The organism is Arthrobacter rhizosphaerae, from assembly GCF_023062595.1.
GTDB lineage: Bacteria > Actinomycetota > Actinomycetes > Actinomycetales > Micrococcaceae > Arthrobacter > Arthrobacter rhizosphaerae.
On the sequence record NZ_JALLAN010000004.1, the window covers coordinates 286857 to 341647 of the forward strand.

53 protein-coding genes and 1 pseudogene (1 of these 54 only partly in view) are annotated in these 54791 nt (G+C 62.2%); 15 read left to right on the forward strand and 39 right to left on the reverse strand.

All coding sequences use genetic code 11. The annotated features are described in order from the left end of the window. The 5 genes from MU551_RS07915 to MU551_RS07935 all read right to left on the reverse strand — a co-directional run. On the reverse strand, nucleotides 1-452 hold the 5' portion of the coding sequence (locus tag MU551_RS07915) for a 3-hydroxyacyl-CoA dehydrogenase family protein (RefSeq protein ID WP_247042263.1). 433 nt of this gene lie to the left of the window's left edge; only the first 452 of its 885 coding nucleotides appear in the window; the start codon lies at nucleotides 450-452; its stop codon lies beyond the left edge, outside the window. Continuing rightward, nucleotides 449-1240, reverse strand: coding sequence for an enoyl-CoA hydratase/isomerase family protein (locus MU551_RS07920; RefSeq protein ID WP_247042265.1), 792 nt, complete (start codon nucleotides 1238-1240; stop codon nucleotides 449-451). The genes MU551_RS07915 and MU551_RS07920 overlap by 4 nt, the downstream gene beginning before the upstream one ends. Continuing rightward, nucleotides 1240-2469 (reverse strand): thiolase family protein, encoded by a 1230-nt coding sequence (locus MU551_RS07925; RefSeq protein WP_247042267.1) that lies wholly within the window; start codon nucleotides 2467-2469, stop codon nucleotides 1240-1242. The genes MU551_RS07920 and MU551_RS07925 overlap by 1 nt, the downstream gene beginning before the upstream one ends. 153 nt (nucleotides 2470-2622) lie before the next feature. Then, the gene (locus tag MU551_RS07930; RefSeq protein ID WP_247042391.1) at nucleotides 2623-3279 is read right to left on the reverse strand and encodes a pentapeptide repeat-containing protein; all 657 of its coding nucleotides are present in this window, start codon (nucleotides 3277-3279) and stop codon (nucleotides 2623-2625) included. Between the two features lie 17 nt (nucleotides 3280-3296). Beyond that, the gene (locus MU551_RS07935) at nucleotides 3297-3755 is read right to left on the reverse strand and encodes an SRPBCC family protein (RefSeq protein ID WP_247042269.1); all 459 of its coding nucleotides are present in this window, start codon (nucleotides 3753-3755) and stop codon (nucleotides 3297-3299) included. Nucleotides 3756-3892: 137 nt separating this feature from the next. Between MU551_RS07935 and MU551_RS07940 the strand changes: the two genes are divergently transcribed. Next, the gene (locus MU551_RS07940) at nucleotides 3893-4069 is read left to right on the forward strand and encodes a CsbD family protein (RefSeq protein WP_247042271.1); all 177 of its coding nucleotides are present in this window, start codon (nucleotides 3893-3895) and stop codon (nucleotides 4067-4069) included. A 133-nt stretch (nucleotides 4070-4202) separates the two neighbouring features. On the opposite strand, the gene MU551_RS07945 is transcribed toward MU551_RS07940, so the two are convergent. The 5 genes from MU551_RS07945 to MU551_RS07965 all read right to left on the reverse strand — a co-directional run bounded on the left by MU551_RS07945 (nucleotide 4203) and on the right by MU551_RS07965 (nucleotide 10367). After that, a complete protein-coding gene (locus MU551_RS07945) occupies nucleotides 4203-5663 on the reverse strand; it encodes an amino acid permease (protein ID WP_247042273.1) in 1461 nt (486 codons plus the stop codon). Between the two features lie 139 nt (nucleotides 5664-5802). Next, on the reverse strand, nucleotides 5803-7494 hold the full coding sequence (locus tag MU551_RS07950; protein WP_247042275.1) for an ABC-F family ATP-binding cassette domain-containing protein: 1692 nt from the start codon (nucleotides 7492-7494) through the stop codon (nucleotides 5803-5805). A gap of 292 nt (nucleotides 7495-7786) precedes the next feature. Beyond that, nucleotides 7787-8662 (reverse strand): metal ABC transporter permease, encoded by an 876-nt coding sequence (locus MU551_RS07955; protein ID WP_247042277.1) that lies wholly within the window; start codon nucleotides 8660-8662, stop codon nucleotides 7787-7789. Nucleotides 8663-8664: 2 nt separating this feature from the next. Beyond that, a complete protein-coding gene (locus MU551_RS07960) occupies nucleotides 8665-9417 on the reverse strand; it encodes a metal ABC transporter ATP-binding protein (protein WP_247042279.1) in 753 nt (250 codons plus the stop codon). Continuing rightward, nucleotides 9414-10367: a metal ABC transporter substrate-binding protein gene (locus MU551_RS07965; protein WP_247042281.1), complete on the reverse strand. Its 954-nt coding sequence runs from the start codon at nucleotides 10365-10367 to the stop codon at nucleotides 9414-9416. Before MU551_RS07965 ends, MU551_RS07960 begins: the two co-directional genes overlap by 4 nt. Nucleotides 10368-10419: 52 nt before the next feature. Between MU551_RS07965 and MU551_RS07970 the strand changes: the two genes are divergently transcribed. Then, entirely contained in the window at nucleotides 10420-11169 is a 750-nt protein-coding gene (locus MU551_RS07970) for a CPBP family intramembrane glutamic endopeptidase (RefSeq protein WP_247042283.1), read from the forward strand. On the opposite strand, the gene MU551_RS07975 is transcribed toward MU551_RS07970, so the two are convergent. From MU551_RS07975 to MU551_RS07990, 4 genes are all read right to left on the reverse strand, one after another. Beyond that, nucleotides 11138-12970 (reverse strand): hypothetical protein, encoded by a 1833-nt coding sequence (locus tag MU551_RS07975; protein WP_247042284.1) that lies wholly within the window; start codon nucleotides 12968-12970, stop codon nucleotides 11138-11140. The two genes, MU551_RS07970 and MU551_RS07975, sit on opposite strands and share 32 nt — an antisense overlap. Nucleotides 12971-13033: 63 nt before the next feature. Further along, on the reverse strand, nucleotides 13034-13951 hold the full coding sequence (locus MU551_RS07980; protein WP_247042285.1) for a carbohydrate ABC transporter permease: 918 nt from the start codon (nucleotides 13949-13951) through the stop codon (nucleotides 13034-13036). A gap of 3 nt (nucleotides 13952-13954) precedes the next feature. After that, nucleotides 13955-14899, reverse strand: coding sequence for a carbohydrate ABC transporter permease (locus MU551_RS07985; RefSeq protein ID WP_247042287.1), 945 nt, complete (start codon nucleotides 14897-14899; stop codon nucleotides 13955-13957). Between the two features lie 3 nt (nucleotides 14900-14902). Further along, a complete protein-coding gene (locus MU551_RS07990; protein ID WP_247042289.1) occupies nucleotides 14903-16177 on the reverse strand; it encodes an ABC transporter substrate-binding protein in 1275 nt (424 codons plus the stop codon). Between the two features lie 266 nt (nucleotides 16178-16443). Here MU551_RS07990 and MU551_RS07995 point away from each other — a divergent pair, with 266 nt between their 5' ends. The 4 genes from MU551_RS07995 (at nucleotide 16444) to MU551_RS08010 (ending at nucleotide 20023) form a co-directional block, all read left to right on the forward strand. Then, on the forward strand, nucleotides 16444-16884 hold the full coding sequence (locus MU551_RS07995; RefSeq protein ID WP_247042290.1) for a VOC family protein: 441 nt from the start codon (nucleotides 16444-16446) through the stop codon (nucleotides 16882-16884). A gap of 21 nt (nucleotides 16885-16905) precedes the next feature. Beyond that, entirely contained in the window at nucleotides 16906-17880 is a 975-nt protein-coding gene (locus tag MU551_RS08000; protein ID WP_247042291.1) for a 1,4-dihydroxy-2-naphthoyl-CoA synthase, read from the forward strand. Between the two features lie 68 nt (nucleotides 17881-17948). Next, the gene (locus MU551_RS08005) at nucleotides 17949-19082 is read left to right on the forward strand and encodes an AMP-binding protein (protein WP_247042292.1); all 1134 of its coding nucleotides are present in this window, start codon (nucleotides 17949-17951) and stop codon (nucleotides 19080-19082) included. A gap of 59 nt (nucleotides 19083-19141) precedes the next feature. Further along, nucleotides 19142-20023, forward strand: coding sequence for a 1,4-dihydroxy-2-naphthoate polyprenyltransferase (locus MU551_RS08010; protein ID WP_247042293.1), 882 nt, complete (start codon nucleotides 19142-19144; stop codon nucleotides 20021-20023). Between the two features lie 24 nt (nucleotides 20024-20047). On the opposite strand, the gene MU551_RS08015 is transcribed toward MU551_RS08010, so the two are convergent. Continuing rightward, nucleotides 20048-20356, reverse strand: a complete 309-nt coding sequence (locus MU551_RS08015) for a DUF4229 domain-containing protein (RefSeq protein ID WP_247042294.1) — start codon at nucleotides 20354-20356, stop codon at nucleotides 20048-20050. A 107-nt stretch (nucleotides 20357-20463) separates the two neighbouring features. Between MU551_RS08015 and MU551_RS08020 the strand changes: the two genes are divergently transcribed. Then, nucleotides 20464-20853 carry a PLD nuclease N-terminal domain-containing protein gene (locus MU551_RS08020; protein ID WP_247042295.1) on the forward strand — a complete coding sequence of 130 codons (390 nt, stop codon included), beginning with the start codon at nucleotides 20464-20466 and terminating at the stop codon, nucleotides 20851-20853. A gap of 285 nt (nucleotides 20854-21138) precedes the next feature. On the opposite strand, the gene ccsB is transcribed toward MU551_RS08020, so the two are convergent. Genes ccsB through MU551_RS08045 form a run of 5 tightly spaced genes read right to left on the reverse strand, consistent with a single transcriptional unit; the run spans nucleotide 21139 to nucleotide 26179 of the window. After that, nucleotides 21139-22260 (reverse strand): c-type cytochrome biogenesis protein CcsB, encoded by a 1122-nt coding sequence (gene ccsB / locus MU551_RS08025; protein WP_247042301.1) that lies wholly within the window; start codon nucleotides 22258-22260, stop codon nucleotides 21139-21141. After that, nucleotides 22260-24122 carry a cytochrome c biogenesis protein ResB gene (resB, locus tag MU551_RS08030; RefSeq protein ID WP_247042303.1) on the reverse strand — a complete coding sequence of 621 codons (1863 nt, stop codon included), beginning with the start codon at nucleotides 24120-24122 and terminating at the stop codon, nucleotides 22260-22262. Before resB ends, ccsB begins: the two co-directional genes overlap by 1 nt. Beyond that, entirely contained in the window at nucleotides 24122-24877 is a 756-nt protein-coding gene (locus tag MU551_RS08035; protein WP_247042306.1) for a cytochrome c biogenesis CcdA family protein, read from the reverse strand. Before MU551_RS08035 ends, resB begins: the two co-directional genes overlap by 1 nt. Before the next feature lie 13 nt (nucleotides 24878-24890). After that, nucleotides 24891-25511, reverse strand: coding sequence for a TlpA family protein disulfide reductase (locus MU551_RS08040; RefSeq protein WP_247042308.1), 621 nt, complete (start codon nucleotides 25509-25511; stop codon nucleotides 24891-24893). Nucleotides 25512-25513: 2 nt separating this feature from the next. Then, entirely contained in the window at nucleotides 25514-26179 is a 666-nt protein-coding gene (locus MU551_RS08045) for a histidine phosphatase family protein (RefSeq protein WP_247042309.1), read from the reverse strand. A gap of 214 nt (nucleotides 26180-26393) precedes the next feature. On the opposite strand from MU551_RS08045, the gene MU551_RS08050 reads away from it, so the two are divergent. From MU551_RS08050 to MU551_RS08060, 3 genes are all read left to right on the forward strand, one after another. Continuing rightward, nucleotides 26394-26942, forward strand: coding sequence for a YceI family protein (locus MU551_RS08050; protein WP_247042311.1), 549 nt, complete (start codon nucleotides 26394-26396; stop codon nucleotides 26940-26942). 291 nt (nucleotides 26943-27233) lie between these two features. After that, nucleotides 27234-27887: a hypothetical protein gene (locus tag MU551_RS08055; protein ID WP_247042313.1), complete on the forward strand. Its 654-nt coding sequence runs from the start codon at nucleotides 27234-27236 to the stop codon at nucleotides 27885-27887. A gap of 229 nt (nucleotides 27888-28116) precedes the next feature. Continuing rightward, nucleotides 28117-28965: a hypothetical protein gene (locus MU551_RS08060; protein ID WP_247042315.1), complete on the forward strand. Its 849-nt coding sequence runs from the start codon at nucleotides 28117-28119 to the stop codon at nucleotides 28963-28965. Nucleotides 28966-29022: 57 nt separating this feature from the next. On the opposite strand, the gene MU551_RS08065 is transcribed toward MU551_RS08060, so the two are convergent. Further along, nucleotides 29023-29718: a redox-sensing transcriptional repressor Rex gene (locus tag MU551_RS08065; protein WP_247042317.1), complete on the reverse strand. Its 696-nt coding sequence runs from the start codon at nucleotides 29716-29718 to the stop codon at nucleotides 29023-29025. A gap of 96 nt (nucleotides 29719-29814) precedes the next feature. Then, nucleotides 29815-30069 carry a glutaredoxin family protein gene (locus tag MU551_RS08070; protein ID WP_247042318.1) on the reverse strand — a complete coding sequence of 85 codons (255 nt, stop codon included), beginning with the start codon at nucleotides 30067-30069 and terminating at the stop codon, nucleotides 29815-29817. Between the two features lie 131 nt (nucleotides 30070-30200). Between MU551_RS08070 and MU551_RS08075 the strand changes: the two genes are divergently transcribed. Continuing rightward, a complete protein-coding gene (locus MU551_RS08075; RefSeq protein ID WP_247042321.1) occupies nucleotides 30201-31019 on the forward strand; it encodes an HAD family hydrolase in 819 nt (272 codons plus the stop codon). Between the two features lie 59 nt (nucleotides 31020-31078). On the opposite strand, the gene MU551_RS08080 is transcribed toward MU551_RS08075, so the two are convergent. The 8 genes from MU551_RS08080 to MU551_RS08115 form a co-directional block, all read right to left on the reverse strand. Next, nucleotides 31079-31177: a 30S ribosomal protein bS22 gene (locus MU551_RS08080; RefSeq protein ID WP_003792170.1), complete on the reverse strand. Its 99-nt coding sequence runs from the start codon at nucleotides 31175-31177 to the stop codon at nucleotides 31079-31081. Between the two features lie 151 nt (nucleotides 31178-31328). Beyond that, nucleotides 31329-31541 carry a helix-turn-helix domain-containing protein gene (locus MU551_RS08085; RefSeq protein WP_247042322.1) on the reverse strand — a complete coding sequence of 71 codons (213 nt, stop codon included), beginning with the start codon at nucleotides 31539-31541 and terminating at the stop codon, nucleotides 31329-31331. Between the two features lie 164 nt (nucleotides 31542-31705). Next, nucleotides 31706-32824 carry a 3-deoxy-7-phosphoheptulonate synthase gene (locus MU551_RS08090; protein WP_247042323.1) on the reverse strand — a complete coding sequence of 373 codons (1119 nt, stop codon included), beginning with the start codon at nucleotides 32822-32824 and terminating at the stop codon, nucleotides 31706-31708. Between the two features lie 273 nt (nucleotides 32825-33097). Next, complete coding sequence (locus MU551_RS08095) at nucleotides 33098-35665, reverse strand: glycoside hydrolase family 95 protein (protein WP_247042324.1); 2568 nt, start codon at nucleotides 35663-35665, stop codon at nucleotides 33098-33100. A 103-nt stretch (nucleotides 35666-35768) separates the two neighbouring features. Further along, nucleotides 35769-37283 (reverse strand): rhamnulokinase, encoded by a 1515-nt coding sequence (locus tag MU551_RS08100; protein ID WP_247042325.1) that lies wholly within the window; start codon nucleotides 37281-37283, stop codon nucleotides 35769-35771. Continuing rightward, nucleotides 37280-39337, reverse strand: a complete 2058-nt coding sequence (locus MU551_RS08105; RefSeq protein WP_247042393.1) for a bifunctional aldolase/short-chain dehydrogenase — start codon at nucleotides 39335-39337, stop codon at nucleotides 37280-37282. The genes MU551_RS08100 and MU551_RS08105 overlap by 4 nt, the downstream gene beginning before the upstream one ends. An 8-nt stretch (nucleotides 39338-39345) precedes the next feature. Continuing rightward, a complete protein-coding gene (gene rhaI, locus MU551_RS08110) occupies nucleotides 39346-40512 on the reverse strand; it encodes an L-rhamnose isomerase (protein WP_247042326.1) in 1167 nt (388 codons plus the stop codon). Between the two features lie 28 nt (nucleotides 40513-40540). Further along, complete coding sequence (locus MU551_RS08115; protein WP_247042395.1) at nucleotides 40541-40882, reverse strand: L-rhamnose mutarotase; 342 nt, start codon at nucleotides 40880-40882, stop codon at nucleotides 40541-40543. A gap of 180 nt (nucleotides 40883-41062) precedes the next feature. Between MU551_RS08115 and MU551_RS08120 the strand changes: the two genes are divergently transcribed. Further along, a complete protein-coding gene (locus MU551_RS08120) occupies nucleotides 41063-42100 on the forward strand; it encodes a LacI family DNA-binding transcriptional regulator (RefSeq protein ID WP_247042327.1) in 1038 nt (345 codons plus the stop codon). On the opposite strand, the gene MU551_RS08125 is transcribed toward MU551_RS08120, so the two are convergent. The 3 genes from MU551_RS08125 to MU551_RS08135 all read right to left on the reverse strand — a co-directional run bounded on the left by MU551_RS08125 (nucleotide 42095) and on the right by MU551_RS08135 (nucleotide 43868). Continuing rightward, nucleotides 42095-42982: a glycosyltransferase family 2 protein gene (locus MU551_RS08125; RefSeq protein WP_247042328.1), complete on the reverse strand. Its 888-nt coding sequence runs from the start codon at nucleotides 42980-42982 to the stop codon at nucleotides 42095-42097. The genes MU551_RS08120 and MU551_RS08125 overlap by 6 nt on opposite strands. Nucleotides 42983-43167: 185 nt before the next feature. Next, the gene (locus tag MU551_RS08130) at nucleotides 43168-43419 is read right to left on the reverse strand and encodes an SGNH/GDSL hydrolase family protein (protein WP_247042329.1); all 252 of its coding nucleotides are present in this window, start codon (nucleotides 43417-43419) and stop codon (nucleotides 43168-43170) included. Continuing rightward, nucleotides 43416-43868: a GDSL-type esterase/lipase family protein gene (locus tag MU551_RS08135; protein ID WP_247042330.1), complete on the reverse strand. Its 453-nt coding sequence runs from the start codon at nucleotides 43866-43868 to the stop codon at nucleotides 43416-43418. The genes MU551_RS08130 and MU551_RS08135 overlap by 4 nt, the downstream gene beginning before the upstream one ends. Nucleotides 43869-44249: 381 nt before the next feature. Here MU551_RS08135 and MU551_RS08140 point away from each other — a divergent pair, with 381 nt between their 5' ends. Continuing rightward, complete coding sequence (locus MU551_RS08140; protein WP_247042331.1) at nucleotides 44250-46325, forward strand: DUF6807 family protein; 2076 nt, start codon at nucleotides 44250-44252, stop codon at nucleotides 46323-46325. On the opposite strand, the gene MU551_RS08145 is transcribed toward MU551_RS08140, so the two are convergent. The 5 genes from MU551_RS08145 to MU551_RS08165 all read right to left on the reverse strand — a co-directional run bounded on the left by MU551_RS08145 (nucleotide 46316) and on the right by MU551_RS08165 (nucleotide 51500). Continuing rightward, nucleotides 46316-47584: an MFS transporter gene (locus MU551_RS08145; protein ID WP_247042332.1), complete on the reverse strand. Its 1269-nt coding sequence runs from the start codon at nucleotides 47582-47584 to the stop codon at nucleotides 46316-46318. The two genes, MU551_RS08140 and MU551_RS08145, sit on opposite strands and share 10 nt — an antisense overlap. Before the next feature lie 71 nt (nucleotides 47585-47655). Continuing rightward, complete coding sequence (locus MU551_RS08150) at nucleotides 47656-48273, reverse strand: Poxvirus protein I5 (protein WP_247042333.1); 618 nt, start codon at nucleotides 48271-48273, stop codon at nucleotides 47656-47658. Between the two features lie 27 nt (nucleotides 48274-48300). Next, on the reverse strand, nucleotides 48301-49218 hold the full coding sequence (locus MU551_RS08155; RefSeq protein WP_247042334.1) for a carbohydrate ABC transporter permease: 918 nt from the start codon (nucleotides 49216-49218) through the stop codon (nucleotides 48301-48303). After that, on the reverse strand, nucleotides 49215-50168 hold the full coding sequence (locus MU551_RS08160) for a carbohydrate ABC transporter permease (RefSeq protein ID WP_247042336.1): 954 nt from the start codon (nucleotides 50166-50168) through the stop codon (nucleotides 49215-49217). Before MU551_RS08160 ends, MU551_RS08155 begins: the two co-directional genes overlap by 4 nt. 48 nt (nucleotides 50169-50216) lie before the next feature. Next, a complete protein-coding gene (locus MU551_RS08165; RefSeq protein ID WP_247042338.1) occupies nucleotides 50217-51500 on the reverse strand; it encodes an ABC transporter substrate-binding protein in 1284 nt (427 codons plus the stop codon). Between the two features lie 181 nt (nucleotides 51501-51681). On the opposite strand from MU551_RS08165, the gene MU551_RS08170 reads away from it, so the two are divergent. Continuing rightward, entirely contained in the window at nucleotides 51682-53787 is a 2106-nt protein-coding gene (locus tag MU551_RS08170; RefSeq protein WP_247042341.1) for a beta-galactosidase, read from the forward strand. Between the two features lie 293 nt (nucleotides 53788-54080). On the opposite strand, the gene MU551_RS08175 is transcribed toward MU551_RS08170, so the two are convergent. Beyond that, entirely contained in the window at nucleotides 54081-54299 is a 219-nt protein-coding gene (locus MU551_RS08175; protein ID WP_247042343.1) for a hypothetical protein, read from the reverse strand. Nucleotides 54300-54535: 236 nt separating this feature from the next. Between MU551_RS08175 and MU551_RS08180 the strand changes: the two are divergent. Beyond that, nucleotides 54536-54791 (forward strand): annotated as a pseudogene (locus MU551_RS08180) (hypothetical protein); the annotation flags it as partial.

The window sequence follows — 54791 nt, forward strand, 5'->3', positions numbered from 1 at the left end:
TGCAGTCCCACAAAGTCCGCGGGGCGCTGCAGCTGCGCGGCGAGCTCCGAAACTGAAAGCGACGACGTGTTGGACGCCAGATACGCACCCTTGGGCAACTGCTGCTCAACGCGTTTCAGGGCACCGGCCTTCAGCTCGAAGTCCTCAGGCACAGCCTCCACCACCAGGTTGCAGTCCGCGAAATCGGCATAATCCACCGAAACGGCCAGGCGTGATGCCATTTCGTCCAGATTGCCATCAATGGAGCCCCGCTCAAGAGATTTCGCCGCTGCGGATTCAACCCGTTCACGGGCGGCCATGGCCGACGGTTCATCACGCTCGACGACGGTGACCTGGGCGCCGTTGATCAGGAAGGCGTGGGCAATTCCGGCGCCCATGCGGCCGCCACCAAGTACGCCCACTTTTCGTGGTAGCGTCTGCCGCTGGCCAGTGGGAAGGGAGGAATCGCTCATGCCTTTTTCTTCTTCCGATTGGCGGATTTGTTGTCCAGGAAGGCCTGCATCCGGTCGAACTTGGCCTCTGACTCGAACAGAACCGCTTGCGCCAGCTGGTCGATGATGGGGTGGGCGTCAGGCGGCGCGTGGAAAACCGATTTGGTGATGCGGACCGCCAGGGGGTCCTGCTGCCCAATCCTGTCAGCGAGATTGTGTGCCGCCGCCATCAGCTCGGGGGCGTCGTGGATTTCGGTAATGAGATTCGCAGCCAGCGCCTCCTCGGCCCGAAACACCAGCCCGGCGAGCAGGATCTGCTTCGCCAGCGGTTCACCCACCAACTCCTTCAGCCGCCAGCTGGCACCTGCGGCAGCAAGAATCCCCAATCCGGTTTCCGGGTTGCCGATCCGGACGCTGGGCGTGCCGATCCGGAAGTCTGCTGCGTAGGCCAGCTCCGCCCCTCCCCCGAGGCAATAACCATCCAATGCGGCAATAACCGGCATGGGCAGCTTGGCGATCCGGACAAATATCGTGGAGTTGATCCCCAGCAGCGCATCGTCCCTTCTGCGCTCCCGGAGTTCCGAAATGTCCGCTCCGGAGGCGAACACCCCTTCTACGCCGGCGATAATGAGGATCTTGGGCCGCCGCTCCAGCGCGGCGCAAACCACATGGAGCTCGTCCACCATCTGCTGGTCAATGGCGTTGCGGACCTCGGGACGGTTGAGCAGCACCACCACCCTGTCATCCCGTTCCTCGACAAGAAGGGTCCCGAAAGCCTCGGAACTGAGCAGGTTCGGATCCCGCCCCATTACACTCGCTCCAGCAGCATGGCGGCTCCCTGGCCAACGCCGACGCACATGGTTGCCAGTCCCATCCGGGCATCTTCGCGTTCCATCCGGCCCAGCAAAGTAATCGTGATGCGGGATCCGCTGGATCCGAGCGGATGTCCCAAAGCGATCGCGCCACCGTCGTTATTGACGATATCCGGGTCAAGCCCCAGACGCCGGATACAGGCCAGCGATTGGGTTGCGAACGCTTCGTTAAGCTCGACGGCGCCAAGGTCACCGATGCTGTAGCCGCTCCGGTCCAGCACCTTCTGTGTGGCCGGAACAGGGCCGATACCCATAATCTCAGGGTCGCAGCCCGCGGAGCCGCCGTCGACGATCCGGGCACGGGGAGTCAGGCCCAGCCGCTCTATCGCTGCCTCCGACGCCACGATGATGGCCGATGCTCCGTCGTTCAGGGAGGACGAATTGCCAGCCGTGACAATCGATCCCCCGGTGGTAACGGGCCGGAGCCCGGCAAGGACCTCCAGGGTGGTGTCCGCCCGGGGACCCTCGTCGGTGTCAACCACCGTTTCCCCCTTCCGGCCCTTTACGGTGACGGGAACGATTTCGTCCTTGAACCTGCCGGCGGCGATGGCCGCGATGGATCTCTCATGGGAGCGAACGGCAAAGGAGTCGGCATCTTCCCGGGAAATTCCGTCCAGCCGGCCGACTTCCTCGGCTGTCTCCGGCATGGAGAACGTCATCTTTCCGTCCCGGGAGAACTCCCCTTTGGTGAAGTTCGGGTTGGCGAAGCGCCAGCCGATGGAGGTGTCGAAGATGGCTCCGGGCTTCGCGAACGCGGCCTGCGGCTTTTCCTGCACCCACGGAGCGCGGGTCATTGACTCCACCCCGCCAGCAACCACGACGTCGGCCGCCCCTGCCTTGATCATGTGGCTTGCCATCAGGATTGCACTCAAGCCCGAGGCGCACAGCCGGTTCACCGTAATGCCAGGGATGTGCACCGGAAGTCCGGCCAAGAGAGTGGCCATGCGCGCCACGTTGCGGTTTTCCTCGCCTGCACCGTTCGCGTTTCCGAGGATCACTTCCTCGATGGAATCCGGGTCCAGCCCCGAACGCGATACTGCCTCCCGGACCACCAGTGCGGCCAGATCGTCAGGGCGGACAGCAGCCAAGGCGCCGCCGTAACGCCCGACCGGGGTTCGGACACCGCCCACCAGAAATGCCTGGGGTCCTGCTCCTGCTTGGGCCATGGGTCCATCCTTCACACGATTAACAGCACTGTCATCAGAACGGCAAACAGCTCCACGGGCAACGCGCAGGCCCGGCGACCAGCAATATTTACCGACCGTTCGTTCTATAAAGATTACACGGCGGAATCAAGGGGTCAACCAACAGGGCCTCAGTTACAGGACGCGAACCCCCAGATGGGCAGCCAGCAACGGGGCGAGGAGGCTGAGCTGGTAATCATCAATGACTACGCCCGCCAGGCTTTCGAGTCCATTGATGGTGCGAAAGTCCGTGGTGCGCAGGTCAAAGTCCTTCAGCTTGGCGCCGCTGAAGTCCAGGGTGCCGATGGTGCAGTTCCTCAGAGCCACGCGGTTGGCTGTCACAGAGCCAAGATCCAGCTCATTGATGATGCAGTCGCTGATCTGGACATCGTTGAGTTTGGAACCGCGCAGGTTCAGGTAGTCGAGTTTGCCGCCGTCGATCCTCACCGACTGCCAGCCACTCTCGTAAACCTCGGCGGACCCCCATCGCGGGCTGGAGATCTCGACGTCGCGCCACGTGGTCCGCGCCGCGGCAAACACCGGCGCATAGACCTCGCTTAGAACGCAGTCCTTGAAGGAAGCGCCCCGCAACTGGGCCTCATTGAAGGAGACACCGGCGAACTCGCACTCGGCAAAATCAGTTCCGTTGAGTTCGAGGCCGTCGGCTGCCGCGCGGCTGTACCGGGCGCCGTCGTACCTCTCACCCCGACGGAAGTCTGGAGCAGGATCCTCCCGAAGTTCCGTCAGGCGAACGGGAGACAGCCTGGGACTGGCAACTTTGGCCGGCTTCACAGCGGAACCGGCAGCCACTAGAGCGACTCTGCTTTTGCAGCGATTTCAGCGAGGTCCTTCGCCAGCGCCCTGCGCGTGAAGCTCATTCCGATCTTTCCAAAGAGGGCCATCATGACCTTGCTGAATCCACTCGGCTGGAGCATCTCGGCGCCGAACGTGAGCGTCAGGTCCGTCCCGCCGTCGCGCTCTGCAAGCGTAAAACGCGAGGTGTAGTCAGCTCCGCCCTGCAGGGCTTTGACGGTAGTGCTGCGGGGAGGGTCGGCCTGCGCCACCCACATTTCCACCGTTTCGGAGCGGCCCATCATGGTGCGCGTCTCCTTCCACCGGGTTCCCTGGCCGTACGGTCCATCCGTGAGGAGCTGGACGGAGTCGACACCCGAAAGGGTGGCCGCAGAGCCCGGAATGTCAGAAATGACCGACCAGACCTTATCCGGGCTGGCATTGATGTGCTTGGTGATGGTGGTGGTGTGCTCCATACTCCGAGCCTAGCCGGGGGCTGCGACAAACAGGAGGCCGGCCAACTACCCAAATCCCTACTTGAAATAGTAAGTATGCTTTGTGTTACGGTAATTGTGCTTAGTTTTTCAACCGGCAACGAAAGGTGGCTAACACCATGGGTATCGGCGACAAGATTCAGAACGAAGCGGAAAACCTCGGCGGCAAGGCCAAGGAAGCAGCCGGCAACGCCACGGGTAATGACCGCCTTCGTGCAGAAGGCCAGAAGGACCAGGTTGTTGCTGATGCCAAGAAGGTTGGCGAAAACGTGAAGGACGAGTTCAAGAGGGACTAAGAAAAGAACAGCAGCCAGGGCCATTAAGCCCCAGCTGCTGAACTGGTTTTGAGACGCCGGCGGCGGACCCTTTCCATTGGGGGAGGTCCGCCGCCGGTTTTCTTCTGCCCTGGATATCTGCCCTGAATACGGGCTAACTGAACAGTGCGTTCTTGGGCTCGTTGTTCTTGACCTTCTGCCAGCCAAGCCATAGCAGCAGCGCGAAGAACGGGATGGTGGCCAGCGTCCACAGGCCAAGGTGGAACACTTCACCGGTCTTGCTGGTCATGGTGTCGAAGCCGATGAGCACGGTGATCGCCAGCAGCGAAATCAGTCCGGCCCAGCTGCTCCACGGCGAACCCGGCATTGGCAGGCTGGAAACCTTGCCTTTCTTCGTCCGCAAGGCGATCTGGCTGGCAAAGATGGCTCCCCAGGTGAAGATCACGCCGATGGACGCGGAGTTCAGGGCAAGGTCAAAGGCGTGCGAGCCGCCCAGCCAGATGTTCAGCAGGATGCCGACGAGGTAAACGGCACCGATGGCCAGGATGGCGGCGTACGGTACGTGGCTCTTGGACATCCGCGTCAGCCACTTCGGAGCATGGCCGTTGTTCGCCATGGTGCGGAAGATACGGCCGATCGAGTACAGGCCCGAGTTGCAGGAAGACAACGCGGCGGTGATGACGATCATGTTCATGACATCGCCCATCCAGCCCAGGCCCATCTGGCCGAACACGGTGACGAACGGCGATGTGCCGGCAACGTACTGATCCGAGGGCAGCAGCATGGCCAAAAGGGTCACGGAACCGACGTAGAACACCACGATCCGGAAGACGACGGCGCGGATCGCCTTTGGTACTTCCTTGGCCGGGTCCTGCATTTCACCGGCGGTGATGCCCACGAGCTCAATGCCGTTGTAGGCGAAGATCACTGCGTTCAGGACCAGGATCATGACGAGGGCACCCTTGGGGAACATTCCGCCCTCGGCTGCGAAGAGGTTGCTGACCGAGGCGTTGCCGTCACCCACCTCGGCGTTGGTGACCACCATGAACGTGCCCACAGCCAGGAAGATGACGATGGCGCCCACCTTGAGGCAGGAGGCCCAGAATTCGAATTCGCCGAACGCCTTGACGCTCAGGAGGTTGACACCTACGAGCAGCAGCAGGGCTGCAATCGCCGAAAGTTCCACGGGTACGTTGGGGAAGAAGAACTGGAAGTACAGTCCGATCGCAATGAGTTCGGCGATGCCGGTCATGGCCCAGTTGATGAAGTACATCCATCCGGACAGGTATGCGCCCTTCTTGCCGAACATTTCGCCGGCATAGCTGACGAAGGAACCCGATGTTTGGCGGTACATGACCAGTTCGCCCAGGGCGCGCATCAGCAGGTAGGCGATGACGCCGGCAATGGCGTACGAGAAAATCAGGGCGGGGCCCGTGGAGGCAAGGCGCCCGCCGGCACCCATGAAGAGGCCGACGCCGATGGCGCCGCCCATCGCGATCATGGTGACCTGACGGCCGCTCAGGGACTTCTTGTAGCCCTCGGCGCTGAGAGTGGAGTCGACGACGGCGGGTTGCGTCGTCGCGCTCTGAAGTTCTGTGGGGGTGGTTTGTGGCACAGCTGATCCTTGTGGGTAGGGGTTTGGCTGCGCGCCTCAGCCCCAGTTTCAGCACAGAATATTCGGACTTTACCTCTTTTGAAGGCAGTATCTGTGCATGAACTCACACGGGGCCGAATGGTGGCACGGCTCGTCCATCCTACAAGACTCCCCGCTGGAGCCGTGACCCGGGCAACAGTGAGCCGTTCTCCATCGAGTATTTGACCCAGCGTCCGGCGTCGTCCGTCCTTGCCTTATCACTCTTCCGTGCACAACTGGCGAACCACTCCCGCAGTGCGCGATCATGGCTCACCATTACCAGCGTTCCGGCAAAACCGGCAAGAGCCTCCTCGAGTTGCTCCACCAGCACCGGGGCCAGGTGGTTGGTGGGCTCGTCAACGATCAGTGTGCCGTAGCCGCCCAGCAGCAGCCTGGCCAGGGCAAGCCGGCGCTGCTGCCCGGCGGACAGGCCACCCACCGGAACGTGGAACTCGCTGGTGCGGAACAGTCCCAGCCGGAGCAGTGCCTCGGCGTGCTCATCGATGTTTCCACCCAGCCCGGCGGCGAACGCGGGAAGGAGACGGAGACCGGGCCGCCTGGGGAGCTCGAGTTCCTGCTGCAGGTAGCCGATCCGCGCTGGCCGGGTCACGGTCCCTTCAGCGGGTTCCAACGTGCCTGCCAGGACTGAAAGAAGCGTCGATTTACCCGCGCCGTTGGGCCCGGTGATGAGGATTTTCTCCCCGGCCTCGGCATGGAAGTCCGTGGGATCGAGGCGGCCGGGAATGGCCACGCCCCGGGCATCCAGAACCTTCACCGAGGCATCCGGGCCAGCCGGTTCCACGCCGAGCTCTGCGGCCAGCCGCAAAGGCACGGGAGGCCTGTCAACGGGGCTGTCCTCCAGCCGGCGCAGCCGTTCCTGGGCGTTGCGGACCTTGCTGCTGGCCGCCTTCTGCCAGGTCCCGGCCTTGAAATCGAAACCCATCTTGTCGCCGTCGCGCTGGCGGGCGTAGCCCATCTTGCCGGCGACGGTGGCGGCCTGGCGCTGTTCGGCCTCCATGGCATCGAGCCAGGCCTGGTACTGCTGGACCCAGCGCTGGCGTTCCGCTGCCTTCTCCCGAAGGTAGCCCTCGTAGCCGTTGCCGTAGCGGGTTACGGAGCGCCGCTCGGCATCGACCTCGATCACGGTGGTGGCCACTTTCCTCAGCAGCACACGGTCGTGGGAGACCACCACCACGCTGCCCCGGTGGGCGGCGAGCCTGTCTTCCAGCCAGGCGGTTCCCCGGGCATCCAGGTGGTTGGTGGGCTCGTCCAGGAGCAGGATGTCCGCGGGATCGGCCAGGACACAGGCCAGGGCCACACGCTCCTGTTCGCCGCCGGAGAGCGAGCCGAGCATCCTGTTCCGGTCCAGGCCGCCCAGGCCCAGCCGGTCCAGCGCCGCCTCCACCCTCGATTCCGCGGCGTAGCCCTCGCGCAGCTGGTACTCGGTCTGTAGCCTTCCGTAGGCCTCCAGTTCTTCGGCTTCGGCGTCTGCCAGGCCCGCTTCCAACCTGTCCAGCTCTGCTTCGATAGCGCGCAAGGATGCCAGGGAGGCGTCAATGGCGGCTCCCACGGTGAACGACTCCGGCAGGCCGTGTGTCTGGGCAAGGTAGCCCACCCTGCCGTGGCTCACCGCTGTTCCTTCATTCGGCGTCTCGAGGCCGGCCATAATCCGGAGGAGGGTTGATTTGCCCGCCCCGTTTTCGCCGACGACGGCCACGTGCTCGCCCGCAGTAATGACCAGGCTGACGGCGTCCAGAAGTTGGCGATCGCCATAGCCATGGGAAACGCCGGAAAGAGAGAGATGTTCGGTCATGGGAAGTCCTTGCACGTCAGGAGGGTGGCCCCGGAGCACGGCGGATTCCTGGAAATCTGACAATCCCGGAAAGCGTGACGGAGGCCTTGGCAAACGGAGTGAGGCGCGGCCGGGGCGGCACCTTCAACTAGGACTTCATCGGTCCAGACTGCCAAGTGCCAGCCACAACGTCAAGGCGGGTGGCGCCGTCGTCGTCGTCCGCCGTTTCGACGGTTCCCAGCCGGTTCGACGTCGGCGAACGTCTAGTGCGCAGGGAACCGTCGAAATGGCGGCCAAGGCCTGCTAGCGCCTGCTAGACGGAAAGGGCCGCCACTTTCTTCCGGCGGGCCTTGGCCAGGCGGGTCCCGATCAGCCCCTGCCGCGGGCTGAAGAGATAGACGACGGCGAACACGGCACCCTGTGTGAGCACCACCATGCCGCCGGAGGCAGTATCCAGGTAGTAGCTGAGGTAGATGCCGGCGATGGAGCAGGCAGCCGAGACCACCGGGGCGATCAGCAGCATCCGCGAGAACCTGTCCGTCAGCAGGTAGGCCGTGGCCCCGGGGATGATCAGCATGGCCACCACCAGCACCACGCCGACGGTTTGCAGCGCCACCACGGACGTCAAAGCCAGCAGGCCCAGAAGCAGTGCACCCAGCCGCCGCGGCGAAAGCCCGATGGCATGGGCGTGAACCGGATCGAAGGCGTACAGGGTGAGGTCCCGCCTTTTCAGGATGAGGATGGCGAACGCCACCACCCCCAGCACCAGAACCTGGATCAGGTCCGGGACGCTGACGCCCAGGAGGTTTCCGAAAATGATGTGGTTCAGGTCTGTCTGGCTGGGGGTGACGGAGATGAGCACGAGGCCCAGCGCGAACAGCGACGTGAACACAATCCCGATCGCGGCGTCCTCCTTTACCCGGCTGGTGTTACGGACCACCCCGATCAGGGTCACGGCAATGAGCGCGAACACCAGGGCGCCGAGGGCGAAGGGGGCACCCACCATATAGGCGAGGACCACTCCCGGCAGGACGGCATGGGAAACCGCGTCACCCATGAGGGACCAGCCGATCAGCACCAGCCAGCAGCTGAGGACGGCACAAACCACAGCAGCGAGCGCGGTGGTGAGGATAGCGCGGACCATGAAGTCGTAGCTGAGGGGCTCCAGCAGGAAGTCGAGGAAGTCCATGCTCAGCCCCTTCCACGGTTGAGGACATCCAGGCCGAAGGCCATGGCCAGGTTTTCCGGCTGCAGCACCACGTCCGGCGGACCGTGCATCAGGACCTTGCGCATGAGCAGCACCGCCTCATCACACAGCTGTGGGAGGGCGTGGAGGTCATGGGTGGAGATCAGGATGGTGCAGCCGTCCGAGGCCAACTCCCGCAACAGGCGGGTGATGGTGGCCTCGGAACGCTTGTCCACCCCGGCAAAGGGTTCGTCCAGGAGCATCATGGTGGCACCCTGCGCTATGCCGCGTGCCACGAAGGCCCGCTTTTTCTGGCCCCCGGAGAGCTGCCCGATCTGGCGGTCGGCGAACTCTGTCAGCTCCACGCGGTCCAGGGCATGCTCGACGGCGGCACGGTCCGCTTTGCTGGCACGGCGGGTGAACCCCTGGTGTCCGTAGCGGCCCATCATGACGACGTCGCGGACCGATAACGGGAACTGCCAGTCCACGTCCTCACTTTGCGGCACATAGCCGATGCCGCCTTGCCTGCGCGCCTTGGAAGGCGACTCGCCCTGGATAAGGACCTTTCCGGCGTCGGGCTTGATCATCCCCATGATCACTTTGAAGAGGGTGGATTTTCCCGAACCGTTCATCCCTACCAGTCCGCAGATGCGCGCCGGGTCCAGGGTGAGGGACGCGGCATCGAGTGCCAGGACCTCACCGTAGTGCACCGTTACTCTGTCCACGGAGATTGCAGGGGTGCCGGTCCGCTGGTTCATGACGGAGAGCCTGTCAGTGCTTCCGTAATGGTCTTGGCGTCGTGCCGGATCAGGTCAAGGTAGGTGGGCACAGGGCCATCCGCTTCAGATAGGGAGTCAACGTAGAGAACTCCGCCGAACTTAGCATCAGTTGCACTGACAACCTGCTGCATGGGAGCGTCCGAAACTGTTGATTCGCAAAATACTGCCGGTACCTTGTTGGCTTTGACGTACTCAATGGCCCGTGCGATTTGCTGCGGCGTGGCCTGTTGCTCGGCGTTGACGGCCCAGATGTAGACCTCGCGGAGCCCTGCGTCGCGGGCCAGGTAGGAGAAGGCGCCTTCACAGGTCACCAGGGCCCGCTGCTTTTCCGGGACAGCTGCCAGCTTCTGGACCATCTGGTCCTGCACGGACTGGAGCTCGGCCTTGTACGCCTTGCCGTTCGCTTCAAAGACGGCGGCGTTGTCCGGGTCGAGCTTAGCGAAAGCCTTCACCATGTTGTCGACATAGATCTGCACATTCACGGGGGACATCCAGGCGTGAGGGTTCGGCTTTCCTTCGTAGGCGTCTTCTCCGATGGGCATCGCTTTCACCCCGTCACTGACGACGGCGTGGGGAACGTCCAGTCCCTCCACGAACTGGGCGAACCACACTTCGAGGTTCAGTCCGTTGTCGAGGATGAGATCTGCCTGGGCGGCTTTGCGGATGTCTCCCGGGGTTGGTTCGTAGCCGTGAATTTCGGCGCCTGCCTTCGTAATGGACTCGACGCGGAGTTTGTCCCCGGCGACGTTGCGTGCGATGTCGGCAAGAACCGTGAAGGTGGTGAGCACTACGGGACGGTTGTCATCTCCTCCGCTCGCGCCGGGAGAGGCTCCGCCACAGGCGGCAAGGGAAAGGGTGAGTGCCGCTACAACAACGGCAACGGAGGTTCGGCGGACTACTTTGGCGCACCGAAACAAAAAGTTAGGCATACCGAATATTGTAGGAGACGGCTGAGGATGCCCGCAACGCTAGGCTTAACACATGGGTACAATCCAGCGGATTTCACCAGCACCACCCGAACTTCAGCGCGTCTCACCCCTGGACCTCACGGCGCTGGGCCTTTACATAGCGGCGTTCGCCCTCGCCGGCGAACTTCTGTTGCCGTTGCTTGAGCAAGTCTCTCCCAGCCCGGCCGTGGCCACCTACTTTGTAAACCTGATCTCCAGTGTCTGCGTAGGAACTGTGGCTTTTCTCGCTGCACGGCGGATAGTGGCGCGGGACCTCAGGATCCTGGGTACCCGCCCGTGGTTCACCCTGCTCATGGTGCCCGTCTGCATGCTCGGCATGGTGATCGTAACGACTATCCTCGTGACGCTGGCAGGAACTGTTGAGCCCTCCGCCAATCAGGCATCGGTCCAGGAATTTATCCGACAGGTGCCAGCCTGGCTCGTCGTGCCCCTGCTGGTGGTGGTGGCGCCATTTGTAGAGGAGTACTTTTTCCGGCACCTCCTGATCGGCAAGCTCAGCCGACGGATCAACATCTGGGTGTGCTGCGGGCTCTCCGTGGTTCTTTTCGCGACGCTCCACGTGCTGGGCAAGCAGGACCTCACCCTGGCGGTGCTGTTGCCATACATTGCCATGGGAGCCTCACTGGTCTTTGTGTACGTATGGACCGGCAAGAACCTGATGTTTTCCTACTTGGTGCATGCGGCGAAGAACCTGTTGGCGGTGGTGTTCCTTTACGCCATACCGCCGGAGCTCATGGAGCAGTTGCAGCAGCTCCAGCCGTAGCGTCTGTCCCCCGGAGCGTCAGGCGTCTGGTCCCCCGGGTCCGGCCGGTGATGTAGACCTTTATGCCCTCCGTGGCATTGGTTCCGCGGAGGTAGGTGTAGTTCTCGCCAGGGTTGTAGACGGGAGGAGTATCCGGATCCGCCGCCGAGCCCGGGCCGAATTCGATGGTGTCCGAACCCACGGAGTAGCGGCCCATTGAACCGACCAGCTGGTACACACCTTCCGAAACTTCTTCCACGCCCTTGAGCACCCCTCCGGGCCTGAAAGTCAGCTCCAGGGCGAACGAAGTGTCCGCGCCGTCGAAGGTGATGTCGACGTCGGCCTGATGGCCCTTGGCTGCAACGGTCACCTCGGTGCCGAGCCGGTGCTGGACGGTTGGCCTGCCCGCAAAGTCCATGGCCGCACTGAAGCGCCCCTCATGCGATTGTTCATAGATTCCGTCAGCCCGGCGCCGTTCAGCGGGCAGCGGCAGGTAAAAGGAGGCTTCCACCAGCTCGCGAAGCCGGATGTGCTCGCCCTCGGCCAGTGTTTCCATGCTGCGGAAGGGTCCGAGGCTGAAGAAGTTGCGCGCGAGGCGCACATCGCTCAGGACACTGTTTCCGTGCCTGTACCGTAGGAAGGTGGGGTTATTCGACAACCCTGAGGCAACGCCCGACGGCGAGTGGTCGCCGCCGCCGAAGACCGTCACGGCTGTTTCCCCTTGACGGAAGCGGTATGTTCGGCAGCTCTCGAGCGTTGCCCGTTCCGGCCGCAGCTCAGCCGGCATCCGCAGTTGCTGCTGCTCCTCCTGCTGCACTTCTTCCTGTCCGTGCGGAAGTACTCCGGCGAGTCCCGGCAGGATCCTGGTCTGGGCCAGTAATTTTGCCGGTTCAAGCAGAGGGAAACCGCCCAACCAGGAGGCCGCGGCCGCGAAGTCGCTGCGCCCGTCCTGGAGGGCCATTCGCCGGTACGGCAGCAGGAACCCGGCCCCGCCGAAGTCCAGCCACTGATCCTGCCGGCGCGAAAAAACCGATTCCACCGTTCCATCCGGGTTGAACCAGGGCAGGAACGCCTCGAGGTTTTTTCGCAGGTGGTCCAGCAGTTCGGGGCGGCCAGATGCGTCGGCAATGATCAGCAGGGAAGGATTCGTAACGGCTGAGGCATACAGGGGGCTTCGCTCTGAATACATGCCGTCAGGCAACTGGTCGATGCCTTCAGCCAGCCACTCGTCGATGCGCAGGTCAATTTCAGGTCGGGGGTCCAGCCGGTGGATCTGGGCGAGTGCTGCGCATAATTCCCACCGGTGGTTTGGTGTGTGGACACCACCTTCGACAAGGGCCGGAGTGATTTTGGCGATGATTCTCCACAGCCGCGCTTCGATCTCCTGCAGCACCGCCGCGGAGCCTCCGCCCGGGACGGGGCCCGGGAGCCGGCCCTGGGCCTGGCCATGGACCTGGAGCAGCTGCACTGCCAGGCAGGCGTCGTTGATGGTGAAGGCCGAGTCCGGAGGTGAACTCAGGTTGTCTCCGCCGAACAACCCGTCGGGGCCTTGCAGCTGCTCGAGCCTTTCGAGGCAGCCAATCATGGGATCGGCCAGCTCGGGGCTGCCATGAAACCCCGATTCCGGGGAGGTGAAAACAGTTACCAGCCCGAGCAGATGGCCCATTGCTGACCTGTGCGGCATTGCGGCCCTGGCCGCCGTCCCCTCCCGGGACGCAAGCATCGGCAGAATGGCCGCTATCTCGCGGTCGGCGTCGGCCGTTATCTTTGCCAGGAATGCCTGATCAGTCTGGGTGGTCTGTAGGATCTGTGCGCTCCGCACTGCTGCCTTTCGTGCTCCTCCTCAGTGCTGCAGGGAGGTATCTAGCTGGTTTCTACAGGGTGGTCAGTCCTTCAGGCCGGCGCTGACGTCGGCATTGAGGACGTATTTCTGGAAGACGAAGAACACGAGCACCAGGGGCAGGATGGAGATCACCGAGGCGCCCAGGAGAACAGGCCAGTCGATATTCTCCGCGCCCACGATGCTCCGCAGCGCCACTTGGAGGGTGTACCACTTGGGGTCGTTCAACACGATCAACGGCCAGATGTAGTCATTCCAGCGCCATTGGAAGGAGAAGATGGCCAACGTGAACAGGATGGGCCGGGACAGCGGGAGCATGATCCTGAAGAAGATGGTCAGCTCGCTGGCGCCGTCGATCCGGGCTGAATGCAGCAGGTCGTCCGGGACCGTCAGGAAGAACTGGCGGAACATGAACACACCTGTAGCGGTCAGCACAGACGGCACAATGATGCCGGACAAGGAGTTGTACAGCCCCAGATCCCGGATCACTGTGAACGTCGGGTTCAGGATCACCTCGGTGGGCAACATGGTGGTGGCGAGGATACAGACGAAGAAGAGGCGCGTACCCGCATTGTTGTACTTGGCGAGCGCGTAGCCTGTGCAAGCACTGAAGAAGACCGTCAGCACCGTGGTCACCAGCGCCACCGTTGCAGTGTTCAGGAAGTATTGAGCAAAGTCCACGCGCTCCCACGCGTCGATGAACCCCTGGAACGTCCATTCCCTGGGGATCATGGACAGCGGATACGTGAACAGTTCGCTTCCCGGCTTGAACGAACTCAGGATGAACCACAGCAGCGGCAGGGCGTAGATGGCCACGATCAGCCACATAAGGCCGGTCAGCGGCGCGGACAGCTTGGGCCGGCCATGCCGCATGTTCTGCTTGTCCGCATTGCGGGCTGCTTCCTCGGCCCCGATGACGACGACCTCGTCCGAGACTGGAGGCAGGTTGGCAGCTGTTGTCATGGTTCAGCCCTTCTTCCGGTTGAAGCGAAGCTGGATGAGCGCGATGGCCAGCAGGACCACCATCAACACCATGGAAGCGGCACTTGCGTAGCCCACCTTGGACTGCTCAAAACCGGTCTTATAGATGTACTGGACGATCAGGACGTTCTCAGTTCCCGGACCGCCGTTGGTCAGCGCCTGGATCATGGCGAATTCCTTCATCGCATGGATGGTGGAGAGAAGGATGACCATGAACGACGTCGGCGCGATGCCAGGCAGCGTCACGTGCCGGAACCGTTGCCAGGCATTGGCCCCGTCCAGTTCCGCAGCCTCGAGCAGGGCCTCGGGAATGTTCTTCAGCGCAGCTATGAACAGAAGCATATTGAAAGCCGTGCCGCCCCAGGCCGCCGCAAAAATCACCACGGTAAGAGCCAGATTGCCGTTGCTGGACCACGGCAACGGGTTTCCACCAAGCGTGGAGATGACGAAGTTGACGAAGCCGAAGTCCTGGCCGAACATCCACTTCCAGATGACACCCACCACGATGGGCGAGATCAGCCACGGAAGAAAGATGATGATCTTGGCCGCCGTCCGACCCCTGACCGCCCTGCTGACAAGGAGGGCGGCAACGCCGAGGGACGAGACGTAGACCAGGGGCACCGACAGCACGGTGTAAAGGAACGTACGGCTCAGTGCTGCATAGAAGGTGCTGTCAGCAAAGAGCGTCTCGAAATTTCTCAAGCCGATAAAGTTCAGCCTGCCGATGCCCCGGTAATCCGTGAATGAGTAGATGAGCCCGAGCGCCCCGGGCCAGACGAAGAACACGAGGAAGAGCACCACATTGACGCCGATGAGGATCAGCGGGGCAATGACGTAACGGTTGTGGCGCTTTTGCTGGGACTTGCTCCGCACGGCCGGCGTGCGGAGCGTCTCAGACGTTACGGTGGAGCCCGTGGTTGGGGTAGCCACGGCTTAGCCGCCGTTGTAAAGCTTCACGATGTTATCCACCGTGGTTTTTGCGTCCTGGCTGCCGCCGAGCATCTTGACAGTTTCTTCGCGCAGCGGGTCCCCGGAGAATGGTGTCGTTGCGAAGGCTTCGGAAACCACACGCTTGATGGGGTTCTCGCCCTTGCCCTCATTCTCTGCGATCTGCTGCTGGTACAGCTCAAAGGCAGCCTGCTGGAACGGGTACTCCACCTTCAGGTCCTTGGGCGGCAGATAGCCGCCCTGCTTGGCAAACTCGGTGTAGTTGGCGTCGTCGTAGAACCAGTCAATGAACTTCTTGGCTTCCTCGTCCTGCCCGGTGTCCTTGAACGCGACCATAAAGCCGCCGCCCAGGTTTGTGGCGTTCAGCGGCTGCTTGGGCAGCGGCACGGACATCCACTCAAAGTCCTTGATGTTCTTGTTGAAGTCCGCCACCTGCCAGCTGCCCGAGTAATACGCCGCCACCTGGCCGCTCTTGAACATCGCGTTTCCGTCCTCGCCGCTGAGCCAGACGGACTTCGGCATGGTCTTGTCGTCGTTGATCTTCTGGAAGTATTCGAGCGTCTCAACGGCTTTATCATCCGACGTGTACTTGTCGCCTTCCTTGGGGAATGCCGTGCTGCCGAACTGGTACATCATGGCGCGCAGGCGGTGGCCGGAGCGGTCCATGACCACACCGTACTTCGCGCCGGCTTTCTCGCGGACCTCGGTGACCGCTGCAACAAATTCATCCCAGGTCCAGGAGTTCGCAATCTCTGTGGGGAATGTGACGCCGGCCTTGTCGAAGAGGCTCTTGTTGACGAACAGGCCCACGGCGGTGAGGTCGGACGGGATGGCCGGGATGGTTCCGTCCGGTGCTTCCTGCAGGAAGTTCTCATCGATCTTCCGGTTCTTGGCAATGTCCGTCAGGTCCTGCAGCTGGGGGGCCCACAGCGGATCCAGGCCGGTAACGCGGGCCAGGGCAGGAAGGTCGTTGGCGGTGGCCGCATTCTTCAGCTTGGTGGTGATGTCAGCCGTGGGAACGTCCACTACCTCGATGGTGATGCCGGTGGCTTCCTTATACTTCTTGGCTGCTGCGGCGAAGGCACCACCTTGGTTGGTGTCGCCCGAAAGGACCAATTGAAGCGGCTTCGACGGGTCGGCCGTACCTCCGCCGCCACCGCCTCCGCAGGCGCTGAGAGCCAAGGTGGCGGCCGACAAGCCAAAGACCGCCTTTCCAAGCTGGCGACGGCTGAGCTGGGTAAAGATTGTCTTCTCTGACACTGGACTTTCCTGTCTGTTCCGTGGTTGGTACCGCAGATCCGGGACCAAGCTGGGGCGGCTAAGAACAAGTGGGTGCATCCCCAAAGTTCCTCGTTGGAAAAGCCTTTCCCACGCCTCCACTGTGACCCATGTCATGACAATCTGTCAAGCTTTTGATTTGACGTGATTTGCGCTCCCTCAACAGCCTGAACAAGCTCTCGGGGATCAGGTCCCAAGCTGTCCGCAAGGACCTTCCGACGCCGGCCCGATTGCCGTATTTTCGTTCCATGGCACTGAACATCCAGATAGCAGTCGACTGCAAAAATCCCCATGAGCTCGCCGACTGGTGGGCCGAAACCCTCGACTGGGCGGTGGAACCGCAGGACGAATCCTTCATCCGCTCCATGATCGAGCAGGGATTCGCGACAGAGGCCGAGACGCGCATTCACCAGGGAAGGCTTGTCTGGCGCGAGGGCGCCGCCATCCGGCCACCGGAAGAGATCGATGCCAAGCAGCCAACACGCCGCATCCTGTTCCAGTCTGTTCCGGACGAGAAAACCGTGAAAAACCGGATTCATTGGGATGTCAGGATTGAAAGCGCAGACAAGGACGAGGTGCGGAAAGCACTGGAAGCCCGGGGCGCAACGTTCCTCTGGTCAGCCAGCCAAGGGCCGCATTCCTGGCACACCATGGCCGATCCCGAGGGCAACGAGTTCTGCATCAGCTAGCACGATTACTAGACTCGGTGTGTGAGCACCCAACTACCTGCCAAGGTTTCCGACGTCTTTGACCCTTCCCATTGGCGCACCGTGTCCGGCTTCGATGACTTCCAGGACCTGACGTACCACCGGCAGGTAGAGCGTTCCGGCGACGGTACCGTGGTGCGGGACTTACCCACCGTCCGCATTGCCTTCGACCGTCCCGAAGTCCGCAACGCCTTCCGCCCCGCAACAGTGGATGAGCTCTACCGGGCTATGGACCACGCGCGAATGACACCGGATGTGGCCACCGTCCTGCTCACCGGCAACGGGCCCTCCTCAAAGGACGGCGGGCACTCGTTCTGCTCCGGCGGCGATCAGCGGATCCGCGGCCGCGATGGTTACCGCTACGCGTTGAATGGCGCCTCAGGAGCAGCCGGGGAGTCCGCCGAACTCATCGACCCCGCCCGGGCGGGCCGCCTCCACATTTTGGAGGTGCAGCGCCTCATGCGCACCATGCCCAAGGTGGTAATCGCCGTCGTGAACGGCTGGGCTGCCGGTGGCGGCCACTCACTGCACGTGGTCTCAGACCTCACCATCGCTTCCCGCCAGCACGGCAAGTTCAAACAGACTGATGCCACGGTGGGAAGTTTCGATGCAGGCTACGGCTCCGCTCTGCTGGCCCGGCAAATCGGACAGAAGGCCGCCCGTGAAATCTTCTTCCTGGCCCGCGAGTACTCCGCGGACGACATGGTCCGCATGGGCGCCGTGAATGAAGCCGTGGACCACGAGCGGCTCGAGGACGTTGCCCTCGAGTACGCCGCCGACATCGCCCGGCAGTCCCCCCAAGCCATCCGCATGCTTAAGTTTGCCTTCAACCTGGCGGACGACGGACTTGCCGGCCAGCAGGTGTTTGCGGGCGAAGCCACCCGGCTGGCCTACATGACGGACGAAGCCGTGGAGGGCAAGGAGGCCTTCCTGGAGAAGCGCGAACCGGACTGGTCACGGTTCCCGTATTACTTCTGACGCGCTTCTGATGCCCACGCATCCGCTTCCAGCCCGCACGCTCCAGCCACAGTCGAAGGCAGACACCTGTGAACATTGAACCCGCGCTCAAGGCACTTGCAGCCGCCCTCCATGGCGAGGGCCCCGCCGTCGAACTTTCCACGGCCCCGGACGGGAGCTTCCTTGTCTCTCCCGTCCAGACCCCGGGGTTCGATGACGCCGTGGTGGTGGTGCGGACCTCCGGTTCCACCGGGACGCCCAAGGCCGCAGTGCTGACGGTGGAGGCACTCGCAGCGTCTTCGATGGCAACGGCGCTGGCACTCAAGGGCGAAGGCCAGTGGTTGCTCGCACTGCCCGTCCAGTACGTGGCCGGGCTTCAGGTGCTGGTTCGTTCCCTGTTCGCAGGAACGCGCCCCTGGGCCATGGATCTCTCCGCCGGCTTCAATCCGGAGGCTTTCACTGCAGCCGCGCTGGAACTCACCGACAGGATCCGTTTCACCTCCCTGGTTCCCACGCAGCTGCAGCGGCTGCTGGACTCCCCTGCGCCCGAAACCCTTGCCGTTCTCCGCCGTTTCAACAGCATCCTCCTGGGCGGTGCTCCGGCGTCCGCAGAATTGCTGCACACAGCTCGGGACGCCGGGCTCCGGGTGGTGACTACCTACGGCTCCGCTGAGACCTGCGGCGGATGCGTGTACGACGGCGTTCCGATCGAAGGCGTGGAAGTGAAGGTTTCCGAGACCGGACGGATCCTCCTTGGCGGCGACATCGTTGCCGCCGGTTATCTCGATGATCCCGACCTCACCGCAGATGCGTTCATCGAGGAGGACGGCCTCCGCTGGTTCCGCACGAACGATCTGGGGTCCATCGATGCCGAAGGCATCCTGACCGTGCTGGGCAGGGCGGACGACGTCGTCATCACCGGAGGCGTCAAAGTCTCCGCCGCCCATGTGCAGTCAGAACTTGAAAAGCTCGACGGCGTCACGGCAGCTTTTGTGACCGGCGTCCCGTCCGCGGAGTGGGGGCAGGCTGTGGCTGCCTACGTTGCTGTTGCTGACAGCACACCCGCGGGGATCAGCGGCTTCACTGCCAGGCGCCAAGACCTCCTGGGACCCCTGGCGCCCAAGACGGTGCTGGCGGCGCCGGAACTGATCCTGTTGCCTAACGGAAAACCTGACCGCCTGGCTATGACGGAGTTGCTCAACCAGCTCCATCAGGGAAAGTAAAGTAGACCTGCAACCCGCTGCACGTCCGCAGCATCCTGAACCAACAAGAGGTACTCACTGTGGCAACAGCTGCCCAATGGATCCAAGGCGCCCGTCCGCGCACGCTGCCGGCGGCGATCGCTCCGGTACTGATCGGCACGGCTGCCGCTTTCGAGATGGGTGCCTTCCGGCCGGTAAACGCCGTTCTTGCCGGCGTGGTGGCACTGCTGCTGCAGATCGGCGTCAACTACGCGAACGACTACTCAGACGGCATTCGCGGCACCGATGAGGACCGTGTGGGGCCGCTGCGCCTTGTGGGGTCCGGGGCTGCCCACCCCGATCAGGTCAAGCACGCGGCGTTTGCAGCCTTTGCGCTGGCCATGCTGTGCGGACTGGCCCTGGTGATCATCACACAGGCCTGGTGGCTCATCCTGGTGGGCCTGGGCTGCGTGCTGGCCGCCTGGGGCTACACGGGCGGGAAAAACCCGTATGGCTATCTGGGCCTGGGAGATGTCTTCGTGTTCGTCTTCTTCGGGCTTGTGGCCACTCTCGGCACAACATACACACAGGCTGGCCATGTGAACCTGGCTGCCATCATCGGCGCCATCGGCACCGGACTTATCGCTTGCGCCCTGCTGATGGCTAACAACGTCAGGGACATTCCCACAGACACCAAGGCCGGCAAGAAGACGCTGGCAGTTCGTCTCGGCGACAAGCACGCGCGCGAGAGCTACGTCCTGATGCTGGCCGTGGCCATCCTGCTGGTGGTGGTTCTCGCGCCCGGGCGTCCGTGGATGCTTCTTGTGCTTCTGCTCATCCCCGCCAGCCTCATGCCGTCCTGGCTCATGATCAACGGACGGAAACGCAAGAGCCTCATCCCCGTTCTCAAACAGACGGGCCTGATCAACCTGGGATACAGCGTGCTGTTCTCCGCGGGCCTGGTACTCTCGCGGGGTGTCTAACGCCCGTTAAGTGCGTGAAACACCTCAGGCGTCCTTGGGGCGCTTGTCCATTTTCACAGTGACATCAGGATGGGCATCCACCAGGCTGTCCTCAGCGTTCGCGTCGTCCACTTCACCCGCAGTCCGGATCGGTTTGGCCCGGCCGGAGAGTCGCTCATGAACGGCTCCGACGGCGGCGTCCCGCTGCCTCTGGAAAAACAGGTAGCTGATGGCAAACGCGATGAGTCCCGCGCAGATCACGGACAGAATGGCGCCCAGCTCCAGCAGCTGGAAAAGCACGAACAATGGCACAAACAGTGCCAGACGGATCAGGGAGTATTTCAGGAAAGCCACTCTTCAAGTTTAGCGGCCCCGGAAGGCGCCTTTTATCGGCGGGACCGGCCCCTCCCTGTGATGCAACCGTAGCCATGTGAAGGGCCCCCGGAGGCTAGACTGAATGTATGCCCCGCGTTCTGCTCGCCGTCGCCGTACTAACCATCGTTGTCTATGGTCTGGTTGACGTGATCCGGACCGATCGGCGGCTCACGCGTGGAATTTCCAAGCCTGCCTGGATCGTGGTGATGGTGGTCCTGCCGGTAATCGGCGCGGCGCTCTGGTTCATTTTTGGCCGCCCCCGTGGCAACCGTCCAGCGCAGCGGACCCTCCGGCACCCCACGGCACCCGATGACGATCCCGAGTTCCTCCGTGCCCTGGAGCTCCGGCGCCGTAACCAGGCCGAGGCTGACCGGCTCAAGAAGCTCAAGGACCAGCTCGATGCACGGGAACAGAAGCGCGGCGACGGATCCGGCGACAGTCACGACGACGCCCAGGGCAACGACGAAGTTAAGTGACCACACCAGCCCGGACTTAATGCTGGTCCGTATTTCGCGTCATAAAAAGCCAGTCGTCCCCGTGTAGCAGGCAGGGGGAAACTTCACCCTCGTCTAGCGAATCAGTGGATCCGGGGGCACTCATGGAATCAGCGGTTGATCTGGGGAATCGGTATGCGCACTACCGGCGGGCAATGTCCGGAACCCTTGACGCCGATATAGCACTGGCACTGACGTGGGACGTCCTGGACGCAGCCGGCCAAGCCTTGGAGTCAAGACGGCAAAGACTCTCCAGATGCCGGGATGCTAAAGCCCTGAGTACGAGTGAAGGCCGTTGAAGAACTGGTTCACGATGGTGAAGTTGAAGACCACGCACAGGTAGCCGACGATCGACAGCCATGCAGCCCGCGTTCCGGTCCAGCCCCTCGTGGCCCGGGCGTGCAGGTATCCCGCGTAGACAACCCAGATCACAAACGTCCAGACTTCCTTGGTGTCCCAACCCCAGAAACGGCCCCACGCCTTTTCGGCCCAGATAGCGCCAAACATCAACGTGAAGGTCCAGCCCACAAACGCAATCGCATTGATCCGGTAGGAAAGGTTTTCGAGGCTCAGCGCCGACGGCACCAGGCGCATAAAGCCAAGTTTGTCCGCTCCCCCGGAAGCAATGGTTTTTTGCCGATGGGCCTGCACCAGTTGCAGTGCGGACATGGCGAAGGTCAACGTGAAAAGCGCGGAGGACAGTACGGCGATGGAGACGTGGATGATCAGCCAGTAGCTTTGGAGGGCTGGGACGAGGTGGCCCACGGGGGTCATGTAGGCAGTGCCGGCGGCAACCAGCATGATGATCACAAGTCCGACCACAAACGTGCCCAGGAACCGCAGGTCGCGGCGGATCAGCACCACCAGGAAGACCGCTATGGCCACAAAAGCGCCGGTGGTGAGGAACTCGTACATGTTTCCCCAAGGAACCCGCCCGGCCCCGAAGCCGCGGGTGAGCACTCCGACAGCATGGATCGAAGCTCCGAGGACCGTCAGCGCCACCGCCACACGGGCAGGAACCCGGCGCTCGGCCCCATAGTGCATTCCGGCGTCAGCGGTCTGTCCAAGCCCTGATCCCGCACCTGCCGCGGAAACTGCTGACGACGGCCGCTCGGCCCGCCCAACAGGCCCGCTGACATCGGAGTCGGTACGGTCGGTACTTGCCTCCCGCACAGAGCCCGCTGTTACAGGAATTTTCGCTGCGGCAGGGGATGAAGCAGCCTCCAGGGCTTCGGCTGCTGCCGCTGCCTTGAGGTCCACCGCGCGGAGGGCCTTGCTGCTCTTCGCCAGATCCCAGGCGAAGGCTATGAAGGCAACCGTGTAAGTGCAGCCTGCCAGGAGCATAAAGAGCTCGCTGTAGAAGCCCATGGTTTCGTTGATGGGAAGCATTACTGGTCCTTCTTATGCTCTGTCGAGCCTGCTGTTGACTGATTGACGTCTGCTGCGGGGGCTTTTGTGGCTGCGGTGGCTTCTGCTGCTTCGGTGGCCTCTGCACCGTCGGCACGTTTGGCCCCACCATTGTCCGCCTGCCCGCTGGGAACACTCTGGGAATCCTGGGAGGCCTTGGCGTCCTGGGATTCCAGGCCCCACTCCTCCACCAGCAACTGACGGATGGCCTGGGCTTCGCCGGCCAGCCGGTGGTCCTCACCTCGAGCCAGGAGTCCGTACTCCACCATGGTGCGGCCATCCTCGTGGGTGCCGGTACGGACCCAGACCCTCCGCCGGTTCACGTAGAGGGAAGTGACCAGCCCTGCCACGGCCAGCAGCGCAAAGATCAGAGCGTAGAGCTGCCCCGGATTGTGATGGATGTCGACGCCGATGTAGCGCTTCACACCGTCGAAAGTAATGGATCCCTTGCCGTCCGGCAACGTTTGGCTGGTTCCGGGCTTGAGGGTGATGCCGCCGGCGTCAAGGTTCCGGGCGTTGAGCGGCTTCAATTCCTTGACGTCGAGTTCGAAGACGTTCTGTGGATCTCCGTTGTCCAATCCAAGGTCACCGAAAAAGGAGCTTAGTGTCAGCGTTGGATTGAGGAGGTCGGGATACTCACTGAAGGAAATGCCGTCCTGCGTGACGGCCTCAGTGGGAAGGAAGAACCCGACGAAGCCCAACTGGTCAGGTTTGGCGTCGGGGACCTTGATTACCACTGAGGAGTAGTAATTATCTCCCTGCAACCGTCCCACCACCGGACCCTGGAACGCCACGTTTCCCTGCCCGTCGCGGATGGTGACCAAAGGCGCGTAGCCGTTACCGGTGAGATAGACACTGGTGCCGCCCAGGCTTACAGGATCGTTAACCTTGAGAACTTCCTGCTGTTCCGGGGCGTCCGGTGATTCCTTGGTGGTGACGTCGGCCTTGAAGTCGATTGGCTGGCCGATCTTGCCTTGCGATTCCAAGTCGAAGGTGGCCCGGAACTTGTCCAGCCGCATGGAGTAGGGCTGGAGCTGGCTGCTCTGGAAGTTGGTGCCCGGCGTGAACTGGTCGTATCCCACGAGGGTGTTGACGAAGGTATCGCCTTCCACCAAGATGCGCTGCCCGCTGTAACCGAACAGTCCGCCGGCTGCCACGGAGACGAGCACTCCGATCAGGGACGTATGGAAAACGAGGTTTCCGACTTCCTTCAGGAAGCCGCGCTCGGCCCCCAAAGACGGCTGCGCGCCGTCGTCGTCCCTCACCTCAACACGGTAGCCGCGTTTCTTCAGCAGGCCGGCGGCGTCGTCAACAGCGCGCGACGCCGGGATCCCGGCGTCCGCCGGAATCACCAGGGTGCCGTATTCGGGCAGGCGGGAAAGACGTTTCGGTGTCCGCGGAGGCTGGGAACGCATGGCCTTGTAGTGCGCTATTGCACGTGGCACTACGCAGCCGATCAGCGAGATGAACAGCAGGATGTAAATGGCGGAGAACCATGCGGAGGAGTACACATCGAAGAGCTGGAGGGCGTCCAGTACCTTGCCCAAATCCCCGTCGTTCTTGATGCGCTGGGTAACGATTGAAGGGTTGGCCGGCCGTTGCGGGAACAGGGAACCGGGCACGGCAGCCACCGCCAGGAGGAGGAGCAGGAACAGGGCCGTGCGCATGCTGGTGAGCTGCGTCCATGCCCAGCGAAGCGTACCTTTGACGCCAAGAGCAGGGAGGGCAGCTTCAGCTTTGGCCGCGGCAACAGGATTGGCCGCGGGTTCGGCGGTGTCCTTGGGTGCCTTTTGGCTGGCCGCCGTCTCCGGAGAGTTCTTCTGTTCTTTCACACGCTCGCTCATCAGATTGGCAACTTCACATCGGTTTGGAACCAGTACTGCAACCCGGTGACCCAGGCCCCCCACAGGCCGGTGGCCATCAGCAGGCCGAGCACGATCAGAATTCCTCCGCCGATCCGCTGGATGGCGAGACGGTGTGTACGGAAGAAGGACATCACACCGATTCCCCTGCGGACCGCCAATGCAATCAGAAGGAACGGAATGCCCAGGCCGAGGCTGTACACAAAAGCCAGGAAGGCCCCCTTCGCGGCAGAGGAACCGCCGGAAAGGCTAAGGAGCTGCACGGCCGAGTACGTGGGGCCGATGCACGGAGCCCAGCCCAGCCCGAACGTAATTCCCAGTAAGGGCGCACCCCACAGCCCTGCCGGCGGCTTGGCATGAATCTTGGCATCCCGCTGGAGCCAGCCGAACCCACCCATGAACACCACACCCATCACGATGACCAGGAGGCCAAGAATCTGGGTGATCCAGGCGTTTTCCGGACCAGTGATCAGGGTTCCGAGTTGGCCGAAGGCGCCGCCCAAGAGGACAAAGATGGCAGAGAAACCCAGCACGAACAAGCCGATGCCCGCCAGCATCCGGCCGCGCTTCTGCTTCTGCAGGTCCACGCCGGTAAGCCCTGTGACGTAGCCCAGATAGCCCGGGACCAGCGGCAGCACGCACGGCGAGAGAAAAGAGACCAGTCCTGCCAGCAGCGCCACAGGGATGGCAAGCAGGAGCGATCCATTCAGGATGGCTTCGGCAAAAGGACTGTTCACTGGGAAACCGCCGCTACTCAGCCGCGGCCGCGGCGATGAGGGCCTTCAAAGTGCCTTTTTCGATTTCCCCGAGGACGCGGGAAGCCACCCTGCCACCCTTGTCCAGGACGAGCGTGGTGGGAACAGCCCCAGGCGGAACCAGGCCTGAAACGGCCAGGAGGACTCCCCCATCCTTATCGTTGAAGCTGGGGTAGGTCAGGCCGAACGTCTTATCGAACGCCTCTGCCGTCGCTTTTTCGTCCCTCAGGTTGACGCCGAAGAACTGCACACCCTGATCTTTGAACTCCTGGTGCAGTTCTTCCAACAGGGGCGCTTCCACACGGCATGGCGCGCAGGCTGCGAACCAGAAGTTGAGCACAGTGACCTTGCCCAAGAGGTCCGCGGGTTCAACGGTGGAGCCATCGAACAAGGCCCCCTTGATAACCACGGCTGCCTTGCGGTCCTCGGCTGCGAACTCTGTAACGGAGCCATCCCCCGCAACATAGTTCTTGTTGTCCCCTGCCCTGGCCTGCTTGGCCAAAGCGTCTTCCTGCGCACAAGCAGACAGGCCAAGGGTGAGAGCGGCCAAGGCCGCACCACCGGCTGCCAGGACGCTGCGGCGTGAGGTGTTGGGGTTGGAGTTTGGGCCTTGCATGCTCAGGCTCCAGGGGTGTTGGAGGCACCCGGAAGGAGTGCTGCGGCGGGCTCGGTGTAATCGACGCGCACCAGTGCACCCTCGTGGTCAAAAACAAGGGACGTGAGGGAGGTCAGGGTGCACTCACGCTTTCGTGGATCGTGCCAGAGCGGCTTGCCTTCTGCGCTGAGCCTGGTGGCCCAGATGGGGAGCTGGTGTGCCACGAGAATCGCCTCTGCACCGTCTCCGCCCAGTTCCAGTGCCTTGAGCCTGGCATCCTGGACTGCAGCCATCACGCGGTGGGCCTGCTCTTTGTACGGCTCACCCCAGGAAGGGCGGAAAGGATTGACAAGGCGCGGCCAGTGCTTTGGCCTGCGGAGCTCTGCCTTAGTGACCTTCATGCCTTCAAAGTAGTTTTCGGCTTCGATGATGCGATCTTCGACGGCGATGTCCAGCCTGAGCGCCTCGGAAATCGGGAGCGCCGTTTCCTGGGCCCGGGTCAGCGGTGACGCGGCAAGGTAGACGATGTTGGCCCCATGCGAAGCCCGCTCACTGAAGTGCTCCGCCAGGGTGCGCGCCATCTCCCGTCCAAGCTCCGAGAGATGAAACTCGGGCAGGCGTCCATAGAGGACTCCGGCTGGATTGTGGACTTCGCCATGGCGAAGCAAATGAACGGTTGCTTGGGGCATGTATACCAGTTTCTCAAAGATGACGGGCGATCTGAAATCTTCTACAAGAAGTAGAACTAGAGGCCTCGAAAAAAAGTTCCGCCCAATCGGAATAAAAGATGCAAATGCATGTTTATACTGGGTGAAGCGATTAGTTGAGGCTTCAACAGATGATGCTTCAAGTAATGATCAGTTGGTTTTCGACCCGAACTTCGCACAACAAGGAGAACTAAAAATGTCACTTCCCACCAACCTCACCACCGGCACCTGGACCCTCGACTCCTCGCACAGCGAAATCGGGTTTACCGTACGCCACGCAGGCATCAGCAAGGTCCGTGGCCAGTTCAAGGAAGCTACCGCAACCCTCGATCTGGCAGAGAACGTTGCAGATTCCAAGGTCAACGCCACCATCCAGACAGCCAGCTTCGACTCGGGCGACGTCAACCGCGACGGCCACGTCCGCGGCGAGGACTTCTTCGACGTCGAGAAGTTCCCGGAGATCTCGTTCGTCTCCAACGGCATTGTGTCCAAGGGGGACGGCTACGAACTCCAAGGCGATCTCACCATCAAGGGAGTCACCCGTCCGGTTGCCCTCGAGACAGAATTCAATGGGGCAGCTGTTGACCCGTTCGGCAATACCCGCGCCGGCGTCTCTGCTGAAACCACCATCAGCCGCAAGGACTTCGGCCTCACTTGGAACGCAGTCCTCGAAGCCGGCGGTGTCCTTGTCAGCGACAAGGTTGCCATCAGCCTTGAACTGGCCTTCATCGCCCCGGCTGCCTAATCAGCCGACACCGGTCAGCTGACAGCGCTCTGCTGTTTCCGCTCTGCTGTTTCCGCGAGACGTTGCTTCGGCGGGAAATATTTCCTGACTTGCACCCCTGTTCCAGCTTCCTGGGACAGGGGCGCCGAGTTTAAGGGGCCATCAGGGACCACGTCTTCGGGCAGAGCTGCAGTCAGGCGGTTTGCAGCTCGACAGCCTCCTCGTACAACGATTGTAAATTCTTGGCTATTTACGGCGAGTTAGCCCAGAGTTGCCTAGATAACAGGGGTACTGCCGTCTACAGTGAAAGCCATGACCAACCCAAGTGATGCCCCTCAGCCGCAGCAGCCCGGGGAGCCGGCTGCCGGCAACGTCCCGCCCACCCCATACGAGCAGCCCCCCGCCTATCAGGCACCGCAGGCCCAGCAGCCGCCCCAGGGATATCCGGCCGGCAACTACCAGGCACCAGGCGGATACCAGGCACCCGGGCAGCCAGGCTTCGGCGCCCCCGCCGGTGCGGCTAACAACGCACCACCAGCAGGCCTCGGCTACGCCGCCCCTCCACGCAACGTGTTTGCCTTGGATTTCAACAACATCAAGGAACGGGTGACCAACACTCAGGGTGTCCCCCAGCCATTGGTTATTTCCTATTGGCTTTGGGTTGCGGCGGCTGTACTGGGCGTGGTGGTCAGCCTGGTCACGATGATCGGCTTCGCGGGTGGCTTTGCCGGCGCCGGGCTGATCTTCAGCCTGATTTTCGCCGCCGCATACATCTTCCTTGCCATCCGGCTCAAGGAAGGTTCCCGTTGGGCCCGGCTGGTCCTGTCGATCCTGGGTGGCTTGTCGCTTTTGTCGCTCCCCTTCTCTTTGTTCACCGGCGGTCTGAGCCTGATCGGGACGGCAGCAACTATTGCTGCAGCGGTCATGATGTGGCTGCCGCAGTCCCAGGAACATTTCAAGGGCTGAAACCGCACAACACGGGACGTAACCGAGTCCCGACGGGTTAGTTAGACATCGAAGGCCGCGGCTGGGAAACTCCCTGCCGCGGCCTTTCAAATCCAACAGGAATACCTCTTGCGAATGATCCATTTGCCGCACCAAGCGCGGTACGGTGGAAGCAAGACCATGCTGGGGGCAGGGGCATCACACTGATCCCGGTAGCCGATTTTCGAAGTCGACACATGAAGGATCGAACATGAGCACTCCCCCAGTCCCTCCCGCCAACCAGGACGAGCCTGAGTCCGGCGGCCAGAATGCACCGCAGCAGCCCCAATACGGGCAAAACGCTCCCCAGTACGGCCAGAACGCTCCGCAGCAGCCCCAGTACGGCCAGAATGCACCGCAGCAGCCCCAATACGGGCAAAACGCTCCGCAGTACGGCCAGAACGCTCCGCAGCAGCCCCAGTACGGGCAGAACGCTCCGCAGCAGCCGCAGTACGGGGTCCCGCAATACGGCCAGAACCAGCCGCAGCAGCAGTTCGGCCAGAGCCAGTTCGGCCAGCCACAGCAGGGCCAGTCTCCCTATGGGCAGTCGCCGTACGGCCAGTCACCGTACTCGCAGTACCCTTCTGAGCTTCCCAGCTCCACCAGCCCGGTTCCGCAACTGGTGAACATCTCCTTCTACTTGCTTATCCTTTCGGCTGTCATCTCAGTTCTCAGCCTGCTCCTGATCATTCCAATGCTTGATGAGCCCGACATGCGCAGGCAGTTCGAAGACCAGCTGGCGGCCCAAGGCCAAGGCGAGGTCCCGTTCGATGACCTCAAGGCCATGATCATCGGAATACTCGTGGTGTTTGCCGTGATCACCGCCGGACTGTACGCCTTGGTGGCCTTCAATGTGCGTAAGGGAAAGAACTGGGCGCGCATTCTGGGAACGGTTTTTGCGGCTTTGTCCATCTTGGGCCTCTTCTCACCGAGCTGGGCCACCATTGGTACTCTGGCCGGCATCGCAGCAATCGTGCTGTTGTACCTCCCCGGCGCTGCACCGTACTTCAACAAACAGCAGCCGTTCGCGAGTCCGTATTCCCAGCCGTACGGCCGCTAGAACACAGGGCCATATAGATCCACACTGAGGGCGCAGGCCCCGGTGGAGCAGAGTAACCTACTCCAGCTCCTCCGGGGCCTGCGTCCTTTGTGCGTGGTAGGCCAGGATCTGGAGCTCCGTGGCCATGTCTACCTTGCGCAGGTTTACACCGGGCGGCACCTGCAGCATCACCGGGGCGAAGCTTAGAATGCTCCTGACGCCGGCAGCCACCACCCTGTCACACACGCTTTGGGCGACGGCGGCAGGCAGCGCCAGGACTACCATGTTGGCTCCCGTGCGCTGGAGCACCGCTTCCATGTCCGCGGCGTCACTCACTCGCAGCCAGCCGACCTCGTTGCCCACGATCATCTGGTCGGCATCGAAAATGGCCACGACATCAAAGCCCCGTGATTCAAATCCTCCGTAACGGGCCAAGGCTTTCCCGAGGTTACCGGCACCTACGATGGCCACTTTCCAGTCCTTGGTGAGACCGAGGGCCGCTGAAATATGCCTGCTCAGGTACTGAACCTCGTAGCCCACGCCGCGTGTCCCATAGGAACCCACATGGGAGAGGTCCTTGCGCAGGGTCGCTGAGCTCACACCCGACGCCTCGGCCAGTGATTCGGAGGAGACCCTGTCCACGCCTTCAGCCAGCATGGTGGTCAGGGCGCGCAAATAGAGGGTGAGCCGTGCCACGGCTGCAGGCGGAATCTGCTTGGCAGCAGTTCCGGAGTCCCCGCGGACTGCTTCCGGGGATGAATCGAGCGAAGTCACATCTGCTCCATTGCGTCGCGTTGTGAGTCCACTCTAGAGCCCCACGACTGGTGTCAACAAAAGGGGGAACAACGTCATCAGGGCTTTGATCAAGGCCTACTTCGCCATGGCTTGCTGGAGCACCCTCGTCAGGCGGGCTTCGTCGATCTTCCAGAAGTCCCGCTGAATCCCATCGACCAACACCACCGGAATCTCTTCGGCGTAGCGCTCCCGGAGTTCCGGGTCGTTGTCCACCAACTGTTCCCGCCACTCCAGTCCCAGCCCGGCGGAGACACGGCTGACGGCGTCGCGCGCGGCCATGCAGAGATGGCAATCGGCTTTAGTGAGCAGGAGGACGTCTGGTTTTGCCATGGTTCCACGGTAGCCCGGGCTGTCCGCCGTCGTCGACGCCGGTGACAGGAATCACCACCAAGTATTCTCCGGAGTGCAGCATCAGAGCGCCACAGGCGGCAGCGGTGCCGGGCATTGACTAGACTCGTGGCATGCCCGAGGAGAAGTACGTTGCTGTGGTCCGCCGCCCGGTTGCCACCCAGCAACACGGCGAGGCGGCCTTCTTCGACGTCGACAACACCCTGATGAAGGGTGCCAGCCTGTTCCACGTGGCACGGAAAATGCACCAGCGCGGGACGTTTACGTTGACCCAGGCTGCCGGGTTCGCCTGGAAACAGTTCAAGTTTGTGATTCTTGGCGAGAACCTCAACGACGTCCATGCAGTCCGCGATTCAGCCCTTCTGCTTGCAGCCGGCATCACCGTTGAAGACGTGAAAGTCCTGGGCGAAGAGGTCTTTGACGAAATGATCGCTTCCAGGATCTGGCCCGGAGCCAAGGCATTGGCGCAGCAGCACCTCCGGGTGGGCAGGAAGGTCTGGCTGGTTACGGCGACTCCTATCGAAGTAGCCACCGTCATTTCGACCCGCCTCGGACTGACTGGAGCCCTTGGCACGGTCGGAGAAATCAAGGACGGCGTCTACACGGGCAAGCTGGTGGGCGAGATCCTCCACGGGGCAGCCAAGGCCGTAGCAGTGCAGGCCATTGCCGATGAGGAAGGCCTGGATCTCAAAAGGTGCTGGGCCTACAGCGACTCCCACAATGACATTCCGTTGCTCAGCATGGTGGGGCATCCTGTGGCCATCAACCCTGATGCCCGCCTGCGCAGCCATGCCCGGGAGAACAACTGGCCGGTCTACGATTTCCGCTCCGGACGCCGTGCTGCCACCCTGGGCCTGAAGGCCGCCACTGTCGGCGGTGCCATCTACGGGCTTTGGAAAGGCTTCTCACGGTTCCGCGGCCCCACCATCTAGGGACGCAAAAATGCCCGCCACCTCGAAAGGCAACGGGCATTGACGCTTTGGAAGTACTACTACTTCTTATTGCGACGCTGGTGGCGCGTCTTACGAAGCAACTTGCGGTGCTTCTTCTTGGCCATACGCTTGCGACGCTTCTTGATAACTGAACCCACGAAAGTTCCTTACAAACTAGATGCGTACCTGTCTGATGGAAAAGGTCCGTGGACTAAGCAACAGACTGTACAACTGACAGATTCTTACAATGACGTAAAACGTTCCTTAACAGCCTACCGCCTATCCGGAGCGGAAACTGACGACGGCGACTCACGCCGTCTCGGACTGGCCCTCCACGACAGCGCGTTTCAGGTACTGTTCGACGGCGGATTCCGGCACACGGAACGAGCGGCCAAATCGGACGGCGGGCATATCACCCGAATGAACCAGGCGATAAACGGTCATCTTAGAGACGCGCATGACCTCAGCCACTTCGGCCACGGTCAAGAACTTCGCGTTCGAGAAGTTCGACTCTGCGGACATTTCCCATATTCCTTTGCTCTCAGCATTCTGCGGCAACCAGTATTCTGCGGGTGCGGCGATGCTGAGCCATCGAACAACCGTGTGCTAGTTACTCTAGAGGCAGTTGGGGCCAATGTGAAAGGCGTACGGACGAAATCTACGCGTTCCTCCCGACCAAATACCCCTTATTCGGCCAAGGAAACCCTGCGTTTCCGGGCAGAAGCGGCAAGCTGCGCCAGCACCGACACCGTCACGTCCCACTCCATGCAGGCATCGGTCACGCTTTGGCCGTAAACGAGCCCGGAAGTTGCGTTGGCGTCACTCACGTCCAGGTTCTGCGCGCCTCCTACCAGGAAGCTCTCCAGCATTACGCCGGCAATGGCCTTGGCTGAAGCCCCGCCTTCCTCCAACTGAACGCCAATTTCGAAGGCGACTTCGGCCTGCCGGTGGTGGCTTTTCCCGCTGTTCGCGTGGCTGGCATCGACGATCAGCCGGGGGTTAAGATTCTTCGCTGCAAGCCTGGCAGAAGCGGCTTCGACGTCGGCTGCTGAGTAATTGGGACCTTTTCGTCCGCCACGGAGGATCACGTGGGTGTCCGGGTTGCCGGCCGTCGCTACAAGGGCTGCTTTGCCGTCGTCGTCAATCCCCAGGAAAGCCTGAGCCGCCCCGGCGGCGCTGCACGCGTCAACTGCCACCTGGAGATCGCCGTCGGTACCGTTTTTGAACCCGATCGGCATGGAAAGTCCGGATGCCAACTGCCGGTGGATCTGGCTTTCCGTGGTACGGGCACCGATCGCGCCCCAGGAGACCAGGTCCGCCGTGTACTGCGGGCTGATGGGCTCAAGGAATTCGGTAGCGGTGGGCAGCCCCAATGCCGTCACTTGCTGCAGGAAGCTTCGGGCCGCCCGGAGACCTGTGGCAATGTCGTGGCTGCCGTCAAGGTGGGGATCGTTGATGAGCCCCTTCCACCCCACTGTGGTCCGCGGCTTTTCGAAGTAGGCGCGCATAACGATCAGCAGGTCTTCCTTGTGCTTCTCTGCCTGGCTGACAAGCCTGCGGGCGTACTCCAGTCCTGCCTTCGGATCGTGAATGGAACACGGGCCCACGATCACCAGCAACCGGTCGTCCAGGCCGTCCATGACAGCGCGGACTTCATCCCGGCCCCGCCCGACGATGTCCGTCACCCTGGCGTCCAGCGGAAGCTCGGCGATCATCTCCTGAGGAGTCGGCAGTGGAGTGAACTCACTGATCCTCAAGTTCGAGGTCGAATGCTGGGGATTGGCGGCGGCTGATTTGGTGCTCATGGGGTCCTGTTCCAGATAGGAGCGGGCCCTGGTCAGAACCCGCCGTAGAAATGGCGAAGGACAGAGAATGATCTCTGCCCTGTTGGCTCTGAAGGAATGTTGGGTGCGTGTCAGTTAGACGCGGGCTCCTCCAGAGCCAACGAAAAATACGCATACCAACGGTTAGTCATAGCCACACCATAACCGGGCCCGGTCCGTCAGGGCAAAATTCCGCTAAATCGTGCCCGTCATCTCCCGTCGCATGTTGGGATGAAACGGGGGCGGCTTCTGGACTCATCGTCCAGCGGCAACCTGCGGTTCGTGGACCCAGCCGGCCGGGTCAAGTTTTGTCTCTCCTTGTGCATCGACTACAACTTCCTGGGTCCGCCCGCCGTACCTGATCCGGAGCGTCCGCCCGGATGGGGAGCCCGGCAGCAAGGCAAAAGACGCCGTTTCCAGCTTCCCGCTTCTCCAAGTCAGGGAAACCGCGACTCCGGGACGGGCCCGGAGGCCGGACACCTCACCGTCCGAGAGCTCGGCAGGCAGGGCCGGCAGGAGTTCAATTTCGCCGCGGTGGCTCTGGATCAGGCACTCCGCGACAGCGGCAATGTAGCCAAGGTTTCCGTCGATCTGAAACGGTGGATGGGCAGCAAACAGGTTGGGATAGAGGCCGCCACCGAAAGCGACTTGCCCGTCGCCGTCCGGAATGCAGCGGAAGAACAGTCGCATCAGCGCTGTGACTTTTTCGGGCTGCCTTAGCCGCGCCCTCATCACCATTTTCCAGGCCAGGGACCACCCCGTTGAATCGTCGCCGCGGCCGTCCAGGCTTGCCCGTACAGCGGCCTCCAGCTCTGCATCCAGAGGCTCATCGCCCGGATACGCCAGATAGAGATGGCTCACGTGCCTGTGCTCCTCTTCCCACTCGGGCGGGTCCGCCAGCCACTCCCGAAGCCTCCCGTTGGCTCCGGGTGCCGGAAGCGGGATCCTTGGCAACGCCGCTCTGGCCTCCTTCACCACGGGATCATCCTCAAGCCCGAGCGTCGCTGCCAGGGACCCGACCATGGTGAGCACGTCCCGGCACAGGGTCAGGTCCATGGAGGAGGATGCCGCCACTGCCGCCTTTACCGACTGGTTTGTCCCTGCACTGTCCATGCCGGGCCGGTGTACCCCTGACCCGTCGCTGGCCGCCTTGAAACTGTTCTCCGGGGAGGTTGAGGGACTTGTCCCGAGGGAGCCGTCGGGAAACTCGATCAACAAGTCCAACAGGAACTCAGCCTGTCCCCGGATGGCCGGCCACGCGCGTCGGACGGCGAAATCACGGTCGGCTCCGAACTGCAGGTGCTCCCACAGATGCCGGACCAGCCACGCTCCGGCCATGGGCCAGAAAGACCATTCGGGCGAGTCAATGCCGTGGCCGACGGGTTTGCTGTAGCCCCAGATATCTGAATTGTGATGGACGGCCCAGCCCCTGGCTCCGTAGTACTCCTTCGCAGTTGCGGCCCCGGTCACCTGGAAGGCGTCGATCAATCCAAAGAGCGGCTCCACGCACTCGCCAAGGCCAGCCACCTCCGCTCCCCAATAGTTCATCTCGAGGTTGACGTTGGTGGTGAAGTTCGAGCTCCAGGGTGGCAGCATCTTGTCGTTCCAGATTCCCTGCAGGTTGGCGGGAGTGCCGCCGGGCCTCGAGCTGGAGATCAGCAGATAACGACCATAGTTGAAGAGCAAGGCTGCCAGTCCCGGATCGGCAGCTAGAGGTCCCTCCGCATGGGCATTCGCCAAGGCGAGTCGTTGGGCGGTGTTGGTGCCGGCCGGTTCTCCTGCGCGCCGGTCTCCCACCCCGAGGCGAAGACTGGTTGACCTGTACAGGGCGCCGTGGTTCTCCTCGTGCCGACGAAGGAGCGACTCCGGTCCCATCGTCCTGGCGGCCTCCAGAGTGGCACTCAAAGCTTCAGCCACCTCTGCAGCAGTCCCCCGGGGTTGGCGGCCCATCCCATCAAAGGTGGTGGCGCCACTGACATAGATCGCGGCATGCTTCACCCCGGTTGCCCACGGGTCCTTCGCACCTACAACGCCTTCCGCACCATCTTCAGTTGCAACAGGACCGGTACCGGCAGAAGCGGTGCCGGTGACGCCGTCATGCTCCAGCAGCGCGGTGACTGCCCCTTGCAAGCTGAGCGAATCATCATCCGAGTACCTGATTTCCCCGGTGCCGTGACTTGGTGCAACATCGGCAGGCAGTTTGAGCTCCAGGCCGGCCTGGACATGGGTTCCCGCGCTGTGGCGGACCGCCCCGGTCCGCTTCGTGACAAGCAGCGGCGAATCTATTGCCAGCGAAATGTCCAGCCCGCCGGGGAGTTCGGTGTCCACTGTTACCACCAGCACCGACGGAGTGTTGCTGATGAAGGCTTCAACCCTGACTTCATGGCCTGAAATCGTGTACCGGGTACTGTTCACCCCGCGCGCCAAATCCAGGCTGCGGGAATAATTCTTCGGGGCCTCGGCGCCATCGACCTTTGCACCTTGCACAGGGCTGAGCGACAGCACCAGATCCGAGAACGGAAGGAAAGTCTGCGAATGCCGGTGCTGGAGTGCCTTCAAGGTTTCGTGCGCGGCGGGGTAGTTTTCATTGGCAACCAGTTCGCGCACACGGGCCAAGATGCCGTCCGCCTCCTGACGGCTGAAGTGCGGCTCCAGTTCCTGGCTATGTGGCGAACCGGACCATGCTGTCCCGTGGTTCATTTGGAACCGATGGTGTTGTGGTCCACCAAAAACCATCGCCCCCAGGAAGCCGTTTCCCAAGGGAAGTGCTTCAAGCCAATTATCGGCAGGTCGGTCGTACACCAAAGCGTCATCGGGATGCATGACTGCAATTCTAGGAGGAAAAGATCTGATGTTCCAAGGTGTGGAGCGGAGAAATTTACGGATTTGGATGCTGTACCAAGATAATCATCTAATCTATCTCTAGCTATGCGCGTGGCGCCGCCAAGGCCGGCTCATAGGTTTCCACGCTGGACGATTGTAAAACTTGTTGCCGAAGCTCCCTCAGCGTTCCGCCCAGGGCACCCGCAACGCGTGCCTGGACGAGGACGTTTCCCAACGCAGTTGCTTCAACAGGCCCCGCAACCACAGGTTTCCCGGTGGAGTCGGCAGTCAGCTGGCAAAGCAGCCGGTTCTGGGACCCGCCCCCCACAATGTGCACCACGTTCACGGGCGTTCCCGAGAGCCGCTCGGCGTCGGCAATGGTGCGGGCATAACCGGCCGCGAGGCTATCCAGGATGCAGCGCACGATCACAGCCGGCTTTTCCGAAAGCACTGCCCCGGTGACCCTGGCAGCGGACCGGATGCGGTCAGGCATGTCATCCGGGGCGATGAAGTACGAATCGTCGGCATTTACCAAAGGTCCGCCCGGAGGCAGGGCAGCTGCTGCGTCCAACAGTTCCTCCAATGAGGGCTCATAGCCTTCCTTGGCCCAGGTGCGTTGGCACTCGCTCAGCAGCCAGAGTCCCCCCACATTCCTGAGGTAGCGGATGGTGTTGTCCACGCCGCGTTCATTCGTGAAGTTAGCCTGCCGGCTGGCTTCGGTAAGCACCGGATGGCGCAGCTCAACGCCTACCAGCGACCAGGTGCCCGAGGAAATGTAGGCGAAGTCCGGCCCGGAGGCGGGGACAGCTGCCACGGCCGAGGCAGTGTCGTGAGAACCGACCGCAACCACCCGCGTTACCTCGGGCAAGCCGGTGGCTTCGGCGATATGCGGCTGCAGCGTGCCAACTGTCTCGCCCGGCTGGATGAGCGGAGGAAAGAGCGTGGGCGGCAGTTGCAACGCCGCGAGGAACTCCCCTGCCCACTCCCCTGCTACCGCATCGAACAGCCCGGTGGTAGAGGCATTCGTGACCTCGGTACGGCGCTGGCCCGTGAGCTTGAAGGCGATCAGATCCGGGATCAGCAAAGCCTGCAATCCCGTCAGCGAGGGTTCAGCGGCCAGTTGATAAACGGTGTTGAAGGGGAGGAACTGGAGCCCGGTTGTGGCGTAGAGCCTGGCCTGGTCCAGCACCTTGTGGACGCTGTTGACCGCTCCCTGGCCGCGGGGATCACGGTAGCTGTAGGGCTGGGCAACCAACTCCCCCGCGGCGTCAACCAGTCCATAGTCCACAGCCCAGGTGTCGATCCCGATGCTTGCGATCCGAGCACCACGGCGCTGGGCCGCCTCGCCGGCCGCCGCCAGCCCGGTGAGTACCCCGGCGAACAGCGTGTCGAAGTTCCAGCGCAGGCCGCCGTCGCTCTCTACCACTCCGTTCGGAAAACGATGCACCACCTCCAGCCTGGACGCGCCCCCACTGAGGCCTCCCAGGATCACCCGGCCGGAGGAGGCCCCGATATCGACGGCGGCAAACAAGTCGTCGCCCGGCGAAATTCCGCCGGACCCGGTGCCCGTGTTCCCGACGCCGTCGGATCGGATGCCCCTGACAGAACTGTTACTCATCGCAGGAAGGCTGCAGCCACACCGGCGTCCACTGGGATATGGAGTCCGGTGGTGTGGGACAGTTCGGAGCTGGTGAGTACAGCGGCAGCGTTAGCCACGTGCTCAGGCAGGACTTCGCGCTTGAGGAGGGTCCGCTGTGCGTAGTACTTGCCCAGTTCCTGTTCGTCCACGCCGTAGACGGCGGCGCGCTTAGCCCCCCAGCCGCCGGCGAAGATCCCGGAACCGCGGACCACGCCGTCGGGGTTGATGCCGTTGACGCGGATGCCGTACTCGCCCAGTTCTGCTGCGAGCAGCCGGACCTGGTGCGCTTGGTCTGCCTTGGTGGCTGAGTAGGCGATGTTGTTGGGCCCGGCGAAGACCGAGTTCTTGGAGGAGATGTAGATGATATCCCCGCCCATGTCCTGTTCGATCATGACCTTCGCGGCAGCCTTGGCCACCAGGAAGGAGCCCTTGGCCATCACGTTGTGCTGAAGATCCCAGTCCTTTTCTGTGGTTTCCAGCAGCGGCTTGGAAATGGACAGCCCCGCGTTGTTGACCACCAGGTCCACCCCGCCGAACGCCAGCACCGCGGCGTCGATGGCAGCGGCAACCTGGCCCTCGTCGGTGACGTCCGCCTGCACTCCGATGGCGACGTCGGAGCCGCCAAGTTCGGCAGCGACGGCCTGGGCGTTTTCCAAATTAAGGTCTGCGATCACGACGCAGGCGCCTTCGGCAGCAAGGCGCGTGGCGATGGCTTTGCCGATGCCCGATGCCGCCCCCGTGACCAGTGCGATGCGGGTGGCATGTGATTTGGGCTTGGGCATCCGGGCCAGTTTGGCTTCCTCCAGGGCCCAGTATTCGATCCGGAACTTCTCGGATTCCTCGATTGGAGCGTAGGTGGAGATGGCTTCCGCCCCGCGCATCACGTTGATGGCGTTGATGTAAAACTCCCCGGCAACGCGGGCGGTCTGTTTGTTGGCGCCGAAGGAGAACATGCCCACGCCCGGGACCAGGACGATGGCCGGATCAGCACCGCGCATGGCGGGTGAATCGGCGGCCGCGTGGCGGTCGTAGTAGGCCTGATAGTCCTCGCGGTACCCGGAGTGCAGCTCCTTGAGCCGCGACACGGACTCCTCGACGGATGCATCAGCCGGCAGATCCAGGATCAGCGGTTTGACCTTGGTGCGCAGGAAGTGGTCCGGGCAGGAGGTGCCCAGCGCTCCGAGCCTGGGATGTTCCGAGCTTTCCAGAAATTCCAGCACGACGGCGTCATCACTGAAGTGCCCCAGCTGCGGCTTATCCGTGGACGCCAGTCCGCGGATCACCGGTGCGAGGGCGGCCGCCTTGGCCTTCCGTTCTGCTTCCGGCAGGGGGCTGTAGCCGGGCAGTTTGGCGCCGAAGGGGTCCTGCCGGCCGTTCTCGGCAATGTACTTCTCAGCCTGGTCAATGATCCACAGCGAGTTCTGTTCGGCCTCCTCGCTCGTGGCGCCCCAAGCGGTGATTCCGTGGCCGCCCAGGATGGTGCCCACGGCCTGCGGATTGGCTTCCTTGATGGCAGCGATATCCAGCCCAAGCTGGAATCCGGGACGGCGCCAGGGTACCCAAAGAACCTTGTTGCCGAAGATCTTGGCGGTCAATGCTTCACCATCTGCTGCAGTAGCAACGGCAATCCCGGAATCGGGGTGCAGGTGGTCCACGTGTGCAGCGTCCACCAAACCGTGCATTGCCGTATCGATCGAGGGAGCGGCACCACCCTTGCCGTGGAGGCAGTAGTCGAACGCGGCCACCATCTCGTCTTCGCGCTCGACGCCGGGGTAGACATTCTTCAGTGCGTTGAGGCGGTCCAGGCGGAGCACGGCAAGGTTTTCGACCTTCAGGGTGCCGAGATCGCCACCCGATCCCTTGACCCAGAGGAGCTGAACATCTTCGCCCGTGACAGGGTCCTTTTCAGTACCTTTGGCGGAGGTGTTGCCGCCGGCAAAGTTGGTGTTCCGCTTGTCCGCCCCGAGGCGGTTGGACCGCGAAATCAGGTCTTCAACAGTCTTGTTGTTTGCAGGGTTGCTGGCGTTTTGCATGGTGGTTTTCACGCGCCCCATCCGGCTTGGTGGCCGCCGACGCGGTCCTCGTTGATTTTCTTCTGGTAGCCGCTGGCCTTGAACGCTGCCATCGGGTCAGCGGGCAGGCCGCGGGATTCACGCCACTGGGCCAGGATGGGCCGGACGTCGGTGTAGAAGGCATCGTTGAAGATGCCGTTCGCGGCCAGGACATCCCCGGCCCGCTGAGCCTCCGCCAGGGCTTCGCGGTCCACCAGCAGAGCCCGGGCGGTCATTTCCTGCACGTTCAGCACCGAGCGGATCTGCCCGGGAATCTTCTCCTCCAGGTTGTGGCACTGGTCCAGCATCAGGGCCACCTCGGAATCCTTGCCGTACCCTCCCCCGCGGATGACCTCGACCATGATCCGGAACAGCTGGAACGGATCAGCCGCGCCCACAATCAGATCATCATCGGCATAGAAACGGGAATTGAAATCGAAGGACCCCAGCTTCCCCAGCCGCAGCAACTGCATCACGATGAATTCGATGTTGGTTCCCGGCGCGTGATGACCGGTATCCAGGCACACCAACGCCTTCTCCCCCAACGCCAGCACCTGCGCGTAGGACGTCCCCCAATCCGGAACATCGGTGTGATAGAACGCCGGTTCAAAGAACTTGTACTCCAGCACCAGCCTCTGGCTCTCACCCAGCCGTGCGTAGATCTCCGCCAGCGACTCCGCCAACCGGTCCTGCCGGCCCCGCAGATCATCCTGGCCCGGGTAGTTGGTCCCGTCAGCGAGCCAGATCTTCAGGTCCCGTGAACCTGTGGCGTGCATGATGTCGATGCACTCAAAATGATGGTCAACGGCCCGCCTCCGCACCGACGCATCCGAGGACGTCAGCGACCCGAACTTGTACTCATCATCCTGGAACGTGTTCGAGTTAATCGTCCCCAGACCCACCCCCAGACCCGCCGCGTATTCACCCAGCGCGGAGTAGTCATCCACCTTGTCCCACGGAATGTGCAACGCCACCGTGGGTGCCAGTCCCGTCACCTCATGGACCATGGCCGCATCTGCCAACTTCTCGTGGATTGTCCTCGGAGTGCCCGGCGTACCAAACACCCTGAAACGGGTCCCCGAATTTCCATATGCCCAAGAGGGAACCTCAATAGCAAGCTCCTCGAGCCTGCCCAGCGCCGTCGCTACGTCGTTCATAGTCATTCTTTCCGGTGGTGGAGCGTGGTTAGTGGGTATCCAGGGCAGCCAGCTGGCCGTCCAGGTTGAAGACTTCCTCGAGAATCTGAAACCCCTCGTCGGGCCGCCGCTCGGAGTCTTCGAAGAGAAGGGACATCTCGGCCTGCCAGCGGCCGTTGACTTCCGTCACGGCCATACGGGCTCTCACTTCATCAAAGTCATCGCATTCCAGGTAGCCGATCAGGAGTCCGTCGGCGCCAAGGAAAAGGGAGTAGTTGTGCCATCCTGCGTCCTTGAGTGCCCGCAGCATCTCCGGCCAAACCGCAGCATGCCGCCGCCGGTACTCATCGATGAGTCCCGGCTGCACTGAAGATCGGAAGCACACTCGCATTTGCATCTCTCCTGAAGACTGCTGAATCAATGTGAAAAACACGAACAGTTGAATCGTTTCATTGTTACGATTCAACGTACTCTTGAAGTCGAGCAAGTGTCAAGCAATTGCCCACAAGCAAACGTGTCTTCCTAAGGTGCACCACGCTCTGGAGGCAGTAAGCAGAAGGACTGGGAGAAAATGAATCGGACAGCCAGCATCAAGGATGTTGCGAATCAGGCAGGTGTCGCCGTCGGCACGGTTTCCAACGTCTTGAACTACCCGGACCGTGTTTCCCAGCGGACCAAGGAACGGGTCCTGAAGGCCATTGATGATCTGGGGTTCGTACGCAATGATGCTGCCCGTCAGCTCCGGGCCGGCCACAGCAGGACTATCGGACTCATCGTGCTTGACGTCGGAAACCCCTTCTTCACTTCCTTGGTCCGCGCGGCTGAGGACGCCGCGGCGCTTCAGGGCAGCGCCGTCCTGCTCGGGGACAGCGGCCACAACGAGAGCCGTGAATCGAACTACATTGATCTCTTTCAGGAGCAGCGGGTGCAGGGGCTTCTGATTTCTCCCGTTGGAGACGTGACCGCCAGGCTGAATGTCCTCAGGGAACGCGGAGTCCCCACCGTTCTGGTGGACCGGCTGGCCGACGACGCCATGTTCAGCTCAGTCTCGGTCGACGACGACGAGGGGGGTTACCTCGCAGCGCGGCACCTGCTGGACATTGGCCGCCGTCGGCTCGCCTTCGTGGGAGGTCCGTTATCGATTCATCAGGTGGCCGACCGTCTCCGCGGGGCACAGCGGGCGGTTAAGGAAGAGGCCGATGCCACCCTTGAGGTGCTGGATTCAGAAGGACAATCCGTACTGGCAGGCCGGTGCATAGGGAACCGCCTGGTGGAACGCCCTGCCAAGAACCTCCCCGACGGGATCTTTTGCGCCAACGATCTCCTGGCCCTTGGCGTCATGCAGTCACTGACTATGATGCATACCCTTCGCATTCCCGAGGATATTGCCTTGATCGGCTACGACGACATCGACTTTTCAGTCTCGGCTGTGGTTCCTTTGTCCTCCATCCGCCAGCCCACTGAAGCCATTGGAAGGACGGCCATCGAACTTCTGACCGAGGAGCTGGAATCACAGCAGGTCCGGCACAGGGCTGTTGTCTTCACTCCCGAACTGGTTGTCCGGCAAAGCACAGCCGGCTCAGAGGCCGGTGTTAAGGCGTCCTTATAGATCCTGCCGGTAGTTTCCGCTGACTGCCCCCAGAACTGATTCAAAGGCTTCCACACTCCGATCGCTCACTGTGGTGGGCGATTCCAGGTGGACTGCGCCCGAAGGGAGGATGCCGGCGCCTCCATGGGTTTCCATCACCTGCCACTGCGCCAGCACGTCTTCACCACAGTGCTCAGGGGGCAGTTGGTGCCAGAAGCTGAACCCACCTGCCTCGTTCAGTGCCTCCCGTCGGTACATGGTGCACCCGCCAACCCACGCAACCCGGTAGGGGACCCATTGCCCCGGCTCCAGGCCCAGTTGGGCGCTCAGGTGGCTCAGGTTTGCCGCACTGTGAAGCGGCCACCGCTCAAAGCCGGGAGCGTCCGGCCTGATTCTCTCCGGGGTAACGGGACCGTCCCAGGCAGCGAAGGACACCATCTGTTCGGGCCGTTTGTCGTTCAGGAAGGACAACCCTTGGGGTGCCATGCCAACGAAACCGCACTCCAGCCGATCCAAGGCGTCACTCATTCTCTCCAGCGCGCCGGGTTCCAGCCAGACATCGTCGTCAAGGAACAGCACCTTCTCTGCACCTGACTGCTCCAGCAGGAACTGCCGATGCTCGGCAAGCCCCAGCCTGGGCAAATGGCGGATCAGGGACGTGGGCCTGCCTTGCGCCCCAAGCAGGCGGACCATGGCTGCCGCTGCCGGATGTCCCCAGCCAGGCTCGGCCGACGATTGATCGCTGACGATGACGCGAAAGGGCGGGTCTGCCTGGCCAGCCAAGCCCGCCAAGGTAACGGCAAGCTCGGCAGGCCGGTTACAGGTTGGAATCAGTACGTCCAGATCCGCATCCTCAGTAGAGCGGGCGGCCCTTGCCCATTGTGCTGACGATCGCCGGCTCATACCCCGACCTCCCACAAATTGTGGACCACGGATTGCAGACCACAGGTTACGGACAAACGGATTTCGCGGAGTGGGAGCGCCCCAGCCTGAGCGCCGCTTTCCGCTAAAGGCTCCATACCCAGCAGGCCGGGATCTCACACAGCCGCGTTAAGTCCCACGGCGTGTCTTGTTTGGCGTGTCGGCACTCAGGCGATCCCCGCCGGCGTGCGTTCACTGGAAGTCGTGCGTTCATTGGAGCCGAAACCGGCATGTGCCAGCTGGCCTGCGACATATCCGGCGATCAACCGCGCTCCGTCCTCGCGAAAGTGGGTATTGTCGGCCAATCCGTCAGGCCAGTAGGCATGCTCCCCCGGCTCAAAATGGCAGAAGAGCTCCCTTGAACTCTCCGCACCCAGTCGGAGATAAAGCTCACGCGTCCAGCGGTTGAGATCGATCATGGGCACCTGGAGTTCCGCAGCCAGCTCCCGCACCACTTCCGGGTAGTCCTCGAGGCTCTCTTCAAGGTCGAGGACGTTTCCGCTTCCGCCAAGGAAGTGCCTCCGCTCAACCGAGGTGCAGAGGACAGGCTGGCGTCCAGGGACCGGACCTCGGCAAGCATGGTGCGAAGGTTTGCGGCATAACCGGTCCGGGCTGCGAGATGGGGACGTTTCTGATCATTGTGTCCGAACTGAATCAGGACAAGGTCGCCCTTCCCGGCTTCCGCAAGCAAAGCCGCCCACAGTCCTTCCTCACGGAACGACTCGGTGCTGGCACCGCCCTTGGCATAGTTGTACACGGCAGCCCAGGAATAAACCTCTGCAGCGAGATGGGCTCCCCAGCCGTTCATCGGATACTCATGCGTGGGGCAATTGGCAACCGTGGAGTCGCCGGCCAACAGGATCTTCATCTTGCAGCTTTCTCTGATTTTGCGGGGACGAGGCTTCCTGCCGGTGTCTTGCGGCTCTTAGACTCTCCAACGTTGCAGAACGTGCGGCTCAGTCGTGGAGGATCACGGTCAGTAAGCGGTTTCTCGAAAATGTAGACCGTTTGGCTTCCTTGGTCAAGGGTGAACATCGGAATCGCCAAATGAACGCCCTGATTGAAGTAAACTGCTGTCACACCGCCTTGGAAAGCGCTTGCCGCGCTAGTGTGTAATAGAGAAAGCCGCGATGCGGAACAGGAAAAGCCGCATTGCGGACTTCCCGGGAAACCAAGCGGAAAATGCAGCACAAAGCGCCTGCTGTGCCCCTCGCGGCAGCAGGTAAAACATCTGACAACGAGGAGAGCCATGGCCCCGTCCGCTCCTGATCCCTCAATTCCCAAGCCCCTGACCCAGACGCAGGGCGCTTCGGATGTTCAGGCCTCCCGCGGAATGGATGAGGTTCCCGCCGGCGCTCTCCGGGTGGCCCTCGTGGGAGTCCATGGCTTTGGCACCCATCACCTGAGGAATCTCAAAAGGCTGCAGGACAAGGGCCTGGTCAGCCTGGTAGCTGTGGCGGATCCGAACCCGCCCGCCGAAGGCGCTCTGCCCGTGGAGACCGCCCTCTTCGGCAATCTGGACGACCTGCTGGAGCGCACCCCCGCCCTGGACGTGGTGATTGTGGCAACTCCCATCCAGACACACGCTGCGCTTGCCCTGGCCGCCCTTACTGCTGCTCATCTTTATCTGGAGAAGCCGCCGGTTGCTTCTTTGGCCGATTTTCAGCGCCTGCAGAGGGCAGCCGAATCGGCCGGGCGCAGTGTCCAAATCGGATTCCAGAGCCTGGGTTCACATGCCCTCGAAGCGATCCGCGACCTCGTTGCCCTAGGCGAGATCGGTGATCTGCTGGGGATTACCGCAACGGGGAGCTGGGTCCGCGACCGCGCTTACTACAAGCGCTCCCGCTGGGCAGGAAAGCGCAGCATCGACGGGATTGATGTTGTTGATGGCGTGGCCACGAACCCGCTGGCACACGCAATCGCCACGGCCCTGCGGATTGCCGATGCCCGCCGGTTTGACGACCTGGTCTCTGTCGAAACTGATCTTTACCGGGCGAATGACATCGAGTCCGACGACACGTCCGTGATCCGCCTCCGCACCGTCACCGGGATCCCCATCACTTGCGCGCTGACGCTGTGCGCCGACGAATCAGTGGAGCCGTACATCACCATCCAAGGCTCTGAAGGTTCAGCTGTTTTCCACTACACCGAGGACCGGCTGAGCGTCCTGACCTCCCACGGGGAGCGCAGGGAAATCTTTGACAGGGATGACCTGACCGAGAATCTTCTGGAACACCTGACGGAGGGCGGTCCGCTGATCAGCCCCCTGGCGGACAGCGGTGCCTTCATGCGCGTCCTTGAGGCGATCCGGACGGCGGAGCCTCCAACCCGGATTGGCGATGAGTTCATCGTCTGGCAGGGTGAAGGCGAGGCCGCGCACGCCGTGGTAATGGGGATCGAGGATGCCCTGGACCGTGCGACTGCAGCCCACGCCACCTTCAGCGAACTCGCTCTTCCCTGGGCGGTGCCCCTGCCTGGGGAACCGGCTGGGGTACTGGCCTTGGAAGGCCAGGAACAGAACGACGGCGGCGTGCTGGCTTCCCTCCGGACTGGCAGCACCCTTGCCGGACGGCTCTCCCCCAGGCCCTACTTGCATCCGGTCCGAACCCTGGCTGGAGTGGTGGTCAGTGACCACCTCCCGTCCGACCACCCGTGGCATCTCGGGGTAGGCATCGCACTCCAGGACGTCAATGGCACCAACTTCTGGGGCGGCAAAACCTATACCCGCAATGCGCGCCGCTATGAGGAACGCGATGATCACGGCACCATCCTTCAAACCGGATGCACTGTGGCCCCCGGCCTCCTGGAACAGGAACTGAGCTGGCGGGCACCCGACGGTGCGGAGCTTCTGCGGGAGCGCCGAAGCACCAAGGCCACGCAAGTTGACCATCGCACGTGGCGATTCGACCTTGAAACCGAACTCACCGCCGTCGTGCCCGCATCCTTGGGTGGCCCTGGTTCCAATGGAGCGGCAGGCAGTGGCTACGGAGGATTCTTCTGGCGGCTCCCGCCGTGCAACGACGTCGCTGTCTTCACCGCCGATCAATCCGGGGAGTCCCTGGTCCACGGTTCTGTATCGCCCTGGCTTGCCTGGACCGGGGATTTCGCCGAGGGGCCTGCGAGCCTTGTTTTCGCCGCTCCCCCTCAGTCCCAGGATCCTTGGTTCGTCCGTGCCGCCGATTATCCCGGCGTCGGCTCAGCCCTTGCTTGGGAACGCCCCGTGGAACTGGCAGCGAGTGAGGCCGTGACGCGGACCTTCACGGTCTGGGTCAGCGATGGCAGGCTGAACGCTGCCGAGGCCGCCGCCTTGAGGGCTCAACTCTGACGCGGATCGCCGCTCCGGCGTCGAAAGTTCCTCCACATCAAAAGCCCGATCACAGCGGCAGACAGCATCCCAAAAGCACCTGTAGCCACTAGCCCTTCCCTGACACCGAACTGCTCGGTCAGCCAGCCTGCCAGGAGGCCGCCAAAAGCGTGGCCGCCGAGCAACAAGGGCAGGTACAAGGCCATCACCCTCCCCCGCACTTCGGGCCCCGCCTCAAGCTGCACAGTCGTTGCTGCGCTCGTGAGGAAGAGCAAGGTCATGAGCCCCACGAGCACCAACATGACGACAAACCACTCCTGGCTCGGCATCAGCGCAGCGATAAGCTGAGCGAGCCCGAACAGCGCCGCCGCCGCAACAAGTCCCGGCCGCCCCAACGATCCCAAGCGCCCGGCGAGGAGTGCTCCGGCCAAGGCACCCACTGCGCTGAACGTATTGAACAGGCCGAAGCCCTGAGCTCCGCTGTGCCAGATGGTGTCGGCGAAGGCCGCGAGCACCACGGGCCCGTTCATTCCGAAGACACCCATCAAGCCTGCCAGCAGGATCACGAGCATCAGGGCAGGTCTCTGCTGCACATGCCGGAAACCTGCCAGGACCTGGCCCCGACCACGCATAGGGGTGGGGATGCCATGAAGTTGAGAAGTCCGGATCCCAGCCACCAAGCCAATAACCGCCAGGCAGATCACAGAGTTGGCGGCGAAAGCAGCGGCCACGCCGGCTTTGGCTATCACCACCCCGGCCAAGGCCGGCCCTACCATCGCGCCCAACTGGTGGATGGCATTGTTGAGCCCGATGGCGGGCCTGAGTGCATCATCACCCACCACTTCGCTGACAAAAACCTGGCGAGCAGGGCCATCCACGGCCGAGGTCACCCCCAAGGCAACACAGCACGCATAAACGGCCCACACCGTGATGGACCCATTGGCATTGAGAACCGCGAGGGTCATGGCCAGGACCGCGGCGATGGACTGGCACACCAACAGGATGCGCCTTTTGGGAAATAGGTCCACCAGAATGCCGCTCAACGGTCCCACCACAAGCATAGGCAAGAACTGCAGCGCTACAGCAAACCCGACGGCGGCCGGGCTTCCGGTGAGCTGAAGTACCAGCCAGTCCTGGGCCAGCCGCTGCATCCATACGCCCGTACTTCCCAGGAACTGAAGGGAGACGAAAAGTCGGTAATTGCGTAAGCGGAGAGGCGTGTACCAGCGCACCCCAATGAGGGAATCAGCTTCGGCGTATTTTGGGCGTTCTGAAGACACTTTGCTCGCTGAGGGGTAGTGAGAGAACAGCCCCGGATGAGGGCCTCTGGTATTAGCTGCTTCGGCTTTGGCTACTTGCGTCCTGCGCGGATCTTCACAGCGGCCGCTGCCAGGACCAAGGCCCCGGGGACCACCATAAAGAGCGCCACGAGCATCCAGACGAACACAACGCACATGAACAGCGCCGCCACCAGGAGCAACGATCCGCTGAAATCACGGAGCGAAACAACCTTCGCCTCGGCCACTGACAGCCGCCAGTCGTGGTGGGTTGACCAGGCTGCCGCAGTCCTCAGCAGGAACACTGCAGCTGCTGTGGCCAGTACCAGCGTGGTGGGCAGGACCACTGTCCGCCCGGGCAGCTGTCCAACTGTTGCCAGCAGCAGATTGAGGACGACGACGGCGGCCCCCACCGCCGTCGTCGTTCCCAATTTCCAGCTGCCAGGCAGCGCAGAACGGAAGGTCCCCCAAAGGGCGCGGACGGAGTCATCCCTTCCGGAAAGGTGCCGTTCGAGGTGGGAGATTCCCGCGGCGTAGGCGGCGGGAATGGTCACAAGCGGAAGGGAAAGGACCAGGACCAAGGCGCCAGTGAGGAGCGCTTCGGCGAAGAGTGCAAAGCGATTGACCGGGATGGGGTCTTCGTGCGGAAGATCATTCCCCTGCCTTGGTCCGGTGCTTTCCATGGTGCTCATCCTAGATCTCCCGGCCTTCAGTTTCCGTCAGCCCTTGAGGCCCTGGGTAGAGACGCCTTCAACGATGTACCGCTGGAACACCAGGAAGAACACCAGCACCGGGAGCAGCGCCAGGACGGACATGGCAATCATCGCGCCGTAGTCAGAGCTCTGGGTCTGGTCCACGAACAGCCGCAGGGCCAGTGGCAGTGGGTATTTCTCCGGGGTGTTGAGGTACAGCAGGGGGCCGAGGAAGTCGTTCCAGCTCCAGATGAAGGAGAATATCGACGTCGAAATCAAGGCGGGTTTCATGAGCGGAAGCATGATCGAACCGAAGATCCTGGCATGCCCGGCGCCGTCGATCCTCGCTGCTTCGTCGAGTTCCGCCGGGAGGTTCCGCATGAATTGGACCATCAGGAAGACGAAGAAAGCGTCGGCGGCAAGGAACTTGCCAACCAGCAACGGGATGTAGGTGTCCACCAGGCCAAGCTGATTGAAGATGATGTACTGCGGAATGATCACCACATGGAACGGCAGCAGCAGCGTTGCAATCATCATTCCGAAGAACATGCTGCGGCCGGGGAACTTGATTCTGGCGAACGCATAGGCCGAGACGCTGGCGGACAGGATGGTCCCCACCACGGCGCCGAGGGCCAGGATCAGCGAATTGGTGAAGAACGTCATGGTGGAGACGCCGCCAATGCCCTCCATCGCCGTAACGAAGTTGTCGAAGCTGAAGTTGCTTGACCACAGTGATGTGTTCGAGCCGCCGATCTCTGCATTCGGCTTGAAGGACGAGGCGATCATCCACAGGGCCGGATAGAGCACCACGGCCGTCACGGCGAGTGCCACGACGTGGAAAATGATGCTCTTGAGCCGCTTGGCACCGGCTGTCTCCGACTTGGGGTTGTAATGCGGCGCCTGTGTATCTGCTACAGACGTTGTTGGGTTTGCTATGGTCGTCATTTCGAATCACCGCTGTAGTGGACCCAGGACTTGGACGTGCGGAAGAAGATCAGGGTGATGATGCCTACAACGATCACCAGGAGCCAGGCCATTGCTGACGCATAGCCCATCCGGAAGTCGCTGAAGCCCCGCAGGTACAGGTAGAGAGTGTAGAAAAGGGTGGAGCCTGCCGGGCCGCCTTCACCATTCGAGATGATGTAGGCGGCGTTGAAGATCTGGAAGGCATGGATGGTTTCCATGAGCAGGTTGAAGAAGATCACCGGAGAGAGCATGGGCCAGGTGATGTTGAAGAACTTCCGGATAGGGCCGGCCCCGTCCATGGACGCAGCCTCATAGAGTTCGCCCGGAATCTGCTTCAGGCCGGCCAGGAAGATCACCATCGGTGCACCGAATTGCCAGACCGTCAGCAGGATGAACATGGGCATGGTCATGGACGGGTTGCCCACCCAGCCGCCCAGGTTGATCCCGAAGAAGGACAGGCTTTGGTCCACAGGCCCGGAGTCGCCGAACATTGCCTTCCACACTATGGCGATCGAGACGCTGGCCCCGATCAGAGACGGCGCGTAGAAAGCTGAACGGTAGAACCCCTGGCCTTTGCGCTTGCTGTTGAGGAGCATGGCGATGGCCAGTGCGGCCGCCAACTTGATCGGCGTACCGAAGACTACGTAGCTTACGGTTACGCCCACCGACTGCAGGAACCGTTCGTCCTGGAACAGCGAGATGTAGTTGTCCAGTCCTATCCATTTGGGTGGTTCGAACAGGTTGTAGTTGGTGAAGGACAGGTACAGCGATGAGATCATCGGGCCTACGGTGAGGGCGATGAATCCCAGCAGCCAGGGCAGCAGGAAAGTATAGCCGGCGCGGGTGTCCGCCCCCCGCTGCCGCGACTTGCGCGGCTGCGGGAGATCGGACGACGTCGAACGCCTGCTCAGGGTTGGGCTTTGAGTCACGAATTCATTCCGTCAGTTGTGAAGCCTGATTGAGACATTCTGCCTGAATCAGGCGTTCTGCTTGATGAGGTCTTCGGCTTCCTTGAACCACGCATCGGCTGCACCATTCACGTCCAGCTTGCCGAAATTCAGGTCTGCGCTGATGCGCTTGAACGAGGCCTCGAGGGTACCGAAACCAACGATGGGGGGCTCGGGAGCGTCCTTGAGGTACTTCTCGATGGACTTCTCGTAGTCAACGACCAGCTTGTCGGTGCCTTCGAACGTGGTGCCGTCGCGCTGGGTCTTCGAGGCAGGAACGCCGCGGGAGGTCTTGAAGATCTGGCCAACCTCAGGATCGTTGACCATGAAGTCGATGAAGCGTGCGGCGGCATCCTTGTTTTTGGTCTTGGCGCTGGCCACCATCAGCATGGAAGGCTTGAGGAACAGGCCCAGGTTGTCAGGATCGTCTGAGGGAACCGGAACAAGCTTGAGCTCCTTGGCACCGCTGTCCCCAAGGTAACCGGCCATGAAGTTGTCCCAGGTGACCTCAGAAGCGGTGGCGTTGGAGCCAAACGCGGACTTGGGAAGGAGCTGCGTGATCCGCTCCTCCGAGATGATGGCGGGAGTGCCACGCAGGTCCGCAACCTTGTTCCACCATTCCTTCAGATCGTCTTTGCTGAACCCGAGCTTGCCATCCTCGGTGAAGGCTTCGATGTTCTGCTGGCGAAGCCAGATGTTGAACATCCACCAAACCGATGTGTAGTCGCTGGAGCCGAAGAGTGCACCGCCGCTCTTGGTGCCTACCTCGGTGAGGAAGGCGTTGTATTCGTCATAGGTCCAGGAGCCGTCCGGCTCTGAAATGCCGAGGGAGGCGAGCTTGGCGGGATCGTAGTAGACCGCGAAGGCGTTGGTGCTGGTAGGAATGCCGTAAGTCTTACCCCTGATCTGGCCAGAGGGGAGAAGCGACTTGTCGAAGGCCGAGGTGTCGATCTTCACGGTGCTGAGGTCCAGGAGCTGATTGCGCTGGCCGTAGTCACGCAGATAGGAGAGGTCCCACTGCATGACATCAGGGAGGCCGCCGCCGGCAGCCTCGGTGGCGCGCTTCTGCCAGTAACCGGCGAAGTCGGTGAAGTTGCCGTTGACCTTGATGTCCGGGTTTTTGGATTCGAAGAGAGCGATTGCCTTGCGCGTGCGCTCGGCGCGGTCGTCGTTGCCCCACCAGGTGTAGTTGATGGTGACGGGGTTCTCAGCAGAGCCGGTCTGCGCGGGCGATGGCTGGCCACAGGCTGCCAGAACAGCGGCTGACGCTGTGCCCAGCGCTACCGTGGTGAGGAAATTCCTTCTGTTGATCATGAGAGCCTCCTTGCTCGATTTGGGTCAGCATGCGTTCGGGTGGTCCCTACAACGGAAGTAGTGAGCTGGCTAACATGCCTTCTGAAACGATACAATATCGGTTATCGCCCTGTTGGGCAAGCGTTTTCCAAAAGATCGAATTTGATAGTTCCGCTTCCGGCGCCACCGACAAAGGAGTCCCATGTCCCGCAAGGAATCCCTCCCATCCATAGCTCTCTGGCGCCATTTCGACGGCATCGCCTACGGTGGCGACTACAACCCGGAGCAGTGGCCGGTGGACGTTCGGCTTGAGGACCTGGACCTCATGAAAGAAGCCGGAGTTACTTTCCTGAGCGTCGGGATCTTTTCGTGGGCTTTGCTGGAACCGCGCGAGGGCGAATACGACTTCAGGTGGCTCGACGAAGTACTGGACAATCTTTCGGCTGCCGGGATCAAAGTAGCCCTGGCCACGGCCACCGCCGCTCCCCCGCCCTGGCTTGTGCACAAGCACCCGGAAATTCTTCCTGTGACCGCCGAGGGAACGGTGCTTGGTCCCGGCTCCAGACGGCACTACTCGCCGTCGTCGGCCGTTTACCGGCGATACGCGACCGGAATCACGCGAGTGCTTGCGGAGCGATACAAGGAGCACCCTGCGTTGGCCCTGTGGCACGTGGATAACGAACTTGGCTGCCATGTTTCAGATTTCTATGGTGACGAGGATGCTGCCGCGTTCCGCCGCTGGCTGGAACGGCGTTATGGAACAATCGAGGCCGTGAACCGTGCGTGGGGCACAGCTTTCTGGTCACAAAATTATGCTTCATTTGAGGAAATTCTGCCTCCGCGGGTGGCTCCGTTCACGCTCAACCCGGGGCAGCAACTGGACTTCAAGCGCTTCAGCTCCTGGGCCTTGATGGACTTTTACCGCGCCCTGGTTGCCGTGCTGCGTGAGGTGACCCCGCATATCCCGGCCACCACCAATCTGATGGCCTCGAGCGCCACGAAATCCCTTGATTACTTCGACTGGGCGCAGGACCTGGACGTGATCGCGAACGACCACTACCTGGTCGCAGCGGATCCGGAATCCCAGGTGGAGCTCGCCTTCAGCGCGGACCTCACGCGCGGTATCGCTGGTGGTGACCCCTGGATCCTGATGGAACACTCGACGTCGGCGGTCAACTGGCAACCACGCAACCGGCCAAAGCTGCCCGGCGAGATGCTGCGTAACTCCCTGGCCCACGTGGCTCGTGGAGCGGATGCCGTGATGTTCTTCCAGTGGCGGCAAAGCTACGCCGGGTCCGAAAAGTTCCACTCCGCCATGGTCCCCCACGGCGGCCGTGACACCCGGGTCTGGCGCGAGGTGGTGGAACTGGGCTCTGCCCTCAAGCGTCTGGCTCCGGTCCGCGGCTCACGGGTGGAGTCCCGTGTGGCCATCGTCTTCGACTACGAAGCTTGGTGGGCCTCCGAGCTGGACTCCCACCCGAGCCAGGACGTGAAGTATCTGGATCTCTTGCGCAGCTTCCACAGGTCCTTGTTCCTGCGCGGCGTGTCCGTTGACTTTGTGCATCCGTCCGCGTCCCTCGACGCCTACGACCTTGTCCTTGTCTGCACGCTATACAACGTTTCGGATGAGTCCGCGGGCAATATTGCGGCCGCTGCAAGCCGTGGCGCAACGGTTCTAGTCAGCTACTTCAGCGGGATAGTTGACGAGCATGACCACGTCCGCTTGGGCGGCTACCCCGGCGCGTTCCGTGACCTCCTGGGAATCAAGATTGAGGAATTCCACCCGCTGCTGGCCGGTGAACAGCTGAAGCTCAGCGACGGTGGGACGGCTTCAATCTGGAGCGAGCACGTTCATGTTGTTGGCGGTGTTCATATTGTTGAGCATGTTCATATTGTTGAGCGTGTTCATGGTGGGGACGGGGATGATGCTGGCAGCGGTGCTGGTTCCGGGACAGCAGAGGTGCTGGCGACGTTTACGGAGTATCCCTTGGACGGCGTTCCGGCCCTTACACGGCGGGAAGTGGGAAATGGGACTGCCTGGTATCTCGCCACGTGCCCGGATGTGGACAGCCTCGGCGCTCTCGTTGACAGGTTGTTGTCCGAATCTGGGGTTTCCCCAGTTGCTGCCTCAGACCAGGGCGTCGAACTGACCAGGCGCCGTCGTGAGGACGGCAAGAGTTTTGTGTTCGCCATCAACCATTCGAGGACAGACGCCTCGGTTTCGGTTTCGGGGATGGAGCTTATTTCAGGCACGCGCTTCGGCGGAACTGTAGCAGCGGGCGCCGTGGCAGTCGTGGCCGAGGACTAGGCCTTTCCTGAACTGGAGCCGTCCGGAGAGTTGGCGTTTTCGGGCTCGACGTTGGGGTTTTTCGGGGTTCGATCGTTCGGGCTTATTTTGTCGGACCCTGCTGGCAGAGTTGTTCCATGGAAGCCGTTGGAGAACACGCCCCGAAGCAGGCCACGCGCCTTGGGCTGTTCTCCAACGCCCGCTTCCAGCAGGATGCAGCATCCAGTTTTGCAGCGCCCACCTTTCCGGGGCTGGCGGGCCTCCGCGCGGTGCCCGCCTCTGCCGCATCCCGACGCGCACTGGTTCCGGAAGAGCTAACCGTCCCCGCAGCGCTGGCTTTGGACGGCGGTGTGTCCGGTGCGGTGGCTGCGAGTCTTGAGCTGTTGGGAACAGCGCGGACGACGGCGGCGGGCGAGCTCGCACTGTCCGGCTTCGCCGACGCGGCGGACTTCGCCGGCCAGGTCGAGGAACTCTCCCGGACCGTGGAATACCTTCAGGTCCTCGCCGCCGCAGCCGTTGACCGCACCCGCCACGAAGCCGCCCGCCCTGAAACTGCCACAGGAGCTGCTTCCGGGAAGGGCTGGACCACCGGCTGGGGCACAGAACCAGTGGCTACCGGGTCTCCCGGACCTGGTGTGCTTGCCGCTTCTGCCGGACCCGGGCCTTCCGGGACCGTGCCTGAGAGGTCTTCAGGTTTTCCTGTGCCTGCCGGTCTGCCGGGCCTGTTGGGGATGGGTGCCGGAATACCGCCGAGTTCCTCCGGGCCCGGCTGCGGATCAGCGCCGCCGAAGCCCGACGCCGCCTGGCCCTGGCCGCCGCGCTCCTGCCCTCCACCGGAATCACCGGCCAAACCGTCCCGCCCGCCCGGGAAGAACTCGCCACCGCCCTCGCCGCCGGGACCATCCCCTCCCGCGCCGCGACCATCATCACCCTTGCCCTCGAACGCGCCGAACACGTCACGGACCCGGACACCCTGGACCGGATGGAACACGCCCTGACCCGCACCGCCACCGCAGAAGACCAGG

Excerpts from the sequence above, each read along its gene's own strand:
- MU551_RS07920 (WP_247042265.1), bottom strand. The coding sequence starts at position 1,240 with ATGGGGCGGGATCCGAACCTGCTCAGTTCCGAGGCTTTCGGGACCCTT.
- MU551_RS07925 (WP_247042267.1), bottom strand. The coding sequence starts at position 2,469 with ATGGCCCAAGCAGGAGCAGGACCCCAGGCATTTCTGGTGGGCGGTGTC.
- MU551_RS07935 (WP_247042269.1), bottom strand. The coding sequence starts at position 3,755 with ATGGAGCACACCACCACCATCACCAAGCACATCAATGCCAGCCCGGAT.
- MU551_RS07940 (WP_247042271.1), top strand. The coding sequence starts at position 3,893 with ATGGGTATCGGCGACAAGATTCAGAACGAAGCGGAAAACCTCGGCGGC.
- MU551_RS07950 (WP_247042275.1), bottom strand. The coding sequence starts at position 7,494 with ATGACCGAACATCTCTCTCTTTCCGGCGTTTCCCATGGCTATGGCGAT.
- MU551_RS07955 (WP_247042277.1), bottom strand. The coding sequence starts at position 8,662 with ATGGACTTCCTCGACTTCCTGCTGGAGCCCCTCAGCTACGACTTCATG.
- MU551_RS07960 (WP_247042279.1), bottom strand. The coding sequence starts at position 9,417 with ATGAACCAGCGGACCGGCACCCCTGCAATCTCCGTGGACAGAGTAACG.
- MU551_RS07965 (WP_247042281.1), bottom strand. The coding sequence starts at position 10,367 with ATGCCTAACTTTTTGTTTCGGTGCGCCAAAGTAGTCCGCCGAACCTCC.
- MU551_RS07970 (WP_247042283.1), top strand. The coding sequence starts at position 10,420 with ATGGGTACAATCCAGCGGATTTCACCAGCACCACCCGAACTTCAGCGC.
- MU551_RS07980 (WP_247042285.1), bottom strand. The coding sequence starts at position 13,951 with ATGACAACAGCTGCCAACCTGCCTCCAGTCTCGGACGAGGTCGTCGTC.
- MU551_RS07995 (WP_247042290.1), top strand. The coding sequence starts at position 16,444 with ATGGCACTGAACATCCAGATAGCAGTCGACTGCAAAAATCCCCATGAG.
- MU551_RS08020 (WP_247042295.1), top strand. The coding sequence starts at position 20,464 with ATGCCCCGCGTTCTGCTCGCCGTCGCCGTACTAACCATCGTTGTCTAT.
- ccsB (WP_247042301.1), bottom strand. The coding sequence starts at position 22,260 with ATGCTTCCCATCAACGAAACCATGGGCTTCTACAGCGAGCTCTTTATG.
- resB (WP_247042303.1), bottom strand. The coding sequence starts at position 24,122 with ATGAGCGAGCGTGTGAAAGAACAGAAGAACTCTCCGGAGACGGCGGCC.
- MU551_RS08040 (WP_247042308.1), bottom strand. The coding sequence starts at position 25,511 with ATGCAAGGCCCAAACTCCAACCCCAACACCTCACGCCGCAGCGTCCTG.
- MU551_RS08045 (WP_247042309.1), bottom strand. The coding sequence starts at position 26,179 with ATGCCCCAAGCAACCGTTCATTTGCTTCGCCATGGCGAAGTCCACAAT.
- MU551_RS08050 (WP_247042311.1), top strand. The coding sequence starts at position 26,394 with ATGTCACTTCCCACCAACCTCACCACCGGCACCTGGACCCTCGACTCC.
- MU551_RS08055 (WP_247042313.1), top strand. The coding sequence starts at position 27,234 with ATGACCAACCCAAGTGATGCCCCTCAGCCGCAGCAGCCCGGGGAGCCG.
- MU551_RS08060 (WP_247042315.1), top strand. The coding sequence starts at position 28,117 with ATGAGCACTCCCCCAGTCCCTCCCGCCAACCAGGACGAGCCTGAGTCC.
- MU551_RS08070 (WP_247042318.1), bottom strand. The coding sequence starts at position 30,069 with ATGGCAAAACCAGACGTCCTCCTGCTCACTAAAGCCGATTGCCATCTC.
- MU551_RS08075 (WP_247042321.1), top strand. The coding sequence starts at position 30,201 with ATGCCCGAGGAGAAGTACGTTGCTGTGGTCCGCCGCCCGGTTGCCACC.
- MU551_RS08085 (WP_247042322.1), bottom strand. The coding sequence starts at position 31,541 with ATGTCCGCAGAGTCGAACTTCTCGAACGCGAAGTTCTTGACCGTGGCC.
- MU551_RS08090 (WP_247042323.1), bottom strand. The coding sequence starts at position 32,824 with ATGAGCACCAAATCAGCCGCCGCCAATCCCCAGCATTCGACCTCGAAC.
- MU551_RS08095 (WP_247042324.1), bottom strand. The coding sequence starts at position 35,665 with ATGCATCCCGATGACGCTTTGGTGTACGACCGACCTGCCGATAATTGG.
- MU551_RS08100 (WP_247042325.1), bottom strand. The coding sequence starts at position 37,283 with ATGAGTAACAGTTCTGTCAGGGGCATCCGATCCGACGGCGTCGGGAAC.
- MU551_RS08105 (WP_247042393.1), bottom strand. The coding sequence starts at position 39,337 with ATGCAAAACGCCAGCAACCCTGCAAACAACAAGACTGTTGAAGACCTG.
- rhaI (WP_247042326.1), bottom strand. The coding sequence starts at position 40,512 with ATGAACGACGTAGCGACGGCGCTGGGCAGGCTCGAGGAGCTTGCTATT.
- MU551_RS08115 (WP_247042395.1), bottom strand. The coding sequence starts at position 40,882 with ATGCGAGTGTGCTTCCGATCTTCAGTGCAGCCGGGACTCATCGATGAG.
- MU551_RS08120 (WP_247042327.1), top strand. The coding sequence starts at position 41,063 with ATGAATCGGACAGCCAGCATCAAGGATGTTGCGAATCAGGCAGGTGTC.
- MU551_RS08125 (WP_247042328.1), bottom strand. The coding sequence starts at position 42,982 with ATGAGCCGGCGATCGTCAGCACAATGGGCAAGGGCCGCCCGCTCTACT.
- MU551_RS08130 (WP_247042329.1), bottom strand. The coding sequence starts at position 43,419 with ATGATCGATCTCAACCGCTGGACGCGTGAGCTTTATCTCCGACTGGGT.
- MU551_RS08135 (WP_247042330.1), bottom strand. The coding sequence starts at position 43,868 with ATGAAGATCCTGTTGGCCGGCGACTCCACGGTTGCCAATTGCCCCACG.
- MU551_RS08140 (WP_247042331.1), top strand. The coding sequence starts at position 44,250 with ATGGCCCCGTCCGCTCCTGATCCCTCAATTCCCAAGCCCCTGACCCAG.
- MU551_RS08150 (WP_247042333.1), bottom strand. The coding sequence starts at position 48,273 with ATGAGCACCATGGAAAGCACCGGACCAAGGCAGGGGAATGATCTTCCG.
- MU551_RS08155 (WP_247042334.1), bottom strand. The coding sequence starts at position 49,218 with ATGACGACCATAGCAAACCCAACAACGTCTGTAGCAGATACACAGGCG.
- MU551_RS08165 (WP_247042338.1), bottom strand. The coding sequence starts at position 51,500 with ATGATCAACAGAAGGAATTTCCTCACCACGGTAGCGCTGGGCACAGCG.
- MU551_RS08170 (WP_247042341.1), top strand. The coding sequence starts at position 51,682 with ATGTCCCGCAAGGAATCCCTCCCATCCATAGCTCTCTGGCGCCATTTC.